Source organism: Bradyrhizobium sp. Pha-3 (genome assembly GCF_042258615.1).
Classification (GTDB): Bacteria; Pseudomonadota; Alphaproteobacteria; order Rhizobiales; family Xanthobacteraceae; genus Bradyrhizobium.
Genome location: NZ_CP170152.1, coordinates 4,481,848 through 4,536,784 on the forward strand (window position 1 = coordinate 4,481,848; position 54,937 = coordinate 4,536,784).

Genomic DNA, 54,937 nt, shown 5'->3' on the forward strand with positions numbered 1-54,937 from the left:
AATGGCTGATCGGGCCCGACGGCGAGACCATCGCCAAGCGGCGCAAGCTGCGGCCGACCCATGCCGAGCGCACCGTCTACGGCGAGGGCGACGGCAGCGACCTTGCGGTGCACGACCGCCCCGGCATCGGCCGCCTCGGCGCGCTGTGCTGCTGGGAGCATCTGCAGCCGCTGTCGAAATACGCGATGTACGCCCAGAACGAGCAGGTGCATGTCGCGGCCTGGCCGAGCTTCTCGCTGTACGATCCGTTCGCGCCGGCGCTCGGCTGGGAGGTCAACAACGCGGCCTCGCGGGTCTATGCGGTGGAAGGCTCGTGCTTCGTGCTGGCGCCGTGCGCCACGGTCTCGCAGGCGATGATCGATGAGATGTGCGACCGCGACGACAAGCACGCGCTGCTGCATGTCGGCGGCGGACACGCTGCGATCTATGGGCCGGATGGCAGCTCGATCGCCGAGAAGCTGCCACCCGACCAGGAAGGCCTGCTGCTCGCCGATATCGATCTCGGCGCGATCGGGATCGCCAAGAACGCCGCCGACCCGGCCGGGCATTACTCGCGGCCCGACGTCACGCGGCTGCTGCTGAACAAGAAGCCGTCGAAGCGCGTCGAGCATTTTGCGCTGCCGCTCGACAGTCTTGAGGAGGTCGACGCGGCTGCGAGCTAACGCATCAGGGCAACACCCAACCGGAGGCGACTGCCATGGAATCCGCAATTCCCTCTCATCTGCAGACTGAGCGCTCGCGTCATCGTCGCGTGCCCGACGACTACGCGCCGCCTTATCCCTCGTTCGTCGCGCGCCACAAGCCTGCGGTCGCACGCGTGATCATGGCCTATTTCGGCGTGCAATATCGCGGCGAGCCGACCGCCGCAGTGGCCGAGGCGCTTGCATCGATCGCAAAGCGCTTTGCCGGCGAGAACGGCCCGACACATTGGGACCGCGCGCAATATGTCGACCAGGCCGGCTTCACCAACGTCGTCTCGGTCGCCTATTGGGACGATGCCGGGCGTTTCGATGCCTGGTTCGAGGCCGCGCGCGAGGCCTGGACCGGCCGCGGCGCCAGCGATGGCGTCGGTCGCTTCATCGAGGTGCTGCGGCCGCATGTTGCGCGCTACGAGACGCTGTTCTCGTCGCTCGGCCGCCCCGAGGGCGTCGCGGTGCTTGCCGACGGCATGAGCGGCGAGGTGCAGGAGCACGCCTATTGGGGCGGCATGCGCGACCGCATCCCGCTGTCGCAGACCGACGCGATGACGCCCGGCGGCGAGCCGCGCGTGATCCGCGACGGCGCGCGCATCCGCGTGGTCGCGCATGACAATCTCTGCCTGATCCGCTCCGGCCAGGACTGGAGCGACACCGAGGCGTCCGAGCGCAAGATGTATCTCGACGATGTCGAGCCGGTGCTGCGCGAGGGCATGGACTTCCTGCGCGACGACGGCGTGCCGATCGGCTGCTACGCCAACCGCTACATGCGCGTCGTCGATGCGGATGGAGGACTGACGGAAAAGTCCTACGGCCAGAGCTGGTGGAAGAGCCTCGCGGCGCTGGAGCGCTGGGCGGAGTCGCATCCGACCCATGTCAGGATCTTCGGCGCGGCGATGAAGTACCTGTCGACGTTGGGACCAGCCGCAAAGCTCAGGCTGTATCACGAGGTCACGGTTGCCGCCGCCGACGAGCAGTTCTTCGAGTATCTCGGCTGCCACGAACAGACCGGCATGCTGAGCGCGGTGCAACTCGCGGCGGCGCCAGCCGGCTGATGTAAGCTGCATTCAAAATATCGAAAACAACCCCATGCAAAGTAGCCGGCGGCTGTCGGCGGAGACGGCATCGGCGGAGACGGCAACTTGACTCGTCGGGCAACTCAGCGGTATACTTCTATTATTCAGAAGTGCAGGCGCGCCTCCGCTTGCTCAGTGTCATCACCCGCGCATGCGGGTGATCCAGTATTCCAGAGACCGCAGTGCTTGAGCCGAGAGGCTGCGGCGTACTGGATCGCCCGGTCGAGCCGGGCGATGACAGTGGTGGACGAGGACATAGCATCACATCCTCTCGGGATAACGGGTGATTGCCCAGCTTGCTCAGTGTCATCACCCGCGCATGCGGGTGATCCAGTATTCCAGAGACCGTAGTGCTTGAGCCGAGAGGCTGCGGCGTACAGGATCGCCCGGTCAAGCCGGGCGATGACAGCGGTGGACGAGGATATGGCCTCACATCCTCTCGGGATGACGGGTGATTGCCCAGCTTGCTCAGTGTCATCACCCGCGCATGCGGGTGATCCAGTATTCCAGAGACCGCAGTGCTTGAGCCGAGAGGCCGCGGCGTACTGGATCGCCCGGTCAAGCCGGGCGATGACGGCGGTGGACGAGGAGATGGCCGCGCATCCTCTCGCGATGACCTCTTGTTGCGCGGCTCGATCGATGCGATCTGGCCTCAGAGCAAGCTTCGCTCGTCTCGACCCCGAAAGCGGGAGGGGCGCAGCGAGCGCAGCGTAAGACCATTCTCGCCAAACCTTCTAAGGCCGCAGCCGGCCGCCGCGTTCCGTGATCGCCTGCGCCAGTTCTGTGGCCGGGCCGCGTCTGGTGCGGCGCGCGGTGCGGACCACGAATTCGACGTCGCCGAGCGGCGGCAGGCCTGACGCCGGCATCGCTTCGAGTCCGTCCGGGATCAGGCCCTGAGCCTGCGGGGTGATGCCGAGACCGGCCAGCGCTGCGGCGCGCAGGCCGCTGAGGCTGCCGCTGGAGCAGACGATGCGCCAGGGCCGCCCGAACCGCTCCATCGCCTCCAGCACCACGCTGCGGCTGACGCTCGGCGGCGCGTAGAGGATCAGGGGCAGGGGCTGTTCGGGATCGAGCCGCATGCCGGGCGCACCGGTCCACACCAGGCGGTCCTGCCACACCAGCTGTCCCAGCGCGTCGCCGGGCCGGCGCTTGCCGAGCACGAGATCGAGTTCGCCGGCGTCGAGTTGCTGGTACAGTACGGCGCTGAGGCCGATCGTCAGCTCGAGATCGACTTGCGGATGGCGGCGGACGAAGTCGCGCAGCAGATCGGGCAGGCGCGAGCTGGCAAAATCCTCCGCGGCGCCGAACCGGACTTTGCCGCGCACCTGCGACCCCGCGAAGTAATCGCGGGCGCGGGCGTTGGCCTCGAGGATCGGGCGCGCAAAACCCGTCATCGCCTCGCCGTCGGCGGTCAGCACCACCGAATGCGTGTCGCGCACGAACAGGCGGCGCCCGGCGGCGGCCTCGAGCTTGCGGATGTGCTGGCTGACCGTCGACTGCTTCAGGCCGAGGCGGCGGCCCGCTTCGGTGAAATTCTGCGTCTGCGCGACGGTCAGGAAGGTTTCGAGCTGGGCCGGGTCGAGCATGGCGGCGATCCATCATTACATAACGTAATGGCAATAACATCGGTAAGCGCGGTTCACAATCGGCATGGGGATGCGCACCTTTCGCCTGAGGAAAGGAAGCCACCATGACCATCAGCCGCCTGCGCTCATTCGTGCCCGTCGACCCCTACATCGCCGCCATCGTCGGCATGGTCGGCCTCGCCACCTTGCTGCCGCTGCACGGGCAGGGCACCGTGATCGGCGGCTATGCCACCGACGCTGCGATTGCCCTGCTGTTCTTTCTCCACGGCGCCCGGCTGTCGACGACGGAGGCGTTGGTCGGCGCCCGGCACTGGCGGCTGCACCTCGTGATCTTCCTGTCGACCTTCGCCCTGTTCCCGATGCTCGGGCTCGCTGCCCATGCGCTGGCGCCGCATCTGCTGACGCCGGCGCTGTGGGCGGGCGTGATCCTGATCTGCATCCTGCCGTCGACCGTGCAGTCCTCGGTCGCCTTCACCTCGATCGCGCACGGCAATGTGTCGGCCGCGCTGTGCTCGGCGACCGCCTCCAATCTGCTCGGCATCGTCGCGACGCCTCTCTTGGCAGGCGTGCTGCTCTCCAGCCATGGCGGGTTCTCCGGCAATGCCGCGCTCGACATCGTGGTGCAGCTGTTGCTGCCGTTCGTGGCAGGGCAATTGTCGCGGCCGCTGATCGGCCGCTGGGTCGAGCGGCACCATGCGATGCTCGGCCTGGTCGACCGCGGCTCGATCCTGTTGATCGTCTACACCGCGTTCAGCGACGGCGTCAGCCATGGGATCTGGCACCAGGTCAACGCGACCCAGATGGCGATCGTGCTCGGCCTCGATGCGCTGCTGCTGGCGATCGTGCTGCTGATCACCAATTTCGGCAGTCAGCTGCTCGGCTTTTCTCGCGCCGACCGCATCGCGATCATGTTCTGCGGCTCGAAGAAGAGTCTTGCGAGCGGATTGCCGATGGCGAGCGTGCTGCTCGCCGGGCAATCGGTCGGCCTGATCGTGCTGCCGCTGATGCTGTTTCACCAGATCCAGCTGATGACCTGCGCTGCGCTGGCGCGGCGTTATGCGGGTAGCGAGGAAGCGACGTCACATGATGCCGTCCCGGCGCACGTGTAGGCGTTTCGCCTCCGCTGTCGTCCCCCGGCTTGACCGGGGGACCCAGTACGCCGGGGCCCCTCAGTGACTGACTGCTGTCTCTGGGATACTGGATCGCCCGGTCGAGCCGGGCGATGACAGCGTAAATTGGGTAAGCCCTACGCCACGCGCAGGCCCTTCGCGATTTCCTTCTGCGCGTCGAACTTCGGCCCAGGTCGCTTCGCTCGAAACCGCCCTCTAGAAGCGATATTGCAGCCCGGCATACACCGTGCGGCCCGCGGCCGGGAAGCCGACGGCATATTCGTAGTCGCGATTGAAGAGATTGGTAGCACGCAAATAAGCGTCGAGGCCTTTGCCCAGGGATTTGCGGATCCGCGCATTGACCACGGCGTAATCGGGAAGCGCTTGCCGCACGGCGGCGTTCGATCTGGATCCGACCGACTGGTCCATGAACCAGGATACGTCGCTCGAGATCTGCCAGCCGGGAGCCGGCTCGTACGCGACCAGAAAATCGACGACGTGGCGCGGCCGGTAGTCCACTGGCAATCCGGACGACGGATAGCGCATGTCGAGATAGGTATAGCCAGGCCGGAACGTCAGCGTCGGCAGCGGCGAATAGCCGCCCGAAACCTGGAAGCCGGAGATGGTCACGTCACGGTTGACGTAGACCTGGTTGAGTTGGTCGTTGAGGATGAAGTTGCTCACGTCATTACGGAACACGCTGGCGCGCAGCTGTGCTTTCGGCGCGAACGTCCAGGCGAGCCCTGATTCGTAATTGTCCGATTGCTCGGGGCGAAGCGCAGCATTGCCCTGCTGCGGATTGAATAGCTGATCGATGGTCGGAAAGCGCACTTTGTGAGCATACGTGCCGAAGGCGAGCAGGTCCGATGTCAAATCATAACCGACACTCGTCATCCACTGGGCACCTGTGTCCGTCGTATCCGCGCGCTGAAACCAATGCTCGCTGAGGCCTATCGTCAGGTGCAGGCGCGGCATCGGATCGACGCGATATTCGGTGGCGGCCGATGTGGTCGTCAGCGCATGAGATTCATCGAGGGTGCGCCAGCCGAAGGTGCCGCTGCCAGTGCCGGTGCCGCCCCCGCCGCCTGCGCCACTGCCGCCGCCGGCTCGAGTGCCGCCGGTTCCTCCACCTCCGCCAGCTCGGAGGACAACGTCGCGGATCATCCCTGACAGATCATCAGCTTCATTGCGGACCGCGACGTTCGACGTGATGCTGCCAAAGGTGCCGAGATCGTAGCGAAGCTCGGCCTGCCCACCGCTGACGGTGGTGCGGATCGTCTCGTCGAACGTCTTGACGGTCGGATTGATCATGGTCGTGTAGGTGGCGTCGTCGAAGCGCTTGTCGCGCATATCGAGCTGGTTCAGATAGCCCGTGAAGCGCAGCGCGAGCGGGCCGTCCGGCTCGTAGGCGGCATCGAATTGGGCCGACTGACCCTTGATCGGATCGAGCCGCTCGAAGTTTTGTCCCGGGGTGAACGGATTTCCTGATCCCGGGGCAATCGCGTTCGGTGCCAGGCCTTGCCGGCCTTGCAGGTAGCTGAAGGTCGCGCCAAGTCGCCAATCGCCGACGCTCGTGCCGAGATTGGCGAACAGGTTCGACTGTTCGTTGTCGCTGTTGGCCCGATAGGCGCCGTCTGGAAGAAGGAATGCATTGCGGTCCGTATGGCTGCCGCTGACGAAGAAATCGTAATTCTCGAAGCCGCCGGAGAGGGTGCCGTAAGCGCGCCGCGCGCCACCGCCTCCGACCTCGGCGCCAATATCGCCATGAACGCCGCTCGTCCCCTTCTTGGTGATGATGTCGATGACGCCGGCGATCGTCCCGGGACCGTAGAGCACCGAGCTTGGACCCTGCACGATCTTGATCTGATCGATGCTCTCGGTCGAAATCAGGGAGGGATCGAACTGGCCATCGACAGCGGAATTCAACGGAACGCCGTTGAGGAAAATCTGCGTTTGTCGTGGCGGCAGGCCTCGGACCATCAGGCGAGGAATGCTCTGGCCGCCGCTGGTGACAACAACACCTGGAACGGCACGGACCGCTTCGTCGAGGCTGCGTGCGCCCTTCTGCGCAATTTGCTCGTCGGTGACGACCGTTGTGTTCTCCGCAGTCGCCCGACCGGCCGCAATCGAGGTGGTCCCCCCTGTCGCCTCGCTTGGCGCGCGGTCGGTCCCGGTCGATGCCGGGTTGCCCGCGGTTTGGTTGGCTCTCTGGCCGGTCGCGGCCGCGGCTGGTTTGGCCGCGGCGCGCCTGGGCACCCGATCGGTCACGACGACTTCGCCGAGCGTATAGGGCTCGGTGTGTTTCTCCCTTTCGTCATCGGCTTCGGCCGGAGCGGCGACGGCGGACAGTCCCAGGACGGCAGTAACGACGTATCGTGCCTTCACGTGGAGTCACTTTCCGCGCCAGCGCATCAGCAGCACCGCGGCGATAACGCCGCCGGCTACGCCGAACAGGAAATGGCTGGATAGGGGCATGAGAAGTCCGACGCCGCGAAAACCGGCGCCGAAGGCCAGAATGCCGATGAACTTCGCCGCGTTCGCGACGCCAGCGGAGAGGCCGATGCGCAACAACGAGCTGCGCCACGCCGGACCGATCAGGCCCAACGCATCAATAATCAATCCCGGCAGTACATAAATCAGAATACCATGGGGGCCGATGTTGCCGGCGGCAAAGCCGACAACAGCCGCGCTGCAGACAGCGGCGCTGGCCGCCCACGGCAGCCCCGTGACACCGCGTGCCGTCACCAAGATCGCCATCACGATCAGGCCGCGCCAACCGGGCAGATGCAACGGCAGCCGCAGCCACGCATCGACAGCCCAGACCAACCCGCCGGCGACCAGACAGACGCCAAAGCCGGTAAGCGCGCCGACCGCTGCCTCAGAACTGCCGGAGAATGTCTTTTGGCGCGAGTTGCCAGTCAAAGTGGTCATCGGGGCTTCCTGCTGGTTCGACGAGAAGAACGGCCTGACCGTCGATCATGACGCCGCGCGGCCAAGGGTTGACACTGATGCGGTCGGACGCAGCCACCGGTTCACCGCTATGGGCATGGCGGATGGCATCGATCCCGGAATGCGTCAGAAGGTACGTGCCCGTAACGATGCCGCGGGTTTCGCGCAGCCCCGGTCGCCAGGCGATGCGGCCATCGCGGCCGCTCTTGCGCAGACCCACCGCAGCGAGCGCGCCAATCACGCCGCCTTGGTCGCCGGTCAATCCCTCAAGATACAGTGCCTCGCGTCTCGCCAGGTCGCGCGCGTCGTCCTGGGTCAGGATGTCCTGCTTTGCCTTGAAGCCGAAATCTTCGACGATGGATGGAACGGCGGACCAGGCTGCGATGCACAAGCCTGCGTCGGCGCCGTCGGCGCTGTGCTTCAACAGATAGGTCCGACACATGTCCGCCAGAGCGGATGTGTCATCCGACGGGACTTCGACCCGCAGGCACAGCGAACTGTTGTGCGACGTGTAGGGAATGCGGCGGTCGAACAGCAACTGATGGCGCGTGATCTCGTGCACCAGCGCGATCCCGGAAGCAGCGATCAGCGAACCCAGTTGCCGCGACAGATAGCCCGTCCCATGGCTTTCCAGATTATCGGTGTCATCGATGCCGACGAGAATCATGTCTTCAGCCACGTCACGGCTAGCGCGGTCAGGCGCGGCCCCAAAGGAATATCATCCGGAAAACGAACTCGATAATCGCCTATATCTCGTCGTATACAACGAGTCCAGATAGCAGGGACAAGCCTGATTCAGGTGTGGACGGCGGCGAGTTGACCGAAATCCGTGACGCTCTCAGCGAAAAGCGTACCGGCGCGAGACCGTGCCGCGAACTCCTGAATTCTCCAGAAGAAGCGCCGGATGCGACGACGCAGCGCGTGGACGGGCTCGGCGATCGGATGTGGAATTTAGTCGAGAAGACGCCGCGCGACTGTCCAAGGGACCATCTTTGAATTCTCTCTTGCTTCCTGCGGCATGATGACGCGCTCGGATGCAGGGTCGGCTGTGGACGGCAGTCCTACGCAACACGTTCGCGGAGGCCCTTCGCAACCTCCTTCTGTGCGTCGAACTCGCGGCGCAGGCGGGCCAGCTCCTCGGCGCTCAGCGCATCGGCATTGCTGTAGTCGCGCTTCCAGGACGCGTCCTCGCTCCAGCGCAGCGGTGACTGCACGGTGGTCTGCGGACCGGGCGCAGTTTCCAGCACGCGCAGCGCCAGCTCCAGCGTGAACGCCTGCGAAGCCTCGTCATGCGGCTTGCCGGCGGAGTTGCCGAGCGGGAAGTCAGAGAACAGGAAGCGCGGCACCGCGGCGTGCTCGACGATATCCTTGGCGCAGCCCATCACGACGGTCGGGATGCCGTTGGCCTCGAGATGCCGCGCCACCAGGCTGACGGTCTGATGGCAGACCGGGCAGTTCGGCACCAGCACCGCGGCGTCGACCTCGTCGTCGCGGCAGCGCTTGAGGATTTCGGGCGCATCGGTTTCGATGGTGACGCGGTGGCTGCGGTTGGTCGGCGCGCCGAAGAAGCGCGGGGCGACTTCGCCGATCCTGCCAGCCGCAGCGAGGCGCTTGAGTTGCGCCAGTGGGAACCAGGTGCCGCTGTCGGTCGCCGTGGTGTGGGTGCGGTCGTAAGCGATGTGCGAAATCCGCAAATCGTGCGGCTGCGACGTGTCGCCGTCATAGACCGCATAGAATTTTGCCCCGCCATTGTATTTCGCGCCGGGGCCCTGGTCGCCTTTGGCTGGATCGAACGGTGCCGCGGTCGTGATGATGGCGACGCGGGACTGGTTCAGCGGCTTCGTTAGCGGCTGGAACGGGGCGGAGGTGTAATGCACCCAGCGGTAGGGGGTGGTGTAGCCGATCGCGGCGTAATAATCGCGGGTCCGCTTCATGTAGCCGATCGGGGCGTCGTCGTCGGGGGCAAAGCCGGTTTGATCGTCTGAGGCTGCGGCCATTTTGCGCTCCCTTTTGCGCGCCATCATTATCAGTCATAGCTAGACCACGAGCCTGCGGTGTCAAGCCGCGCCGCGCGGGAACAGATTTGCGATGCGAACAGGTCTTTGCGCCGCATGGGTCATGCTTGTGTTGCTGGTGTCGCCGGGTGGCGCCGGCGCGGAGGACGCGCCTGCCGCAGCTCCGCCGACGCCGCCAAGCCCCGAGCAGCCCGCAACGCCGCCTGCGGACAAGCCCGCCGAGAAACCCGTGGCCGCTCCGGCGGAGCAGCCTGCGCCGCCGCCGGGAGGGCAGGCTGCGCCATCGGCCGGGACACCCCAGCCGGACACGCCCGCGCCACCTGCCGAGAAGCCCGCGGCGGCAACCGACAAGCCCGCGGATGACGCGCGCGAGAGCGACACCCGCGAGGCGATGTGCCTGATGATCGAGTCGGCGGCGCGGGCGAACGACCTGCCGCTCGAATTCTTTGCGCGCGTGATCTGGCAGGAGAGCCGTTTCCAGGCCGACGCGATTGGTCCGATGACCCGGAATGGCCAGCGCGCGCAGGGCATCGCGCAGTTCATGCCGGGTACGGCCAGCGAGCGCGGGCTGCTCGATCCGCTCGATCCGGTGCAGGCGCTGCCGAAGTCGGCTGAATTCCTCAGCGAGTTGCGCAACCAGTTCGGCAATCTCGGCCTCGCGGCCGCCGCCTACAATGCCGGCCCGCGCCGGATCCAGGACTGGCTTGCCGGCTCCGGGTACATGCCGCAGGAGACGCGCAACTATGTCTCGGCGATCACCGGCTCCAGCGTCGACGACTGGGCCGCCGCCGGCCGCAACGGCAAGATGCCACAGCGTGCGCCGACCACGAGCTGCCGCGAGCTGATGGCGCTGTTGAAGCGCGCGCCCAATCCGTTCGTGGCCGGGCTCGAGCAGCACATCACGCTGTCGGCGGCCAAGGTCTGGGGCGTGCAGCTCGCCGCCGGCTTCAGCCGCGACAAGGCGCTTGCGATGTATGCCCGCGCCATCAAGCGGCTATCGAGTGTGATCGGCGATCAGGATCCGAGCCTGCTTTCTTCGCGGCTGCGCACCCGCGGCAGCGCGACGTTCTACCAGGTGCGCATCGGCGCCGACACGCGCCCCGAAGCCGACGGCCTGTGCAACCGCATCCGCAAGGCGGGCGGGGCATGCTTTGTCCTCAAGAACAGGGCGTGATTGCGTAGCTGCGCAGCCCGGATGAAGCGCAGCGAAATCCGGGGCCGCTCTTGCAATAGGTGAGAGCTGTCCTGGATTGCGCTGAGCCTGTCATCGGGCGCGCGTTCGCGCGACCCGTTGGCTCCATCCGGGCTACCGCATACCAGCGCTGTGCGGCCGCTTGCTTGACCCGTTGAGCACCGCGCCCTAAGCCGCCGACATTGCAAAACCATCCGGCTTCCCGTGGCGCTTCCTCCGCTCGATTCTCCGCAATGGCAGACCTCGTTCCGCGCCTTCCTGTGGGGCGCGCGGTCGATCGGCGCGACCGTGCTGACCTTGGTGCTGTTTGCGACCTATCTCGGCATCGGCGCGCTGGCGCATGATTCCGGCTTCTCTCTGGGCTGGACCTTGGCGAGCACGGCGTTCGTCTGGGCGGGTCCCGCGCAGATCATCGTGATCACGACGCTTGGCTCCGGCGCCACCGTGCTGCAATCGGCCATCGCGGTCACCGTCAGCGCGATCAGGCTGTTTCCGATGGTGGTGTCGGTGTTGCCGATGATGCGCACGGAAGACACCAAGCGACGGCATCTGATCCTGGTGGCGCATCTCACCGCGGTGACGCTGTGGGTCGAATGCTTCCGCTTCCTGCCGCAGGTGCCGCGCAACCGCCGGATCGCCTTCATCCACGGGCTCGGCTGCGGGCTGGTCTCGGTCTGTCTGATCGCGAACACGATCGGCTACACGCTCGCGGCCAACCTCACGCCGCTGCTCGCCGCCGGCATGCTGATGCTGACGCCGCTCGCCTTCCTGTTCTCCACCGCGCGCAACTGCCGCGAGCTCGCCGACGTCATTGCGCTGGTGCTTGGGCTCTTGCTGTTCCCGCTGGCGGCGATGCTGAACAGCGGCGTCGATATCCTGGTCAGCGGCGTCGTCGCGGGAACCATTGCCTATGGCGTGCATCGGGCGCGGGCGGGCATCGTGAAGGCGGGCGCATGACGGGCTTCATCGGCGACTGGCACGCGCTCGCCATCCTGTTCGTGGCGGGCGTGATCCCCAACCAGATCTGGCGCATGCTCGGCCTGTGGTTCGGCGGCGGCATCGACGAGAATTCCGAGCTGCTGGTCTGGGTGAGGGCGGTCGCCACCGCGATCCTCGCCGGGATCATCGCGCAGATCGTGGTGCAGCCGCCGGGCGCGCTCGCCGGCGTGCCGGACTGGCTGCGTTACGGCGCCGTCGCCGCGGGCTTCGTCGCGTTCATGCTGGCGAGGAAATCGATCTTCGCTGGGGTCATCGTGGGTGAGATCGTCTTGATCGCAGGCAAATACTGGCTCGGCTGATTGCGGCAACCGCATTATCCGGTACTCTGGTTTCCCAAGAAAACAACAACGGGGGAACGCCATGCCGCGGCGCGCATCATCGGCCTTCATCGTGGCTCTGACTGCCTTGCTGACAGCAGCGCTGCCGGCGCGAGCCGCGGATTATCCGACGCGCCCGATCAAGCTTGTGGTGCCCTACGCCGCGGGCGGGCCGACCGACGTGCTCGGCCGTCTCGTCGGCGAATATCTCGGACGCGATCTCAAGCAGGTGGTCGTGGTCGAGAACAAGGCCGGCGCGCAGGGCGCGATCGGTGCCGAGGCGGTAGCGCGCTCCGATCCCGACGGCTACACGCTGTTCGTGACGGCGGCCTCGATCTTCGTGCTCAATCCTCTGCTCTACAAGAAGCTGCCCTACGATCCGGCCAGGGATTTCCGCCTGCTGTCGGTGATCACGGATGCGCCGCTGATCATGGAGGTGCATCCGTCCGTCCCGGCCAAAACGATCGCGGAGTTCGTTGCCTACGCCAAGAAGAATCCCGGCAAGCTCAATTTCGGATCGGCCGGCACCGGCGGCACGGTTCACCTCGCCGGCGAGATGTTCAAGCAGATGGCCGGCGTCGAGATGACCCACGTGCCCTACAAGGGCGCCGGACCCGCGCTGCAGGATTTGCTGTCAGGCAACATCCAGCTGATGTTCGACACGCTCGGCACCGCGCTGCCGCCGGTCAAGTCAGGCATGCTGCGCGCACTCGGCGTCAGCTCGGCCGAGCGCATCCCCGATCTGCCCGATCTGCCGACGATTGCCGAGAGCGGCTATCCCGATTATGCGGTCAGCGTCTGGTATGGTATTGCAGCGCCGTCGAAAGTGCCTGACGAGATCGCGGGCAAGATCAAGGCGAGTCTCGACCGGGCCTTGAACGACGAGGCGTTTCGCGCTTCGCTGGTCAGGATCGGCTTTCCGCCGCTGCGGGTAAAGAGCCAGGCCGAGATCGACAAATTCGTGGACACCGATCGCGCGCGGTGGGCGGGCGTGGTCAAGGCGCTGAACATATCGTTGGACTGAGACATGGTACGTGAAATGGAATTGCGCCAGGGCGAGGTTGCCGTCGACATGCCGACGGCACGCGACGCCGGGCTCGTCTTCATCGGCCGCATCCGCACGCCCTGGACATCGCGGCTGGCGACGCCGCGGCAGGGGCGGCATGACGGCCCGGTGTGCCGGCTCGAGATCTTCGAGCCGTGGGTCGCCGCGATCAAGGGCGTCGATTTCTACTCGAACCTCGAAGTGCTGTACTGGCTGCACCAGTCGCGGCGCGACATCGTGCTGCAAAGCCCGAAGAACAACGGCAACATCCGCGGCACCTTCTCGCTGCGCTCGCCGGTGCGCCCGAATCCAATCGGCACCTCGATCGTCAAGCTGGTCGGCGTCGAGGGCAACGTCATCCTGGTGCGCGGCCTCGACTGCCTCGACGAGACGCCGCTGATCGACGTCAAGCCCGACCGCTGCGAATTCACCCCGCTCGCCCCGCCACAGGCCGGGGATTTCGAGACGGAGTAGAATTCGTAACCCGGATGAAGCGAAGCGAAATCCGCGACGGTCTTGCAACGCGGCAAGGACTCCCGGATTGCGCTGCGCTCCATCCGGGCTACGCAGCATCGCGCGTGTCGCGCGGCCTATTTCAACGCCGCGATCAGTTTCGCCGCGTGCGCCTCCAGCACCTTGCCGTCTTCCTTGTGGCTGGCGGGCGGCAGCAGCGCGACGCCGTCCTTGCGCGGCATCACGTGCATGTGCAGGTGGAACACGACCTGGCCGCCGGCGGGCTCGTTGAATTGCTGCACGGTGATGCCGTCGGCCTCGAACGCCTTCATTCCGGCGGAGGCGATCTTGTGGGCGGCGCGCGCGACGTGGGCGTAGTCGTCCGGGGTGATGTCGAGGATGTTGCGGGCAGGGGCCTTCGGAATGACAAGCGTATGTCCGGGCGAGCGCGGCATGATGTCGAGGAAGGCGAGCACGTGCTCGTTCTCGTAGACCTTGTAGGACGGAAACTCGCCGCGCAGGATTTTTGCGAAGGGGTTGTTGTTGTCATAGGCGGCGGGCATGGCGGCGGCTCCCTGGATTTTGTGGGTCTAATGTCTCGGTCGCGGCTGAAACGTCAAGCGTCGTCGTCGACGGTCTTGCGGAACGGGCCGGCCTCGGAGAGCTCGCGGCCGACCTCGGCGACATAGTCGCGCTCGCGCTTGAGATAATCGGCGATCGCCCGGCGCAGGCCGGGATCGGCGATGAAGTGCGCCGAATAGGTGGTCTGCGGCAGGTAGCCGCGCGCCAGCTTGTGCTCGCCCTGCGCGCCGGCCTCGACCACCTTGAGCCCGCGCTGAACCGCGAAATCGATCGCCTGATAGTAGCAGACCTCGAAATGCAGGAACGGGTGGTGCTCGATCGCGCCCCAGTTGCGGCCGAACAGCGTGTCCGAGCCGATGAAGTTGATCGCGCCGGCGATCCAGCGGCCGTTGCGCTTGGCCATGACAAGCAGTACGTCCCGGCTCATGCTCTCGCCGATCAGCGAGAAGAATTCTCGGGTGAGATACGGCCGGCCCCATTTGCGCGAGCCGGTCTCCATGTAGAACTCGAAGAACGCGTCCCAGGCTTCCTCGGTGATATCCGAGCCGGTCAGCCAGTGGATGGTGATCCCGGCGGTAACCGCCTCGCGGCGTTCGCGCTTGATGCCCTTGCGGTGACGCGAGTTCAGCGATCCCAGGAAATCGTCGAAGGTCTTGTAGCCTTGATTGTGCCAGTGGAACTGCTGGTCGGTCCGTTGCAGGAAACCGTGTGCGCCCAAGAACTTTGCCTCATCCTCGCGGGCAAAGGTGACGTGAACGGAGGAGGCCTCGGTGGCGTTGCAGAGCGCGCGCAGGCCGCGCGCCAACGCCGAGCCGATCGCCTCGCGGTCGACGCCGTCGCGGATCAACAGCCGCGGGCCGGTGGCGGGCGTGAACGGGACGGAGACCTGCAGCTTCGGGTAATAACTGCCGCCGGCACGGTGATAGGCCTCGGCCCAGCCGCGGTCGAACACGTACTCGCCCTGCGAGTGCGATTTCAGATAGCAGGGCACGACGCCGACGATCCGGCCGTCGAGTTTTGCCACCAGATGCCGAGGGCCCCAGCCGGTCCGCGGGCAGGCCGAGTTCGAGGCCTCGGCGGCGGCGAAAAAGGCGTGTGAAACGAAAGGGTTATAGCTCGAACCTGCGGTCGTTTGGCAATCGCCTGCGACAGCAGGCGAGGCCAGCGTGTCGAGGTTATGGATGCTGTCCGCGTCCGCCTTCGGATTGGCGCAGGCGTCCCATTCGGCGGCCGGGATGCCGCCGATGTCAGCTACAGCCTCTAGGGTGATTTCAGACGACGCCATCGAGAGTGAAGACCGGTGCCTCTTTTGAGCATGATCTTTCCGGAACAGCTGGCTCCACTTCCGGATCATGCTCCGCATTCCGCCATCGCCGATGACGACCAACTCCCGACAAGATCGTGCGTCGCAGCGATGAGTTCAAGAGTCTCTGCGACATGTCAGGTTCCCGGCACAAACCCCTCGAAAATCATCTGGTCGGCGTAGCGCGCCGCGCGTTCGCGCTGCTCCACTGTCCGCACGGTCCACGCCAGCAGCGGACAGCCGAACACGTTGCGGGCAATCCAGGGCGCCGGCGCCGGCAGCTGGTTGACCCAGAAGGCAACGAAATGCGGCTCGGTCTTGAAGCCGTGGCGCAGGTACAGCATGCCGTCGCGCTGGGCCGGCGTCAGCTTGGTCCAGGAACTGTCGTCATAGGTGCGCTGGGCGGTGATGCCGCGCGGCAGGTTCGGCATGATCTCGCGCAGCGCCAGCACCTGGTCGGGATCGAACGACATGCCGACGACAGGGCCGGAATAGGACGACAGCACCTCGGCCATCCGCCGAACCAGCTTGCGGTCGCCATCGAAATGGCTCTTCACCTCGACCACCAGCGGGACGCGGCCGGCGACCAGTGTGCAGAGATCGCCGAGCGTCATCATCTGCTCGGAGGTGTTCTTGAATTTCACCGCCTTCAGCTCGGCTGCGGTCTTGGTCGACAGCAGGCCCGAGCCCTCGGTGAGGCGGCCGAGCGCATCGTCGTGATGCACCATCGCCTCGCCGTCGGCGGTGAGCTGGATATCGCACTCGATGGCGAAATGGCCGGCGACCGCGGCGTTGGCCGCGGCCGGCATGTTCTCGATGATGCCGCGTGCGGCGTCGTGCAGGCCGCGATGGGCGACCGGCCGCTTCGTCAGCCAATCAGGGGCGCGCATCGATCAGGCGACTTCGAACACGCCCTCGACCTCGACCGCGGCGTCCGCGGGCAGCGAGGCGACGCCGACGGTGGTGCGCGCGTGGCGGCCCTTGTCTCCGAAGGCTGCGACCATCAGGTCGGAGGCGCCGTTCAGCACCTTCGGTCCGTCAAAGAAGTCCGGCGCCGAGTTGATGAAGCCGCCGAGGCGCACCACGCGCACGACCTTGTCGAGATCGCCGAGGGCGGCCTTGACCTGGGCCAAGAGGTTGATCGCGCAGCCCTGCGCCGCGGCGACGCCTTGCTCGAGCGTGACGCCGGCCCCTAGCTTGCCCTTGGCGATCAGCTTGCCTTCGGCGTTGAAACAGACCTGGCCCGAGATGAACAACAGGTTTCCGCTGCGGACGAAGGGGACATAGTTCGCGACCGGGGAGGTCGGCTGGGGAAGTGTGATGCCCTGTGACGCCAGTTTCTGTTCGACGGTACCCGACATTTTGTCCCTCAATTGGATTTGCACGAAGCCTGAAACGCGGTCAGGGCCAAGTTTGTTTCGATTGTTTCGCGCATCGTGCCGCCGGTTGCAAGCGACGGTAAGGTGAGGGCGGCGCGGCCGTGGCGTGCGGAATCGCACGGAAAACCGCCAAGAATGACGGCAATTTCGCCGCATAAGTTGCGATTTTGTCAGAGTTGCCCCAGTTGCGGCGCAATACCACCGTCACTATTGTGGCGAATCCCTGCCTCCTCGAGGAAAAACCATGATCCTGCCGTTTCGGAATCCGTCGCGTGCCCTGGTGCTCACGATCGCCGTTGCCGCAGGAGCCGGCCTGGTTCATGGCGCCGCCGCTGCAGCCGGCGGGCCGTTTCTGGCGCATCAGGCGCTGTACGATCTCAGCCTCGTGAAATCGCGCGGCTCCAATTCGGTCAGCGATGCGCGCGGGCGCATCCTGTACAATTTCTCCGGCAGCTCCTGCGAAGGCTACACCTCCGAATTCCGCCAGGTGTCCGAACTCGACAGCGGCGAGGGCAAGGTGACGCTGTCCGATCTGCGCTCCTCGTCCTGGGAGGACGCGTCGGGCAAGAGCTACCGCTTCAAGATCGACACGCGGATGAACGACAGTGACTCGTCGCCGGTCGACGGTATCGCCGAGCGGGTGGGCGATCATATCACCGTGAAGCTGACCCAGCCGGTGAAGAAGACGTTCAACCTCGACGGCAAGATCGTGTTCCCGACCGAGCAGATCCAGCACATCATCGCCGCCGCCCGCGACGGCAAAGCGGTGCTCGAGCAGACCGTCTATGACGGCTCAGACAATGGCGAGAAGGTCTACAACACGCTGACCGTGATCGGCCGGCCGATCGCCGGCGACCGCGCGCCGTCATCGCCCGATCCGTCGACCGCGAGCGATGCGATGAAAACCATGACGCGCTGGCCGGTGACGGTGAGCTATTACGACAGCGACGCGCGGGCCAAGGATGGCGAGCAGACGCCGGTCTACGCGATGTCGTTCGAGCTCTACGAGAACGGCGTCTCCCGCGCGCTGGTCCTGGATTACAACGATTTCGTGATCTCGGGCGCGCTGGACAAGTTCGACGTCAGGGATTCCAAACCCTGCAAGTGAGGGTTGGCTATCACCACCCACTCGGTGTCGTCCCGGGCAAGCGAAGCGCGACCCGGGATCCACAACCACCGTCGTTTTTAGTTGGGCCTCGCTGGGGCCACAGCGTTGTATCACAACGCAACCCTGTGGTTGATGGTGTGGACGGCCCCCTACGGCATCAGTGTGCCAGAATGAGGTTGTTGCAAATCTCAGACAAAGGAGCCGTCCGTGGGAGAGATTATCCGCATTGGAATGGATACGTCGAAGCATATTTTTGTGCTGCATGGGGTTGATGCGGCGGAGCAGGTGGTGCTGCGCAAGAAGCTGTCGCGCAAGCAAGTGCTGGAGTTCTTCGCCAAATTGCCGCCGACCGTGATCGGGATGGAGGCCTGCGGAGCTTCGCAGTATTGGGCGCGGGAGCTTGGCAAGCTCGGTCACGCGGTGAGGCTGATGGCCCCGCAATTGGTGAAGCCTTACGTGATGCGGAACAAGAATGACGGGCGCGATGCAGAAGGGCTGTGTGAAGCGATGGACCGGCCGAACATGCGCTTTGTGCCGGTCAAGACGGCCGAGCAACAGGCCGCGCTGATGCTGGCGGGGCTGCGCGATGGATTGATCGCCCGGCGCACCCAGCTGAGCAACGCGATCCGCGGCTATGCGGCGGAGCTCGGCCTGATCGCGCCCAAGGGGCTCGACAAGATCGAGCCGCTGCTGGCGCGGATCGCGCAGGACGAGAGCTTGCCCAGCATGGCGCGCGAGGTGTTTGCGGTGCAGGGACGCCAATACGCTGCTCTGCAAGCCGAACTCAAGCAACTCGAGGTTAGGCTGATGGCCTGGCACCGCGCCGATGCGCTGAGCCGGCGTCTGGCGCAGATCCCATCCGTCGGCCCGATCACCGCAACACGGCTGGTGATGAAGACGCCCGATCCGCATGCGTTCCGCTCCGGCCGGCATTTTGCGGCCTGGCTCGGCCTCACACCGAAGGATCATTCCACCGGCGGCAAGACCAGGCTCGGCAAGATCACGCGGGCCGGTGACGAAGACCTGCGCCGCTTGTTCGTGGTTGGGGCGACGGCGGTCATCCAGCAGGTTCGGCGGGGCCGAGGCCATCCGTCGCGCTGGCTGCTGGCGCTGCTCAAGCGCAAGCCGCCGAAGCTGGCCGCCGTGGCGCTCGCCAACAAGGTTGCCCGCATCGCCTGGAAGCTGATGGCGACGGGCGAGAGTTACGATGCCGCGCGGCTCAATGCCATGGCGGCCGCCGCCTAACAGATTGGCCGGCCGGCGGGTTCGCCCACCAGCCGACCCGGAAGCTGCAAGAGCAGATGGAGCAATCGGTCGATCAACGATGCGAGACAGTCCGTGGGACCCATTGGCCGCCAACAGGTCGCGGGGTTGTTTGGAGCTCGCGTCGCGCAACCCATCTTGGCCAGCGACCTTTGCGCGTCGCATCAACAGGCCGGACATATGGATGCAGCGATCCGATCTACTCAGAAAGCTCTTGTGCCACGGGGGCCGTCCACATATGGGTCCCTGCTTTCGCAGGGACGACAGCAGAGCAAGACCACAGTCCTCCTGAGACCGCACTGGCCGGAACCATCAGACACGAGTACGCTTCCCAAAACACGCGTGTCAGGGAGGCATATCATGAGCAAGCTCGACCATCTGCGCCCCAGCGGCCTGCATCACAATCCGGCTTACTCGCATGTCGTGGTCGCCTCGGGTGCGCGCACGATCTACATTTCCGGACAGGTTTCCACCGACGAGGAGGGCCGGGTGGTCGGTGCCGGCGATCTCGCCGCGCAGACGACGCAGGTGATGCAGAACCTCGGCATGGCGTTGAAAGCCGCCGGGGCGAGCTATGCCAACATCGTCAAGATCACGACCTTCGTCGTCGGCTACAGGCCGGAGCTTCGCCCGATCATCGGCAAGGCGCGCTCGGCGTTCTTCGAGGGCATGGAGCCGCCGGCCTCGACGCTCGTCGGCGTCACCGCGCTCGCGGCGCCGGAATGGCTGATCGAGATCGAGGCGGTTGCGGTCGCGGATTGACGCATCTCGTCATGCGCGGGCCTGACCCGCGCATCCATCGCTCTTCGAAGAATCTTTCTGGATGGATGGCCGGGCATAGGCGAGCGGAAGCGACGCCGTCCTTCGGACGGCTATGCCCGGCCATGACGATCGATTACTCGTCCGCGCTCTTCCCCGGCCCCTCATAAGCAATGCCCCGGATCACCGCGGCGTTGCCGAACTTTTTGCGCAAATTGTCGATCGCGCGTTCGGCGTGGGCCGAGCGGCGGTCGAGCATGTCGGAATCGTTGGCCTGCGAGCCGGGCCGCAGCGCGCTGACGCCGGCGCCCATCAGGCGGAAGGCGGTGCCGTCGATCTCCTTGACCAGCATCTCGCGCGTCACCGCAAAGATCTTGGCGGCGAGCTGGGTCGGGGTCTGGATCGATTGCGAGCGGGTGCGCTGGCGGAAGTCCGCGGTCTTCAGCTTCAGCGTGATGGTGCAGCCTGAGAGGTCGCTGCTCTTCAGCCGCGCCGAGGTCTTCTCCGACAGCTTCCAGAGCAGTTTTTCCAGGATTGCAAAATCGCGGATGTCGGTCTCGAAAGTGGTCTCGCTCGAGATCGTCTTGGCGCCGCGATCGGGCACCACATTGCGGTCGTCGATGCCGCGCGCCAGCCGCCACAGCCGGCGGCCTTCGCTCGCGAACTGCTTCATCAGCTCGTTCTCGTCGGCGCGCTGCAGGTCCGCGATGACGCGGAAGCCGCGCTGCACGAGTTTCTCCTGCGTCGCAGGGCCAACGCCGTAGATGAAGCCGACCGGCTTGCTCGCCAGCATCTCGCGCGCCTCGTCCTGGTCGAGCGTGGCAAAGCCCCTCGGCTTGTCGAGGTCGGACGCGATCTTGGCGAGGAACTTGTTGCAGGACAGCCCGACCGACACCGTGATGCCGATGTCGCGCTCGACGTCGCGGGCGAATTTGGCGAGCACCTTGGCCGGGATCATGCCGTGGACGCGCTGCGTGCCGGCGAGATCAAGGAAGGCCTCGTCGATCGACAGCGGCTCGACCAGCGGCGTCAGCGCCTGCATCGCCTGGCGCACCTCGCGCCCGACCCGGACATATTTCGCCATGTCCGGCGGAATCACGGTGGCGTCGGGGCAGAGTTCCAGCGCCTTGAACATCGGCATCGCCGAGCGGACGCCGTAGGTGCGGGCGATGTAACAGGCAGCCGACACCACGCCGCGCTTGCCGCCGCCGATGATGACGGGGCGGTCGGCGATCTCAGGATTGTCGCGCTTCTCGACGGTGGCATAGAACGCGTCGCAGTCGATATGCGCCAGCGCCAGCGCGGGCAGGGTGCGATGGCGCACCAGCCGCGGCGAGCCGCAATGGCTGCATCGCTTCACCTTGATATCGAGATCGCCGAGGCAGTCTCGGCAGAAACTGAGGGGGCCGTCGGAAGCTGGCGCTGCCGTCGTCACGGCACGTCGCGCTCCCATTTCGGGTCGCCCAGCACCTGGTGGGCGGCAGCGATGTTGGTCGGGTGCAGTTCGGAGGCCGCGGCGAACGCCTTCACGGTGGCATCGTCGCGCATCACGAAATCGAGCACGCTCGCAAGAAATTGAGGATTGGAGGCAGCGTTCCGCAGCGTCTCCGGACCGATTCCGGTTTCGGCCAGGAACAAGCCCAGCCGCTCGGGATCGCCGGCAATGAAGCCGAGCGCCTGAATCGCAACGATTTCAGCGACTTCCCGGGGGTTGTGAACAGGCTTTTTCAACGCGCCGGTTTGCCTTTCCGTTAACTTATGGTCTCTATTGAGGGGCTCATCATGCCCGAGTCTTCCGCATGTGTTCAAGCAACGGAAACCACGGTACGGAAGTTGGACTACGGGTTAACGGGTTAGAGCGATTCTGGCGCTAGTTTGAATTCACATTTTCGACGCGCTCCGCGCGCGGTGCGTGAGGTGCCGCAGCCGGGCCTGTTTCCTAAGTCTGGGAGGGACGGGATGGCCAAAACCGTCCTGATCGTGGAGGACAACGAGCTCAATATGAAGCTCTTTCGCGATCTGTTGGAAGCGCATGGCTATCAGACTTCGGGCACCAGCAATGGCTTCGAAGCGCTCGATCTCGTTCGCAAGCTGCGCCCCGATCTCATCCTGATGGATATTCAACTGCCCCAGGTTTCCGGCCTGGAGGTCACGCGCTGGATCAAGGACGATCCCGATCTGCGCACGATTCCGGTGGTCGCTGTCACCGCCTTCGCCATGAAGGGCGACGAAGAACGCATCCGCGAGGGCGGCTGCGAAGCCTATTTGTCCAAGCCGATCTCGGTCGGCAAATTTATTGAGACTGTCCGACGCTTTATCGGATAGGGGAGTTGTGGTGCCATGTCCGCGCGTATCCTCGTCGTCGATGACGTTCCGGCGAACGTCAAGCTGTTGGAAGCCCGGCTGTCAGCCGAATATTTCGATGTGCTGACCGCTTCCAACGGGACCGAGGCGCTGGAGATCTGCGCGCGCGCCGAATGCGACATCATCCTGCTCGACGTCATGATGCCGGATATGGACGGCTTCGAGGTCTGCCGACGCTTGAAGTCGAATCCGGCAACCCATTTCATTCCCGTCGTCATCGTTACCGCGCTCGACAGTCCCGCCGATCGCGTGCGCGGCCTTGAAGCTGGCGCCGATGATTTCCTGACCAAGCCGGTGTCCGACGTCGTGCTGATCGCACGCGTGCGCTCGCTGACGCGGCTGAAGATGATGACCGATGAGCTGCGCATGCGCGCCATCACCTCGCTCGAGATCGGCATGCAGGCGCCCGAGCGCAGCGCGATCGCAGACAAGGGCACCGGCGGCCGCATCCTGCTGGTCGACGACCGGCCGTCGTCCTACGAGAAGCTGGCGCCGATCCTTTCCGCCGAGCACACCGTCGACGTCGAGACCAATCCGGCGGAAGCCTTGTTCCACGCCGCCGAGGGCAATTACGACCTCCTGATCGTGTCGCTCAGCCTCGACAATTTCGACGGCCTGCGGCTGTGCAGCCAGGCCCGCTCGCTGGAGCGTACGCGGCAGGTGCCGATCCTCGCCGTCTCGGATGCCGACAACAACACGCGGCTGATGCGCGGGCTCGAGATCGGCGTCAACGACTATCTGCTGCGGCCGGTCGACAAGAACGAGCTGCTGGCCCGCGCGCGCACCCAGATCCGCCGTCGCCGCTACACCGATCATCTGCGCGACAACGTGCAGAACTCGATCGAGATGGCGATCACGGATGCGCTGACCGGCCTCAATAACCGGCGCTACATGGAGAGCCACCTCGCGACCTTGGCGGAGCAGGCCTCGACCCGCGGCAAGCCGCTGGCGCTGATGATTCTCGACATCGACTACTTCAAGGCGATCAACGACACCTACGGCCACGACGCCGGCGACGACGTGCTGCGCGAATTCGCCGTCCGCATCCGCAAGTCGATCCGCGGTATCGATCTCGCCTGCCGCTATGGCGGCGAGGAGTTCGTGATCGTGATGCCGGAGACGGATCTGCATGTCGCCGGCATGGTCGCCGAGCGGCTGCGCCGCTCGATCGCGGGCGAGTCGTTTGCCGTCGAGAAGGGCAGCAAGCGGATCACGGTCACGATCTCGATCGGGCTGACCACGCTTGAGCGCAAGGGCGAGCAGGTCGCCGACGTGCTCAAGCGCGCCGACACCGCGCTCTATCGCGCCAAGCACGACGGCCGCAACCGCGTGGTTTCAGCGGCGGCATAGCGCGCGTCACGCTCTCCGTATCCTCCGTCGTCATACCCCGCGTAAGCGGGGTATCCAGTACGCCGCAGCTTCTCGTTTCAGCTCCCGTAGCCCGGATGAAGCGAAGCGCAATCCGGGGTTCTCGCCAGTTGCACAATTGTCCCGGATTTCGCTGCGCTCCATGCGGGCTACGAAGCGCTACTATCTCCCGCGCTTCACCGCGTCATAGGCCAGCCGCTTGAACTCGAACGAGAACGGATGGACGAACGCCATCTGGCGCTGCGCCATCATGACGCCGGCCATCCCGGTCTTCGGCGAAATCCACCACTGCGTACCCGCGACGCCGCCCCAGTAGAACTCGCCGGCCGCGTCGGGATGATCGATCGGCGAGGGGGTGAGGATCAGGCCACCGGCAAGCCCGTGCGCCTTGCCGGGTTGTTCGCCCATCATCGCGAAGCGGATCCACTGTGCTTCGGGCAGCTGGTTGGACATCATCATTGCGATCGTGTCCGGCTTCAGCAGCGTCGGTCCGCCCGGCAGCAGGCTGCGGATCAGCGCGACCATGTCGGGCAGCGTCGATACCAGGCCACCGCCACCACTGAGCCTTGCGATCGGGCGCAGATAGGCACCGGGGAAGGGCGCATCGTCGGTGCGGGTGAGGCCTGGCTTCATCGGCTCCATGAGATCCGCGCCTGCGTAATACGCGACGAGGCGCCCCTGGTCCTGTTGCGGAACGACGAAGCCGGTATCGACCATGCCGAGCGGATCGAGGATGCGCGCCTTGATGAACTTGTCGAAGCTCTGGCCGCTGACGACTTCCACCAGGCGTGAGGTCACATCGGTCGCGAGCGAGTATTCCCACGAGGTGCCCGGCTGATAGATCAGCGGCAGATCGGCGAGCACATCCACCATCTCGGCCAAAGTCGTATTGGGATTGTGCACGCCGCGCTCGTTCAGCGCCTTGAAGATGACGGTGCCGGGATCAAAGAAGCCGTAGCTCAAGCCGGCGGTGTGGCTGAGCAACTGGCGGATGGTGATCGAGCTCTGCGCCGGCTCGGTGTCATCGATCGACGTCGCGCCGGGCCGCAGCACCTTGCGGTTGCCGAGCTGCGGGATGAAGGTCTCGATCGGATCGTCGAGCCGGAAACGGCCGTCCTCGAGCAACAGCAGCGCCGCGCAGGAGGTGATCAGCTTGGTGTTGGAGAACACCCGGAAGATGTGGTCGGTGCGCAGCGGGATCTGCGCTTCCTTGTCGGCCCATCCGACGCAGCCCGTGTCAGCGATGTCGCGGCCGACCAGAACCGTCCAGGAGATGCCGGACAAAAGATCGTCGTCGATATAGCGCTGCATGGCGGCGCGCGCCGGCGCGAAATCGTAGCCGGTGGCCGTCACCTTCAGATCTTCCATGGTCGTTCCCCAGTTGTGCCGCAGGTTGTCGCGCGGTCAATCTCGCCGGACGGAATATCCAATCTGGAATCCGTCGCATGCCGTCGACGCTAACAACCAAACCGGACTTGTGTACGCAACCGGATTTATCCAGTGCGCTTGTTGTCCGCAGGCGCGGAGCTGCCGACCTTGACGCCCGCATTCGCCAGCAGCACGCGGGCGGCTTCCTTCGCTGCGCGCGCCATGGCCGGATCGTCGCGCACCAGGTCCTGCGCGATCGAGCCGTCGACCAGGAGCGTCAGCTGGGTCGCAAGTGCCTCGGCATCCGTGACGCCAAGCTGCCGCAGCAGATCGCGAAACCAGACCCGGCGGCTTTCCTTGAAGGCGACGGCGATATTGCGGACGGTGCGGTCCTCGTCGTCCGGACCGAGCTCGGCGACCGCGTTCACGAACGGACAGCCGCGAAAATCCTTCGCCGAGAATCGTCGCTCCAGCGAATCGAAGGTTGCCAGAATCTGCTCGGCCGGCGGCTTGTCGGAGGGGCGGGGCTGCACGAAGCGGCGCTGCAGATAGGCCTCGATCAGCGCGTCCTTCGACGGGAAGTGATTGTAGAGCGTGCGCTTGCTGATGCCGACCTCGGCCGCAATGGTGTCGACGCCGATGGCGCGAATGCCCTGCAGGTAGAACAGTTTGTCGGCGGTCTCGAGGATCCGCTCTTTCATGGTCTGTTTGGGAGGCGGGGAAGCCATGCGCCGGCCGTGATCCTCTTCGCTTGACAGGTGGCCCCCTGTATAGCCTAAGTACACAGGTCTGTGTAACCAAAACATGCGTGAATCGCAGGCTGTGGCTACCGTGCTGCGCCGTCATGGGAGAATAAGAACAATGCCCCTGTTGCAGGTCCTGCGTCCCACGCTTCCCATTCTGATCGGTGCCTCCATCATGCTCACGCTGAGCATGGGGCTGCGGCAGAGCCTTGGCATCTTCATGCAGCCGCTGACGCACGACATCGGCATCTCGGTGTCGCATTTCACGCTGGCGCTGGCGGTGCAGAATCTCGCCTGGGGCTTTCTGCAGCCGTTCGCGGGCGCGATGACGGTGCGTTACGGCTTCCGCCCGATCATGGTGGTCGGTGCGCTGGCCTACATCGCGGGTCTCGTGCTGATGACGACGGCGCACGACCTCGTCGCCATCATGATCGGCGCCGGTGTGCTGATCGGCCTTTCGCTCGCCTGCACCGCGAATGCGATCGCCATGTCGGTCGCGGCGCGTGCGGTGTCGGAGACCGTGCGCTCGACCGTGCTCGGCATGGTCTCCGCCGCGGGCTCGCTCGGCGCGCTGCTGTCGGCGCCGATCGGCCAGATGCTCAATGAAGGGTTCGGTTGGCGCGTCGGACTTGCCGGATTCGTCATCCTGTCGATCGGGATGATTCCAGCCGCGTTGTACGCCGGCCGCGTCGACAAGATTCCGCTGCCGAAGCCCGCAGCCGATGACATAGGCAATGCCACGGCGGCGACCGCCGCCAAGACCGCGTTCGGCAACGCGTCCTTCGTGGTGATGACCTGCGCCTACATGGTCTGCGGCATGCAACTCGTCTTCCTCACCACGCATCTGCCGTCGTATCTTGCGATCTGCGGGCTCGATCCGATGCTGAGCGCGCAGACGCTCGGCATGATCGGCGGCTTCAACGTGCTGGGCTCGCTGTTCTTCGGCTGGGCCGGCCAGCGCTGGAACAAGCTGGCGCTGCTCGGCGGCATCTACATCCTGCGCTCGCTGGCGCTCGCCTGGTACTTCATGCTGCCGGCGACGCCGGGCTCGACATTGCTGTTCGGCGCCATCATGGGCTTCCTCTGGATGGGCGTCGGTCCGCTGGTCGCGGGCGCGGTGGCCGAGATGTTCGGGCTGCGCTGGCAGGCGATGATCCAGGGCCTTGCCTTCATGAGCCATCAAGTCGGCAGCTTCCTCGGCGCCTATGGAGGAGGGGTGATCTACGACTCGCTCGGCTCCTACACCATGGCCTGGCGGATCGGCGTCGCGCTCGGTCTTGCCGGCGGCATCATCCAGCTCGCCTTCGCGCTGATCCGCCCGGCGCAACCGCCGCTGCTCAAGGCCGCTTAGCTCCCGTTCCCGGCAAGACGACGACTGCCCCATGCGAGGGCAGTCGCCGGGTGCTGCCTATTTTTCCATCGATCGTTTGCTACGAGAACGTGCAATGGATCGCGAGGCCGTTCCGGCCGCAGATCGAAGTAGCAGTGCTTTCAAAGCGTTACGCGGCAAGCTGTCGTGGCACGAATCTTGTTTCAATTTGGCTAGAAATCGTGCCGGAACCCGTCGCTGAGGTTCCGGCCTGGGGACCCATGGGAAGGGCTGGCCGCGATGAGGCTAGTCGCCGTCATTCTCCACCCATCCGCGCACCACGGCCGTCGCCGCGCCGCCGAGCAGGAGGCGCTTGTGCCTCGCGTCCGGCGCGATGCCGCCGCGACTTCGCTGTACCCCGCCGTCAGCAACGCCGACGCCCGCAGCGTGCCGCGCTCATTCCGAACACCAGCATTTCTTGTGATGGGAGGACGATGATGGAGTCTGCGACATACACGCGCCCGAAGCTCGTGAGAATCCTGGTTGCTCTGCTGGGAGTGGCGGTTCTTTGCCTGTTGTTCAGCGACCTTGCGCTGGCTGAGGATGCGGCGGCGGCGCCGCCCGCCTGCGGCGGCAAGATTCTCGAGAAGTGCACGCCGAATTCCGGCGACACCGCCTGGATGCTCACGTCAGTCGCGCTCGTCCTGATGATGACGATCCCGGGGCTCGGCCTGTTCTATGGCGGCATGGTGCGCAAGAAGAATGTCGGCGACACCGTGATGACCAGCTTCGCCGTGACCTGCCTGGTCACGATCCTGTTTGCCGTCCTGACCTACAGCCTGGCGTTTCGTGCCGGCACGCCGTTCATCGGCGGTCTGGATCGCATGTTCCTCAAGGACATCCTGAGCGACATCGGCAAGGGGGGCATCGGCAATCCCAATCCGCTCGCGGCGACCATCCCTGAGTCCGTCTACATCTGCTTCCAGATGACGTTCGCCATCATCACGCCGGCGCTGATTGCCGGCGCGTTTGCCGAGCGGATGAAATTCTCCGCCATGCTCTGGTTCATCGGGCTGTGGGCGATCTTCGTCTATGCGCCGATCGCGCACTGGGTCTGGGGGCCCGACGGCATATTCTCGTCGGGCAACGACGCTGCGTATGTCAAGGTTCTCGATTTCGCCGGCGGCACCGTGGTGCACATCAATGCCGGCGTCGCGGGCCTGATGTGCGCCATCATGCTCGGCAAGCGCGTCGAGACGGGGCCGGCGCACAACATGGTGCTGACCTTCATCGGCGCGTCGCTGCTGTGGGTCGGCTGGTTCGGCTTCAACGCCGGCTCCGCCGTCACGGCCGGAATGCAGGCGGGCATGGCCATGCTGGTGACCCAGATCGCGACGGCCGTGGCGGGCTTCACCTGGATGCTGGTGGAATGGGCGTTGAAGGGCAAGCCGACCGTCGTCGGAATCTGCTCGGGGGCGGTTGCGGGCCTCGTCGCGATCACGCCGGCCTCCGGTTTCGTCGGGCCGGTCGGCGCGTTCGCCATCGGCATCGCCGCCGGCGTCTGCTGCTATTGGGGATGCACCGGCTTGAAGCGCATGTTCAGCTACGATGACGCGCTGGACTGCTTCGGCGTCCATGCCCTCGGCGGCATCGTCGGGGCGCTGCTGACCGGGGTGTTCGCGGTCGAGCAGTATGGCGGTACGGCCGGCGTTCTGGAGGGAAATCCCGGGCAGTTCCTCAATCAATGCATCGGCGTCGCGACGGTTTTCGTGTATGATGCCGTCGTGAGCCTGATCATCCTGTTCGTGATCAATCTCTTCGTCGGGCTTCGCGTGACGCGCGACATCGAGCGCGAAGGGTTGGATCTGGCGCTGCACGGCGAGGTCGTGCAGTAGACTTGGCGGCATTCCGCGCAGCCGGCGATCTTCGCCGGCTGACGCGGATCAAAGCTGTTCGAGGTGATCCGATGAACTGGTTCTATTGGAACACAGCGTGGTCGCTGTTCTTCAGCCTCATTTGGTTCATGACCATCACACACAATGCGGATGCAGACATCGCGGATGCGCATCTGCGCGATGAGGCGTTCGGCGGCCGCTAACTCCGGTAGTAGCGCCACATCCTGAGGAACGTCCGGTGGATCTCATCGGGCGCCCGGTCGAACGGCTCGAGATCGACGCGGACCACGCCACGATGGTCCATGCGCCACGGCAAGCGCATCAAGAGCCGATAGGCCGGCCGCTTGCGCCAATCGGCCACCAGCGCGCTGCCGAGCGGGCCGTTGAGCGCGATCTGCAATTCGTGAACGGTCATCGCGCGCTCGGCGATCTCGACGAGGTCGATGCGCGTGATCGCGCGCCAGCGGATCAGCCCGAAGGCCTGGATGAAGATGCCGTACTGGTTGGCGCCGATGGTCGGACGACCGGCCTCCAGCAGGGGGATGTTGTAATAGGTGAAGCCGCCCGCCGCCGCCGCTGGCGCCAGCCAATAGATCTCGCCCGTGATCCAGCTCGCGGTCAGGAAGATCGCGGCCAAAGCGGCCGTGACATAGACCGGAAAGTAGATGTCCTCGCGGCCGTAGGCGACCGAGTAGCCGCCGACGTTTCCCTCATCCAAGCTTGCGATCATCTGAGCCCTGCGCCCGGACTTGTCCGGGAATCATGCGGGATGACGCAGACTAGAAAGCAAAAACGGGGCCGCGAGGGCCCCGTTTGAAACGTCGGAAGCAGGCGATTTTACTTGATCTTGGCTTCCTTGAACTCGACGTGCTTGCGCGCGACCGGGTCGTACTTCTTCTTGACCAGCTTGTCGGTCATGGTGCGCGAATTCTTCTTGGCGACGTAATAGAAGCCGGTATCGGCCGTCGACACGAGCTTGACCTTGATGGTGACCGCTTTGGCCATGTGCAAAACCTCGAAAATGCAGGGATATCGGGAGCCGGCCAAATCGGCCCGCGTTTGGCCGGGAAACTAGCCAGAAACCACCCAAAGTCAAGGATTTCCGAGCCAAAACCACCCCGATTCCAGGCCGATTACCCCTCGAAGAACTGATTTTTGGGCCGCGGCAGGCCCAAATTCTCGCGCAGGGTCCGCCCTTCGTACTCGGTGCGGAAAATCCCGCGCTTCTGCAGTTCCGGGACCACCTTGTCGACGAACTCGAACAGGCCCTGCGGCAGATAGGGGAACATGATGTTGAAGCCGTCGCTGCCGCGGCCGGTCAGCCATTCCTCCATCTGGTCGGCGATGGTCTGCGGCGTGCCGACGAAAGCGAGCCCGCCGTAGCCGCCGACGCGCTGGGCGAGCTGGCGCACGGTGAGCTTGTCACGCGCCGCGACATCGACGAGGCGCTGCCGGCCGCTCTTGCTGGCATTGGTTTCCGGGATCGGCGGCAATTGCCCGTCGGGATCGAAGCCGGACGCATCGGTGCCGAGGATCACCGAGAGCGAGGCGATCGCGCTGTCGTAATGCACGCGGCTGTCGAGCAGCGCGCGCTTCTCCCTGGCTTCCTCGACGCTGTCGCCGACCACGACGAAGGCGCCGGGCAGGATCTTCAGATGCTCGGGATCGCGGCCGATCTCTTCCATGCGGCCCTTGATGTCGGCATAGAGCTTCTGTCCGTCGGCAAGGCTGCCGCCGCCGGTGAACACGGCTTCTGCGGTCTCGGCCGCAAGCTGCCTGCCGTCGTCGGACGCACCGGCCTGCACGATGACAGGCCAGCCCTGCACGGGGCGGGCGATGTTCAGCGGGCCGCGCACCGAGAGATATTTGCCCTTGTGGTCGAGCACATGCATCTTGTCGGGATCGACGAACAGGCCTGACTCGACATCGCGCACGAACGCGTCATCGGCGAATGAGTCCCACAGGCCGGTGACGACATCGTAGAACTCGCGGGCGCGCCTGTAGCGCTCGGCGTGCTCCATGTGATCGTCGAGGCCGAAATTCAGCGCGGCGTCCGGATTGGACGTGGTGACGATATTCCAGCCGGCGCGGCCGCCGGAGATGTGGTCGAGCGAAGCGAAACGCCGCGCGACGTGATAGGGCTCGTCGAAGGTGGTCGAGCCGGTCGCGATCAGGCCGATATTCTCGGTGACGGCCGCGAGTGCCGAGAGCAGGGTGAACGGCTCGAACGAGGTCACGGTGTGGCTGCGCTTCAGCGCGTTGATCGGCATGTTCAGCACGGCCAGATGGTCGGCCATGAAGAAGGCGTCGAACTTGCCGGCCTCGAGCTTGCGGATCAGCGTCTTGATGTGGTCGAAGTTGAAATTGGCGTCGGGCCAGGCCCCGGGATAGCGCCAGGCGCCGGTGTGAATGCTGATCGGCCGCATGAATGCGCCGAGCTTGAGTTGACGCTTCGCCATTGCCCCGTTCCGTTCTTGATGTCGTTAGCGGAACAGATAGGGAGGCGTTTTGGGGCGCGCCATCGGGAAGATTATTTTGTTTTTGGGCGATCTCTCGACATCGTCATTCCGGGGCGATGCGCAGCATCGAACCTCAGGTGCGCAATTGCGCACCGGGGAATCTCGAGATTCCGGGTTCGTCGCTTCGCGCCGCCCCGGAATGACGAGAATCATACTACACCCCCAGCACGTCCTTGTGCATCTTGCCGCCGTAGAAATGGAAGAACGGCACCGGCGCGTCGTGACGGAGCGGGCCGGTGGCGAGACGGCGATCGAGCTCGGCGAGCACGTTCTTGGTCATGGCGTGCGCGTCCGCGAGCGGCTCGGAGCCGATCTCGACCCACACGAGCTCGACCAGCTCGGCATCGGCATGCACCACGCCTTCGACACGATGCGCGATCTTTGAGGCGTCCGCAGTGAAGAAGCGGGTGTCGAAGCGGCGGACGCGGCCGGGCGGCGTGATCGCACGCGCGATCAGGAACAGGCCGGACGGATCGGGCAACAGACCAGCGTCGGCGAACGGCGCCCAGGGGCCGTCGAGCTTCTGCGACTTCTCGACCTTGCGGCCGAGGCAGAGCCCGGTCTCTTCGCAGGCTTCGCGGATCGCGGCATTCGCGAGCGCCCGTGCGCGGCCGGGCGTGATCTTCGGGCTGCCTTTCAGGAGATTGGCTTCGAGCTCCGGCGTGATCGGGGCTGCGACTGGCACGCGGTTGTCGGCCTTGTCGACGCGGCCGCCCGGGAAGACGAACTTGCCCGGCATGAACACGACCTTGTCGTGGCGCTTGCCGACCAGGACCTTCGGCTTGGCGCCGTAGCGATCGATCAGGATCAGCGTCGCCGCATCCTTCGGCCGGAAATACGCATGATGATCGGCTTCTTTCTCGCCCTGGTGGACGACGGCGGCAGGGGCGGCAGCTTCAGTCATTTCATCCCTTTCATTTCTTCTTAGCGCCCGGTTTAGCTAGACCGGCGGGATGTCGCTAGGGGGATTCTCGTCAAAGCCATGCATGCGCAGGGCCCATTGCAATCCGATCACGGCTCCCTTCACCGGCTGCAACAGCGCCAGCGATGCGAACAGCGTGAGCGGCAGATAGATCGCAAGTTGCAGCCACACCGGCGGCGAATAGTTGGTCTCGATCCACAGCGCGGTCGGTACCACGATATGGCCCACAATGACGATGACGAGATAGGCGGGTAGATCGTCGGCGCGATGCGGCGTGAAATCGAGGTCGCAGACCGGGCAATGGCCGTCGCATTTGAGAAATTTGCGGAACAGTTTGCCTCTTCCGCAGCGTGGGCAGCGGCTAAGGAACCCGCGCTTCATCGCGGTCCATACGTCGCGCTTCTCGGGCTCAGCTGCGTCGCGGGTCCAGACCACCGTCGGTGGTGTCACTTCCATGACTTGCCTCGCTTCGATTTGCCGGACTTCTGCTTCGCCGGCTTGCGGACCTTTTTGTTGCGTGCCTTCCGTTCCTTGTGCGCCTTCTTGCCGGATCCCTTATTCGGCCCCTTGTTTTGCCCCTTGCCAAATCCCGCGCTGCGGCGCTCGGTTCCGACGCCGTCGCGTTTTCTGCCGCGCGGAATTGCCTGACCTTCGGACAATAGCTCAAAACGCAGCGCGCCCGCCACCGGCGCGGCCTCGACCAGCCGCACGTCGACGACATCGCCGAGCCGATACATCGCGCCGCTGCGCGTGCCGATCAGCGCGTGGCGGGTTTCGTCGTAGTTGAAATACTCGCTGCCGATGGTGCGGATCGGGATCAGGCCGTCGGCGCCGGTGTCGTCGAGCTTCACGAACAGGCCGGCGCGCGTCACGCCGGAGATGCGGCCCTGGAACGAAGCGCCGATGCGATCGGCGAGGAAATGCGCGATCAGCCGGTCGGTGGTCTCGCGCTCCGCCTTCATCGCGCGGCGCTCGGTGACGGAAATCTGCGCGGCGATCTCGGCCAGCGTCTCCACGCTCTCGTCGGTCGGCAAGGCGCCTTCGCCAAGGCCGAGCGCGCGGATCAGCGCGCGATGCACGATCAGATCGGCGTAGCGGCGGATCGGCGAGGTGAAGTGCGCGTAGCGGCGCAGGTTCAAGCCGAAATGGCCGTAGTTCTCGGCGGAGTATTCGGCCTGCGCCTGCGAGCGCAGCACGACCTCGTTGACCAGCGGTTCGTAATCTTCGCCTGCAACTTGCGCCAGCACGCGGTTGAATTGCGTGGGACGCAGCGCGCCCTGCTTGGTGAAGGGCAGGTCGAGCGTCTTCAGGAATTCCTGGAGGTTGTGCACCTTCTCCTGGCTCGGCTCGTCATGCACGCGATAGATCAGCGGCAGCGCCTTCTTCTCCAGCATCTCGGCCGCGGCGACGTTGGCGAGGATCATGAACTCCTCGATCAGCCGGTGCGCATCGAGCCGCTGCGGCACGATCACCCGATCGACGGTGCCGTCCGGTTTCAGGAGGATCTTGCGCTCGGGCAGGTCGAGATCGAGCGGGTCGCGCTCGTTGCGTGCGAGCTTGACCAGCTCATAGGCCGACCACAGCGGCTTGAGGATCGGATCGAGCAGGGGACCGGTCGTGTCGTCGGGCCTGCCGTCGATCGCCGCCTGCGCCTGCGCGTAAGCGAGCTTCGCGGCAGAGCGCATCAGCACGCGGTGAAACGTGTGAGAGCGCTTGCGACCGTCGGCGCCGATCACCATGCGGACAGCGAGCGCGCCACGCGGCTCGCCCGGCACCAGCGAGCAGAGATTGTTGGAGATCCGCTCGGGCAGCATCGGCACCACGCGATCGGGGAAATACACCGAGTTGCCGCGCTGGAGCGCGTCGCGGTCGAGCGCCGAGCCGGGCCGCACGTAGTAGGCGACGTCGGCGATCGCGACGTGGACGATGAAGCCGCCCTTGTTGTTCGGATCGAGGTCGACCTCGGCATGCACGGCGTCGTCGTGGTCCTTGGCGTCCGGCGGATCGATGGTGACGAGCGGCACGTCGCGCCAGTCCTCGCGGCCCTGCAAGGTCGCGGGTTTTGCTTCTTCGGATTCGCGCACAGCGGCGGAGGAGAACACCTGCGGGATGTCGTGGGTGTTGATTGCGATCAGGCTGATCGCCTTCTCGCTCGCGATCGAGCCGAGCCGCTCCTTGACGCGAGCGGAGGCGAGCCCATAGCCGCGGGTGCGGATCAGGTCGACACTGATGAGGTCGCCGTCCTCGGCGTCGCCGCTGTCGGCCTTGGCGATGTTGAGCTCGCGGCCGGCCTGCTTCTTGTCGACCGGAATCAGGCGGCCGCCACCATCGGGGTTCTTGCGGAAGATGCCGAGGATGCGGCTGCGCCCGTGATCGATCACCTTGATGACGCGGCCGCGATAGGGCGTGCCGTCGTTTTCGTTGGTGACTTCGACCCGCAGTAGCGCGCGGTCGCCGACGCCGGCCGTGGTGCCGGGCTTCGGCCGCCGCGGCATCTCGATGCGGATTTTCGGGGCGGTGCCGTCTTCCGAGTCCCACTCGGCCGGGGTGGCGATCAGCTCGCCGTCGCTGTCGCGGCCGGTGATGTCGGCGAGCACGGTCGGCGGCAGCGCCGCCGGCTCGTGGATCTTGCGGCCGCGCTTGGCGACCGTGCCGTCGTCGGCGAGTTCGCGCAGGATCCGCTTCAACTCGATGCGGTCGGCGTTCTTCAGGCCGAACTCGCGCGCAATCTCGCGGGTGCCGACCTTGCCTGGATTGGCGCGGATGAAGGCGACGATGGCGTCCCGGCCCGGAAAGCCATGGTCGGGTTTTCGTTTCACTTATCCTCTTGCCTTGCCGGCGCTCTTCTTCGCGGGCGCTTTCGCTGGTGCCGATGACTTTGCAGGCGAGGTCTTGGCACCGGAGGCGACCGGCGCGCGCGCCTTGCTGGTCGCATCCGTTTTCGGCTTCGCCGCGGCCTTCTTCGAAGCAGCCTTCTTGGCGGGCTTGGCCTCGGCGTCGCCGTCGGTCTCCTCAGACGTTGCCTTTTCAGACATTGCCTTTTCAGATTTGGCCTTCTTGGCCTTGGCGGGCTTTTCCGCCTTCGCCTTCTTGACCTTCTTGCCGCCGCCCTTGGCCGCGCGCTCGTCGATCAGCGCGATCGCTTCCGCGAGCGTGATCTCGTCCGGGGTGCGGTCGCTCGGGATCGTCGCGTTGACGCCGCCAGCCGCGACATAGGCGCCGTAGCGGCCGTTCTTCAGCGCGACGGCGCCGAGCGTCGGGTGGTCGCCGAGCGGCTTGCCCGGGTCGGCGCCGAAGCGGCGGCCGCTCGGGCCTTTCGCGATCTTCTCCGCGATCAGCGTGACGGCGCGGTTCAAGCCGATGTCGAAAACCTCGTCGCCGGCCTCGAGGCTGGCATAGGTCTTCTCGTGCTTCACGAACGGCCCGAACCGGCCGAGGCCGGCGGTGATCGGCTGCCCGCTCTCCGGGTGCTTGCCGATCTCGCGCGGCAGCGACAGCAGCTTCAGCGCCAGTTGGAGATCGACATCGGCAGGCGAGGTGCCCTTCGGAATGCCGGCGCGCTTCGGCTTCTCGCCTTCGGCGTAATCCTTCTGCTCGCCGAGCTGGATGTAGGGGCCGAACCGGCCGGCCTTCACCGTGACATCGAACCCGGTGTCGGGATCGGTGCCGAGCACGCGATCGGCGCTCTCGGCGCTGTCGGCCGCGAGCGGGCGGGTGTAACGGCATTCCGGATAGTTCGAGCAGCCGACGAAGGCGCCGAACTTGCCGGCCTTCAGATTGAGCCGGCCGGTGCCGCAGGTCGGGCATTGCCTGACGTCGCCGCCATCCGCGCGCGGCGGATAGATATGCGGGCCGAGCATCTCGTCGAGCGCATCGAGCACCTCGGCGACGCGGAGGTCCTTGATGTCGTTGACCGCGCCGATGAAGCCGCGCCAGAAGTCCTGCAGCACCTGCTGCCAGCCGATCTCGTTGTTGGAGACGCGATCGAGCTGCTCCTCGAGGTCGGCCGTGAAGTCGTACTCGACGTAGCGCGAGAAGAAGTTCTCGAGGAACGCGACCACGACGCGGCCCTTGTCCTCGCCGTGCAACCGCTTCTTCTCGAGCTTGACGTAGCCGCGGTCCTTCAGCACCTGCAGGATCGAGGCGTAGGTCGAGGGACGGCCGATGCCGAGCTCTTCCATCCGCTTCACCAATGATGCTTCCGAGAAGCGCGGCGGCGGCTCGGTGAAGTGCTGGGTGACGGCAAGGCTCTGGCGCTTCACCGCCTCGCCTTGGCTCATCGCGGGCAGGCGGCGTGAATCCTCGTCCTCTTCGTCGTCGCGGCTTTCCTGGTAGAGCGCGAGGAAGCCGTCGAACTTGATGACTTGGCCGGAAGCGCGCAGCTCCAGCACGCGGGCACCGGCCTTGGCCTCGATGTCGACGGTGGTGCGCTCGAGCTCGGCCGATTCCATCTGGCTCGCAATGGTGCGCTTCCAGATCAGCTCATAGAGCCGCGCCTGATCGGTATCGAGCCTGCGGCCGATGGTGGCCGGACGGCGCGACAGATCGGTCGGGCGGATCGCTTCGTGCGCTTCCTGCGCGTTCTTGGCCTTGGCCTGGTATTGGCGCGGGGCGTCCGGCACATAGGCGTTGCCGTAATCCTCGCCGATCACCTTGCGGGCCTGGGTGATCGCGGACGGATCGATCTGCACGCCGTCGGTTCGCATATAGGTGATGAGACCGGTGGTCTCGCCGCCGATGTCGATGCCTTCATACAGCCGCTGCGCGATGCGCATGGTGTGCGCCGGTGCGAAGCCGAGCTTGCGGCTTGCTTCCTGCTGCAGGGTCGAGGTGGTGAAGGGCGCCTGCGGATTGCGCCGCGCCGGCTTGGCCTCGACGGTCGCGACCTTGAACAGCGCGGCCTCGATCGCCTTCTTGAAGTCCTCGGCTTCCGCGCCGGAACCGATGTCGAGCCGCGCGATCTTCTTGCCGTCGGCGCCGACCAGCCGGGCCTCGAAGGCTTCGCCGCGCGGCGTCAGCAACGTCGCGACCAGCGACCAGTACTCGCGGGGCACGAACTTCTCGATCTCGAGCTCGCGGTCGCAGACCAGCCGAAGCGCGACCGACTGCACGCGGCCGGCCGAGCGGGCGCCGGGCAGCTTGCGCCACAGCACCGGCGAGAGGGTGAAGCCGACAAGGTAGTCCAGCGCACGGCGCGCCATATAGGCATCGACCAGCGCGCCGTCGATCTGGCGCGGCGCCTTCATGGCGTCGGTGACCGCCTGCTTGGTGATGGCATTGAACACCACGCGCTCGACCTTCTGGTCCTTCAGCGCGCGTTTCTCCTTCATCACCTCCAGCACGTGCCAGGAGATCGCCTCGCCCTCGCGATCAGGGTCGGTCGCCAGAATCAGGCGGTCGGCCCCCTTGAGCGCCTTGGCGATGTCGTTCAGCCGGCCGGCGGCCTTGGCATCGACCTCCCAAATCATCTGGAAATTGGCGTCCGGATCGACCGAACCGTTCTTGGCCGGGAGGTCGCGAACATGGCCAAACGACGCCAGGACCTCATAGGAGGACCCCAGATATTTGTTGATCGTCTTGGCCTTGGCAGGCGACTCCACAATGACGATATTCATGTCATTCCAATAGCTTACGGGAAAACTTGAAAGCGGGTTCCGCTAGACTCGCGGCCTGCCGTGTCGGGGCGAACATGGGTGCTGGGGCGGTCGGTGTCAAATCGCCAGATATTGAAGGGAGGGCTCAAGCTGTGGAGTTTCTATCCCAAGGGTTGAAAAATGCGTCCTAGAGTTGCGGCCGGAAAGGGCGTATCTCTTTATATATGGGATGGGAATCGGATTAGGCCTTTTGAGCAGCACAGGGGGCGGGCGCAAGCCCAAGCCGTCCGGCCGACGGCGAGCGGAGGGCGACGAGCCAAATGGGGAGCCAGGTGGGGAGCGCGGCCCGGATGACGCCCTGGTCCTGATCGCAGCGGCCGCGACCGAGCTCGCCAAACTCGCCCAGCGCCACAAGTTCGAAGTCCTCGACCATCTGCTCGCGATGACCCGCCTGGAGGCCGACGAGCAATTGCGCGCGCGCAGCCGAAGGAAGCTGTCGTGAGGGGCTTTCCACACTGTCGTCCCTGCGAAAGCAGGGACCCATACTCCGCGGCTTGGGTTGTGAACGGGACTCGTCGTTCCAGCGACGCGCAACAATTGGCATTTGTGGCTATGGGTCCCTGCTTTCGCAGGGACGACGATGGGGATGGTTCTCGGGCGATGCAACGCGCCGCCATTGGCGAACCCCATCTTCGGTGTCATCGCCCGGCTTGACCGGGCGATCCAGTATTCCAGAGACGTCGCTGCTTGAGCCGACGGGCCGCGGCGTACTGGATCGCCCGGTCAAGCCGGGCGATGACAGTTGTGGTTGGGATGCAGCTTCGCATTCTCGCGACACGATTTGTCAGGGACCGTAGGGCGGATTAGCCGAAGGCGTAATCCGCCAATCCGCGATACGTGCTGTCGAGGCGGATTACGCTTCGCTAATCCGCCCTACGCGGTCGCGACACGCCGCGCGCGCTTCGCCGCAGGCCGTGGCTTCAGCGTCGTATCGGCCGCATCCAGCACGCGACCGTCCTGCGAAAGCAGCGCGAGCTTCTTCACTGGCTTGCCCTTGTCGCGGTCGACCATCATGGTCGCGATCTCGTCGGGATGCTCGTCGAACTCCTCGGTCCATTGCCGGAGCGCGACCAGGATCGGAAAGATGCCGTGGCCCTTCGGCGTCAGGACATATTCCTGATAGGCGCTGCCGTCGGAGGCGGGGACCGTCTTCAGGATGCCGCGCTCGACCAGCGTGCGCAGCCGGGTGGCGAGGATGTTCTTCGCAAGCCCGAGGCTGGCCTGGAATTCGCCGAAGCGGCGCCGGCCGAGGCTGGCGTCGCGGATGATCAGGAGCGACCACCAGTCGCCGAACACGTCGAGCGCGCGTGCCACCGGACAGCTGTCGCCTGCAAGGCTGGTTCGTTTCACGACGCACGCTCCACAAGTTGGGCCATCACGGCCTTGTGTAGTTGCAATATTAAACCGCATGCCCTAGGTAGGCAACGAAGTTTAATAATGCAACCAACTGGAGGCGGACATGAGACTGGCGAACAAGACGGCGTTGATCACCGGCGGCAACAGCGGCATCGGGCTTGCGACAGCAAAGCTGTTCGTCGCCGAGGGCGCCAAGGTCGTCATCACCGGGCGCAACAAGCAGACGCTCGCCGCGGCGGCGCGGGAGCTCGGACCGAACGGGCTCGCTGTCGTGGCCGATGCCACCGATGTCGCGGCGCTGGAAGCCGCGGTGAAGCAGGGCGCGGAGAAGTTCGGCAAGTACGACGTGCTGTTCGCCAACGCGGGCATTCCCGGCCAGACGCCGGTCGGCGGCACCACGCTCGCCGCATTCGAAAATGTGATCCGCACCAATCTCACCGGCGTGTTCTTCACCGTGCAGGCGGTCGCGCCGTATCTGAACGACGGCGCTTCGATCATCCTCAACGGCTCGGTGATTTCGGTGCTCGGCAATCCCGGTTATTCGGCCTATGCCGCGAGCAAGGCCGGCGTGCGCGCGATGGCGCGGGTGATGGCGTCAGAACTGTCGCCGCGCAACATCCGCGTCAACGTGGTGGCGCCTGGCGCCGTGCGTACGCCGATCTGGGGCGCGGCGGTCGCAACGCCCGAGGCCGAGAGGGTGTTCGAACAGCGGATCGGCAAGACCACGCCGCTCGGACGGATCGGTGAACCCGATCACATCTCGAAGACCGTGTTGTTCCTGGCGTCCGACGACGCCGCGCATGTGCAGGGGCAGGAACTGTTCATCGATGGCGGTGCAACGGCATCTCCCGCCGGCGCGCCGATCTATCGCGGCTAGAGTTTGTTTCTCATTGTAATGATCGGCCGGTGTGAAGCGGTTCACACCGGCCGATTTCGTGCGCGACTAATATCGCGCGTATTGAACCTTTGACGTACTGCCCGGACTCCTGAATGGGCGGGAGTTTTTTCACCACGGAATCATTTTGGAGTTCCCTTCATGCCGAAAGCAGCCCGCATTTCGACGCCGATCCCGGTTTCGTCCACCTCCGAAAATGAAAATTCGGACTCAGCACAGTTTGTGACGGTCGCGCTGTTTTCCGGCATCGGTTTGTTGATCTCACTCGTCGCCGTCATCTTCGGCGTTCAGGGCGTCTGGTCCTGAGGTGTCGCGCGGGCTAAGCCTGCCTGGCGCAAACCTTGCCGCGTCCACAACTGTCATACCCCGCGTATGCGGGGCATCCAGTACGCCGCGGCCCATCGGTTCAATAGCGACCTCTCTGGAATGCCGCGTCACCCGCTTTCGCTTTCGCGGGTGACGACAGCGGTTCCGGAACTAGGCGGCGTTCAGGCTGGCGGCGGCCTGCAGCGCGCCCGCGACCGCCTTCTCGCGATGCTCAGGACCGACCTGGATGCCGTCGGCGCGGATGAGTTCGAGATTCTTGACGCCGATGAAGCCGAACACCCCGCGCAAATAGGTCTCGAGGTGCTCGAGCGCGGCCATCGGCGTGTCGGCGCCGTAATAGCCGCCGCGCGAGATCGCGATGATGACACGCTTGTTGCCGGCCAGTCCCTCGACGCCGGCAGCGCCATATTTGAAGGTCTTGCCTGCGACCACGATGCGGTCGATCCAGGCCTTCAGCTGGGAGGGAAGGGTGAAATTGTACATCGGTGCGCCGATCACGACGATGTCGGCGGCGAGGAACTCCTCCAGCACCGCCTGGCCGGTCGCGATGTCGTCGCGCACCGACGGGTCCGGCGCCGCGCCCTGGCCGGCGGCGAGGTGCAGGCCGGAGAGGTGGGCGAGCGGGGTTTGGGTGAGATCGCGGTAGCTCACGACGAGGCCCGGATTGGCCTGGCGCAGCCGCTCGACGGCGGCGGCCGAGACCTGGCGGCTGACGGAGTGGGGGCCGAGGACCGAGGAGTCGATGTGCAGAAGTTTCATGGCAGGGGTCACCTTTGGTATAGGTTTGTAACTGGCGCTATATGAGTGACCGCCCTAAATGTGCGCAAGAACGCACATTTTTGAAACCCGAGCACAGCAATGAGACCTGAGAACATTCGTGTGCCTGCCCTTCCGCCCCTGCCTGACCAGGATCACAGCGATTGCCGCGCGGTCGCCTCCGTGCTGGCGCGGGTCGGCGACAAATGGACCGTGTTCGTGATCATGATGCTGATGGAGGGGCCGAAGCGCTTCAACGAGCTGAAGCGGATGATCAACGGCATCTCGCAACGGATGCTGACGCTCACGCTGCGCGGGCTCGAGCGCGATGGTCTCGTCACGCGCACCGTGTTTCCGACCATTCCGCCGCGGGTCGATTACGAGCTCACCGATCTTGGCCGCGGCCTGGCGAAACCGGTGAAGGCGCTCGGCGAATGGGCCTTCGCGAATCTGTCGGAGATCGAAGGCGCGCGAACGAAATTTGACGGGCGGAATGGCGATTGATGAACTTGTTATTCGTCACCCTGAGGAGGCCGCAACGCGGCCGTCTCGAAGGGTCGACGGCCACCAGCCGGGCCGTGCATCCTTCGAGACGCGCTGCGCGCTCCTCAGGATGACGGTGAGAGTGCGCGAGCGAGCCCCCAGCTTGCAGCTCGTCAAACCATCGACACCAGCCCGCCGCCGTGACGCTCGAGTCTGCCGGCGAGTTCGAGTTCGAGCAGCACCGCGCGGACGACCGCGGGCGAGACATCGGCCATCCGGATCAGATCGTCGAGGCTGATCGGGCTCGGTCCGAGCAGATTGATGATGCGGGCGCGATCGGACGTATCGGTAGCAAAATCCAGCGGCTCGTCGTCTTCGCGCGCGGACAGCATGATGGGCCGCTCCATGATCGGCGTGACCGCGCTGATGACGTCGGCGGCCTCGGTGACCAGCGTGGCGCCTTGCTTGATCAAATCGTTGGCGCCGGCGGCGCGCGGATCGATCGGCGAGCCCGGCACCGCGAACACCTCGCGGCCCTGTTCGGCGGCCATCCGCGCCGTGATCAGCGAGCCCGAGCGGTGCGCGGCCTCCACCACCACGACGCCGAGCGATGCGCCTGATATGAGCCGGTTGCGGCGGGGGAAGTCGCGCGCCCGCGGCACATGGCCGAGCGGCATCTCCGAGATCGCCGCGCCGCGTGCGAGCAGGGCGGCCAGCAAATCCTCATGCTCTGGCGGATAGATGCGGTCATGGCCGCCGGCCAGCACGGCGACCGTGCCGCTTGCAACGGTTGAGCGATGCGCCGCCTGGTCGATGCCGCGGGCGAGGCCGGAGATCACGACAAAGCCGGCGTCGCCGAGATCGCGCGCCAGCTGGCCTGCAAATTTCAGCCCGGCGCCGGACGCATTGCGGGAGCCGACGATCGCGATCATCGGGCGCGTCAGCGTGTCGCGCGCGCCGCGCACGGCAAGCAGCGGCGGCGCGTCGTCGATGGTGGCAAGCCGCGCCGGATAGTGGGCTTCCTCCGGCGCGACGAGGTCGATGCCGAACTTGGCGCAGGCCGCGAGCTCCGCAGCGGCATCGGCCTCGCTCGTGATGCGCCCGGGGCCCGATGCGCCGCCGCGGCGCGCGAGATCGGGCAGGCGCTCCAGCGCATGCGCCGCATCGCCAAAATGGCGGAGTAGCGATGCAAAGGTGCGCGGGCCGACATTGTCGGAGCGGATCAACCGCAGCCGGTTGAGCCGTTCGGTGTCGGTGAGTTCAGTGGTGCTGGGTGACCGGTCATGCATGCGGGGTCCAGCTTCGCCCAACCTGGGATTGTGATCAACCGCGACATTGGCGCTGCGGCGCGCGACGCGCTACAAGCGGTCGCCAATTCGGGGAAGCCGCCCATGATCTCACTTGCCGACCTCCAAGCGCGTATCGAACAGGGCGCGCTGTCGCCCGAGGCCGCCATCGGCCAATCGCTGCAGGCGATCGATGCGCAGGAGAAGACGATCGGCGCCTTTGTCCGCCACGACGCGAAGGCGCGTGCGCAGGATGCCGGGCCGTTGCGCGGCATTGCGGTCGGCATCAAGGACATCATCGATACCGCCGGCTTCCCGACCGAGATGGGGGCTGCGATCTACCGCGGCCATCAGCCGCGCGCCGATGCGCCGGTCGTGATGGCGTTGAAGCAGGCCGGCGCCACTATCATCGGCAAGACCACAACGACCGCGTTCGCGGCGAATGATCCGACCGCAACCCTCAATCCGCACAATCACGCGCACACGCCGGGCGGATCGTCGTCGGGCTCGGCCGCCGCGGTCGCCGCCGGGATGATCCCGCTGGCGCTGGGCACGCAGACCGGCGGATCGGTGATCCGGCCGGCCTCGTTCTGCGGCGTCGCCGCGATCAAGCCGAGCTACCGGCTGCTGCCGACCGTCGGCGTGAAGTGTTTTTCGTGGACGCTCGATACGGTGGGGCTGTTCGGCGCCGGCGTGCGTGATGTCGCGCTGGGGCTGGCGGCGATGACCAGGCGGCCTGAGCTCGTCGTGCCGTCCGAGGTCGCGGCGCCGCGCATCGGCGTGGTGACGCAGGCCTTCGCCGGCGCGCCCGATCCATCCGGCGCGGAGGCGTTGCAGAAGGCCGCGCGGGCGGCGCAGCGAGCGGGGGCAACCGTGCACGAGCTCACGATGCCGGAGATCATCGCTGAAGCCTGGCGGATTCATCCGGTGGTGCAGGAGTTCGAGGCGCATCAATCGTTCGCCTGGGAGTACGGCCAGAACTACGATGCGATGCCGCCGCTGCTGCGCGGCCGGCTCGACGAGAGCAAGGGCGGCACACCCGCCGAGTACGACGCGGCGATGGACGTCACGCTGCGCGCGCGGCAGGCGCTGGCGGCGATTTTTGGCGAGGTCGATGTGCTGCTGACGCTGTCGGCGCCGGGTGCCGCGCCGAACGGCTTGGCCTCGACCGGCGATCCCCGTTACAACCGGCTCTGGACCTTGATGGGCGTGCCTTGCGTCAATGTGCCGACGCTGATTGCCGAGGGCGGACTGCCGGTCGGCGTAACCGTGATCGCGGGCTTTGGCGGCGATGCGAAGGCGTTGGCGGCGGCGAGCTTTGTCGAGGATGCGCTGAGGAATTAGCCGCCGTCATTCCCCGGTGCGCAATTGCGCACCAGGGAATGACGGCGTGAGTTATTTCTTCTCGCCAATCTTGCCTTCGGTGCCGGCCTGCAGCCGCTTGATGTTCTCGCGGTGCATGTAGAACAACAGCAGCGTCAGCACGGCGAACAGCGAGGCGAGCGCGTTGTGGCCGAACCACCACAGGAACAGCGGCGTTACGAACGCGGCGACGAGCGCCGACAGCGACGAATAGCGCGTGGTGGTGGCGGTGCCGATCCAGATCGCGGCGAAGATCAGTGCGGCCGGCCAGAACAGGCCGAGCAGCACGCCGATATAGGTCGCGACGCCCTTGCCGCCGCGAAATTTGAGCCAGACCGGGAAGAGGTGGCCGAGGAATGCGCCGAGCGCCGCCAGCATCGCCGCGTTCGGGCCGTCGATCGAGCCCGCGATGATGACGGCGAGCGTGCCCTTGAGCATGTCGCCGATCAGCGTCGCCGCGGCGAGGCCCTTGTGGCCGGTGCGCAGCACGTTGGTGGCGCCGATATTGCCCGAGCCGATGGTGCGCAGATCCTGCGTGCCGGCGAGCCTGGTGAGGATCATGCCGAACGGGATCGAGCCCAGGAGATAGCCGATCAGGAAGGCGGCCAGCAGCAACGCGTCAGCAGACATCGCGGTGGCTCCCTGGACGGTCGGTTCGGTCCATTTTGGACAATCCCATCAATGAAATATTAACCATCGATCCGCACCATGGCCTTGGAAGTGAGGGACCTTATCATGGCTTCTGTTCGCAGGCGGCTGGAGCAGGTTTTCTTTGTCGTTTACGTCGCGGCCATCGTCGTCGGAACGACGATGGAAGCAATGTCGCAACTCGCGGCGCGCTGAGTTCCACCCCAGTTTAGACGTGTTCGTACACCGTCCGTCCGCCGACGATCGTCCGGGTCACGCGGCCCGAGAAGCGGGCGTCGTCGAACGGCGTATTCTTGCAAAGCGATTTGAGGTCGTCGCGGTCGAGCACCCAGGGGGTGTCGGCGTCGATCACGATCACGTCGGCCGGGGCGCCTGCGCGCAGCGTGCCGCCGGGCAGGCCGAGCAGTTCCGCCGGCCGCGTCGACATCGCCCGGATCAGCGTCCTGAACTCCATCTCGCCATTGTGGATCAGCCGTAGCGCCGCCGGCAGCATGGTCTGCAGGCCGACCGCGCCGCTCGCCGCCTCCGCGAACGGTAGCCGCTTGACCTCGACGTCCTGCGGATTGTGATCGCTCATCACGACGTCGATCAGCCCGGAGGCGAGAGCCGCGACCAGCGCCTTGCGGTCCTCCTCGGTGCGCAGCGGCGGCGCCAGCTTGAGGAAGGTGCGGTAGGGGCCGATGTCGTTCTCGTTCAGCGTCACGTGGTTGATCGAGACCGAGGCCGAGACATTGTAGCCGCTCTCGCGGGCGCGCTTGAGGATTTCCAGCGACTCGGTCGAGGTCAGCGAGGCCGCGTGATAGCGCCCGCCGGTCAGCCCCGCGAGCCGCATGTCGCGCTCGAGCATGATCGACTCGGCGGCGGTCGGAATTCCGGCGAGCCCGAGCCGCGTGGCGAATTCGCCCTCGTTCATCACGCCTTCACCCACCAGATGCGGGTCCTCGGTGTGATGCACGATCAGCGCATCGAAATCGCGGGCGTAGGTCAGCGCGCGCCGCATCACCTGGGCGTTGGTGACGCTGCGGTCGCCATCGGTGAAGGCGACGGCGCCGGCGGCCTTCAACAGGCCGATCTCGGTCATCTCCTGGCCCTGCATGCCCTTGGTCAGTGCCGCCATCGGGTGGATGTTGACGATCGCGGTGTCGCGGGCGCGGCGCAGCACGAAGTCGACGGTCGCCGAATTGTCGATCACGGGCGAGGTGTCGGGCTGGCAGATGATGGTCGTGATGCCGCCGGCGGCGGCGGCCTGGCTGGCGGAGGCAAAGGTCTCGCGGTGGCTGGCACCGGGTTCACCGACGAAGGCGCGCATGTCGATCAGGCCGGGGGCCACGATCTTGCCGGCGCAATTGACGATGTCGGTGCCTTCGGGGACGCCGGCAGCGCCGATGCCGCGCTTGGCGTCACGGATCACGCCGTCGGCGATCAGGACGTCGCCCGGACCGTCGAAGTCGCGGGACGGATCGATGACGCGGGCGTTGGCGAGCAGGATGGGGCGGCGGTCAGTCAGCATGGCGTCACGCGTTCGGCAGGTTGCGGGCGAGCGCTTCGAGCACTGCCATGCGCACCGCCACACCCATTTCGACTTGTTCTCGGATCAGCGATTGCGCGCCGTCGGCGACGAAGGTGTCGATCTCGACACCGCGGTTCATGGGGCCCGGATGCATCACCAGCGCATCGGGCTTGGCGTAGCCGAGCTTCTTCTGGTCGAGGCCGAAATAGTGGAAGTACTCCTGGCTCGACGGCACGAAGGAACCGTTCATGCGCTCGCGCTGCAGCCGCAGCATCATCACGATATCGGCGCCGTTCAGCCCCTCGCGCATGTCGCGCGCGACCTCGACGCCCATCCGCTCGATGCCGCGCGGCAGCAGCGTGGAGGGACCCACCACGCGGACGCGGGCGCCCATGGTGTTGAGCAGGAAGATGTTGGAGCGCGCCACGCGCGAATGCAGCACGTCGCCGCAGATCGCGATCGTCAGCCCCTCGATCCGGCCCTTGTTGCGGCGGATCGTCAGCGCATCGAGCAGCGCCTGGGTCGGGTGCTCGTGGGCGCCGTCGCCGGCATTGATCACGGAACCGTCGACCTTGCGCGCCAGCAGCTCGACCGCGCCGGAGGCGTGGTGGCGCACCACCAGGATATCGGGATGCATCGCGTTCAGCGTCACCGCGGTGTCCATCAAGGTCTCGCCCTTGCGGGTCGACATCGATGACACCGACATGTTCATGACGTCGGCGCCCAGGCGTTTTCCGGCGATCTCGAACGAGGACTGGGTCCGGGTCGAGGCCTCGAAGAACAGATTGATCTGGGTGCGGCCGCGCAGACTGGCGCGTTTCTTGTCGACCTGGCGGTTGAGCTCGACATACTCCTCGGAGAGGTCGAGCAGGCCCGTGATGTCGTCAGCGGAAAGGCCCTCGATGCCCAGCAGATGCCGGTGACCGAGGACAAAAGTCGATTTTAATGATGGGGTCATTAAAGCGAGAGCTATAGGCGCGGATGGCCGGTGGGGCAAGCGCGAAGAGGGCCCGGGGGAGTTTTCCCCGAGTAAGATGGGGCTGGGTTTCTCCGTGGACATGCCCGGGCTCGTGGCGGGCCATCCACGCCTTGCCTTTGCGGGGTTTTCCGGAACAAGACGTGGACGACCGGATTCAGGCGGAGCATAGGCGCGGTGGTGCCTTGGACGGCCATGCAGGCAGGACAGCGGAGCAAGGACTCGTGAAAATCGCCGTGATCGCATTGCTGACCTTCGGGGCGATCCCGTCTGCCTTCGCCCAGAAGCTGCCCGGCGACTTCGCGTTCCTGCGCGACATCGATCCGACCATCATCCAGGACATCCGCTACGCGACCTCCAACAATTTCATGGGGCGGCCGATCGCGGGCTATGGCGCGCCGGAATGCGTGGTGAAGCGGGACGTGGGGCTGCGGCTCAAGGCCGTGCAGCAGGAACTGGCGCGGCAAAGCCTGTCGCTGAAAATGTTCGATTGCTACCGGCCGGCCCGCGCGGTCGCCGACATGGTGGCGTGGTCGAGGAACGGCAAGGAGACTGCCGCCGAGCGCCGCTACAACCCGGCATTCTCGAAGGCGGATCTGTTCCGCCTCGGCTATATCGCCACCCACTCCGGTCATTCGACCGGCGCTGCGGTCGATCTCACGCTGGTCGATCTTGGCGCCGACAATTCGCGCAAGTTCGACCCGGCCAGGGACTATGCCGACTGCACGGCGCCGGTGACCGAGCGCGCCCCGGAGGGCAGCGTCGACATGGGTACCGGCTATGACTGCTCGGATGCGAAGGGCCACACCGCTGCCGGCGCGATCACGCCGGCGCAGCGACGCTGGCGCAACCTTCTGGTCGCGGCGATGGCCCGCCAGGGATTTGCCAACTATTCAAAGGAATGGTGGCACTTCTCGCTGCCGGGGGTCGGCGGGCCGGCCTATGATTTCCCGATCGCGCGGCCGCGCTGACGCGACGGAATTTCCTCAAATCCGAGGCGTTTTTGCAAGAGCGTGGTTGCCGTCGCGCAAGCGGCGGAGCGCGCGTTCAAGACTCCTTAATTGCCCCGCCTATCATGGGCGGGCAGAGCAGGAGCACGGAACATGCGTCTGGCGGGCCTTGCGATCATTTTGGCCGCTGCGGTTGGCGTCGTGGCCTACGACCAGTACGACAAGACCACGAACTACAAGCGGGTCGATGCGCGCATCAGCGGCGTCAACGACCAATGCTATCTGGAAAAGGTCGAGCGCGGGATCCTCACCAAGACGAAGTGGACCTCCGACATGGTCCGTTGCGAAGTTGCCGAAGTGCTGCGGAAAGAGAATCCGAAGTGGCAGGGCTACAACGTGAGGCACAAGATCGAGGTGCGCGTCGTCTATGTCTCGCCGGTCGACGGGGGCACGCACCAGTCGGTGCTGCGGATGTCGTCCTTCCCCTGCGGCCAGCCGCTGCACGCCGGCGATCTGCTTCCGGTACTGGCTTCCAGGACCAGGGTGGACAGGACGCGTTTGACCTGACCGTCTCGCTGACGTGTACTTTTTGCTGCCCCGCGCCGGATCCCAGGCTTATGATCCCCCGATTCCATTGCGCCGCTGCCGGCGCATGATCCTGGCCTGTGCAGGTCGGCGTTCCCGGCATTGTGCGCGACGAGACTGTTCCCCGAGGAGGCCATGACGCAGGCTCCGTTTGCCACCCACGATGTCTTCAATCAGTCGCCGCCCTTTTGGGATGTCGACCTCTTCACGGCGGACGCGCCGCTCGCTGCCGCCGTCGCCGCCAATGGCGGGGCGGCGGCCAGCGCAGAGCTGTCGGATTTCGGCAAGCATTGGGGTTCGGCCGTCATGGCGGAGCGCGGCCGGCTCGCCAACGAGAACACGCCGAAACTGCGAACCTTCGACGCCAGGGGCAATCGCCGCGACGAGGTCGAGTTTCATCCGGCCTATCACGAGCTGATGGCGCATTCGGCCCATGCCGGCGTGCACAACTCGACCTGGACCGCCGACGGCAAGCCGGCCGGCGGGGCGGCCGAGGTGGTGCGCGCGGCACGGTTCTATATCGCGTCCCAGGTCGAGACCGGTCATCTCTGCCCGATCACGATGACGCGTGCCTCGGTCGCGGCGCTGGCCTCGCAGCCGGACATTCTGGCGAAGACGATGCCGGTCATCGCCACGCGCGCCTACGACCCAGGCTTTGCGCCGTGGTGGACCAAGCGCGGCATGACGCTCGGCATGGGCATGACGGAAAAACAGGGCGGCACCGATGTGCGCGCCAACATGACGCGCGCCGAGCGCGATGGCGGCTTCTATCGCATCACCGGGCACAAATGGTTCATGTCGGCGCCGATGTGCGACGCGTTCCTGGTGCTCGCACAGGCCGAGCAGGGGCTAAGCTGCTTCTTCATGCCGCGCTTTGCGCCCGACGGCACCGTCAATGCGATCCACTTCCAGCGGCTGAAGGACAAGCTCGGCAACCGCTCCAATGCCTCTTCGGAGGTCGAATTCCACGGCGCCCATGCCGAATTGATCGGTGAAGAGGGCAAGGGCATCCGCACCATCATCCAGATGGTGCAGCTGACGCGGCAGGATTGCGCGATCGCGTCCGCGGGCCTGATGCGCTCCGGGCTGGCGCACGCGCTCAATCACGCGCGGCATCGCAGCGTGTTCCAGAAGCATCTCGCCGACCAGCCACTGATGCAGGCGGTGCTGTCGGACATGGCGCTGCATGTCGAGGCGTCGATCGCGCTGGTGATGCGGCTCTGCCGCGCCTTCGATCGCGCGCCCACTGACGCGGGCGAGGCCGCCTATATGCGGCTGCTGACGCCGGCGATCAAATACTGGACCTGCAAGAGCGCACCCGGCTTCCTCTATGAGGCGATGGAGTGCCTCGGCGGCAATGGCTATGTCGAGGAGGGCATTCTGGCGCGGCATTACCGGGAGTCGCCGGTCAATGCGATCTGGGAAGGCTCCGGCAACGTGATGTGCCTCGACGTGCTCCGCGCGCTCGGCCGCGAGGCCGATGCCGCGCTCGCCGTGCTGCGTGCGCTCGCCGACGAGACCAAGGGTTTGCCCGGCGCCGCCGAGGCTATTGCGTCGATCGGACAATCGTTCCGCCGGCCGGACAGCGAGCGCATTGCACGGCTGGCGGTCGAGAAGCTTGCGCTCTTGGCCGCAACCGCGGCGCTCAACCAGGTCTCGCCCAAAAATGCCGAGCTGTTCGCGGCGACACGGCTTGCCGAACGTCACGCCGGCATGTACGGCGCGGTGGACCTCTCCGATGCCGATCAGCGCGCGCTGCTGGCGCGGGCGCTGCCATGATCACATTCACCACCGTCATGCCCGGCCTTGTGCCGGGCATCCACGTCTTTGCTTCGGCGGAGCAAGAAAAGACGTGGATGGCCGGGACAAGCCCGGCCATGACGAATTGATAGAGCCGAGGTTCGCTGATGGATTCTCTCACGCCGCAAGACGCGACTGCAGCTATCGTTGCTCCGCCACGTCCCCCTCGGGTGTGGAAGTTCTGGGGCACCGCGCTGTGGGGGCTTTTGATCTTCGTCGCGATGTTCGTCGGCCAGGTTGCCGTCGTCATCTACCGCATCATCGCGCAGGGCGGAGAACTGTCGGCGGCCGGCATCACCCATGTGGTCGCCGACGGTCTGACGATCTCGCTCTCGGTCCTCGCCGGCCTGCCGATGGTGCTGCTGGCGCTGTGGTTCGCGATCCGCCGGACGGGGATCCCGTTCGCCGATTACCTCGGGCTGCGCGGGACGTCGTGGAAGAACGTGATCATCGGCGTCGTCGCGCTCGTCGTGCTGGTCGGCGCCTGGGACATGGTGTCCCGCGCCGCCGGCCGCGAGGTGACGCCGGGCTTCATGGGCGACGTGCTGAAATCGGCACAGGATCACAGCGCGCTGTGGCTTCTGGTGATAGCCTTTGCCGTGGCCGCGCCGCTCTGGGAGGAGCTGTTCGCGCGCGGCTGGCTCTATCGCGGCTGGTCGGAATCCAGGCTCGGCCCCTATGGCGCCATCCTGCTGTCGTCGATCGTCTGGACCATCATGCACCTGCAGTATGACTGGTTCTTCCTCTGTGAGGTGCTGTCGATCGGGTTCTTGTTCGGCTATTTGCGCTTCCGCACCGGTTCGACCTGGCTGACCATTCTGCTGCACGGGCTGAACAATTTTGCGGCGACGATCCAGACCTGGTGGCTGGCGGGCTGAGGCGGCCTCCAGGCCGCTGAATCACGTGAGATCGGCTTTGACAAGCCTGGCTCAAGGCTCGACATGTGTCTAACGGTTCAGGCGCGAACGAGCCGGAAGCCGAGATTGAGTGGAGGCTTGCCGACAACGCAGCCGCCGGTCCGCGGGTCACGTATGAAGTCGGTCATGTACGTCCGGTGCCGCCCCTCCACGACGCGGACGCCGCAATTGGCAATCGCAGTCTCCGCGCCAGTCGCACGAGATGCGTGGTGAACGTAACAGGTGTCGGTCCACTCCCAAACATTTCCGGCGAAATCGAATATGCCATTCTCGTTGGCCCCGAAGCTGCCAATCGCCCGCGGTGCAGCGTCAAATGGGGCGCCACGATCGATCTCGAACTCGTATAGTTGCAGCATGCGCCGGCCGGGATCGACCGCACCATCGGGATATTCGTCGACGCTAAATCGGCTGCCGGCGGCGAAGGCCCACTCCTCGTCGGTGGGTAGACGATAGGTCGTACCGAGTTGTCGCGATAGCCAGGCCGCATAGGCGGTGGCGTCCTGCCAATTGACCTTGACGATCGGCTGGTCGAACGAGTCGTGCGCAATGCGCGGGCAACCGCGATCACGCACGCAATGTTCGTAGTCGGCCACCGTCACTTGATGGATCATGATCGTGAGTGTTCGGTCCAACTGGACGATGCGCAAGGGCCCGCTCAGCGGCCTGCCGTCGCGCGTGAATTCGCCGGCAAGTCGGTAAGAGAATGGACGGGGTTGCAACGCTACCACGTTCGGCGCTTCGATCACGGCGCCCAGCTGGCTGGCGAGTGGCGGCGCAAACGCGGAGACCAACACGATTGCAACCGCCGCGAAGTACCGTGGCTTGAAATTCAGCCGTGCGACACAGCGGGTGTCGAAGGCATCGCCGGGCACTTGCCGGCGGCACACCGCTTCGTCAGTGGTCATATTGCGCCGTCGTCCTCGGCACGGCGCGCACCTGCGTGCCGATCGCTTCCGGCGGTTCCACCTGCGTCATTAGATCATCGTTCCATTGACCCTCGACTTTGAATTGGGCGGTGGCGCCGAGTTCGACGGCCTCGATCAGATTATGGGTAAGGTAGGCGTAAATCCCGGGCTGTCGGAAGGTATAGAGCGCCGCACCGGCCGATCCGCCCCGGATAAACCAGGTCTCCAGGTCGGTTTCCGGAGGATTGGAGAATTTGCCGGTTTCCCAAACATAGTCGCCATGACCGCCGATCATGTGTGGACGGGAATCCCGGTTGGCCTCGGAATGCACGATCAGCACCGTCTCGCCAACCTTGGCCGTCAGCGCGTTCTTGCCGGTGAGTGCTCCGACCCTGCCGTTGAACACGACGTGGGTAGGAACAAGTTTACGCATCACCTCCATGGTGTCCGCGTATCCTTCGGCGGCCGACGCGTACGACTTGAACTTGCCCTTTTCGTCACGAGGGACGTAGAAGTCGTTCTCGCCAACATAGTAGACGCGGTCGTAGTGCAGCGGATTGCCGTTGCGATCGGTAAGGCCCTTGCGCGGCAGTACCATGACCACGCCGCTCATGCCTGACACGACGTGCCACGGGATCATGTCGCCGCCGGGCGCGCAGTGGTAGATGAAAACGCCGGTGCGCGTGGCCTTGAAGCGCAGCACCGCCTGCTCGCCCGGATTGACGAGTGTCAGCGCGCCGCCGCCGAGCGCGCCGGTTGCCGCGTGGAAGTCGACGTTGTGCGCGAAGGAGTTCGTGCCGGGATTGATCAGCGTGACTTCGGCATAGTCACCTTCGTGAACGACCATCATTGGTCCCGGGACGGAGCCGTTGAAAGTCATTGCATGTATCGTAGTCCCCTGGTCATCGAGAGCCAGCGGCTTCTCCTCGACCGTGAGTGAGAACTCCACGATTTTCGGGCCCTGACTGGTCGCCTGTTCGTGGGGATGCACGAAGGGTGGGGCCACCGGCGCGATCCGCTCGCGAGGCAGATTGAGTTCTTCAGCCATGGCGGCTGCACTAAAGCAAAGCGCTGGAAACAGGGTGCCGAGAAGCACGACTGATCGTCGGCTCATGGATGCGTTTTCAGTGAGTGCCGATTTTTCGGTGATCATTTCATCTGTCCTCGACTCTTCTGCAGCGGCTGCGAAGCCAAGAAGGCTGTGTGAATCGCGCCTGCATGGGATAAGCCGAAGAGAGGTATGTTCAAGAACATACGGGATATGTTGAGCAACATCGCGTGATAGTTTGAGGAGCTCTGTTTCGTCTCGAAGCCTGCTTGCTGATCGAGAAGATATCGGGTTGGATTCACTGCAATCGCGCTAAATCAGCTTTGCCCACCCGATCTCTCGCGCGCGGATCAATCTCATAGCGCTTTGACGGCCGGTGTAGAACCGGTCAGGCATTGCCTCGGACCTCAGCCGACGTGAACCGCGGCCATTGCCCCAAGGAGAGTGCGATGCCGGTCGCTGCGTCGCGTAGTTCATTCGCGAGCGCGCGGTCCTCGATCGAGCGCGCCAACACCATTCCGCCGACGCACAGCGTGGCGATAGCGTGAGCCCGATATCGGGCCATCTGGCCATCGCGCCCCAGTGCTTGTTCGAAAACGTCGATCATCACCTTGAGCACCGTTTCGAACGCTTGTCGGACGCGTTCTTCCTTGCGCAGGAAATCGGTCGGAAACGCAATGAGGGGGCAGGCCCCCTCAATGTCCTCAAAATGCTCGAGCGAAAGATAGTCACGGATAAACTGCGCGGCGTTATCGACAGCACGCGGATTGACGCTGACTCCATCGCTGCCCAGCAGTTGCTTTTCGTTCAGGATATCGATGACCGCTTCCGCGTACAGATCGCCCTTGCTCTTGAAATAGCTATAAAAGCTTCCGCGCGTGAGCCCGGCACCACCCATCACGTCGTCAATCGACACCGCGTCGAAGCCGCGACTATTGAAAAGCCTTCGAGCGCTCCGCACGATCTTCTCTTTGGTCAGATGACGATGATCAGCGGGATATGACATGAAAGCGTCCTTATGCTGATTGCGTGCTGCACCTCAATCATATCCGAGCAACCTGTCAGGAAAACTGACATTTCTGACAGAAACTAAATCGGGAGCTCGGAATCCTTGCGTGAATGACGCCCTTGTTATTTTTGTCGAAGCGCCAGCGGTCTTTG

The 54,937-nt window shown here is 65.2% G+C and carries 55 protein-coding genes (1 of these 55 cut by a window edge); 26 read left to right on the forward strand and 29 right to left on the reverse strand.

The features are described from left to right. Positions 1-662 carry the 3' portion of a carbon-nitrogen hydrolase family protein gene (locus ACE10Z_RS21240; protein WP_298368885.1) on the forward strand. Its footprint begins 349 nt before the window's first position, so 662 of the gene's 1,011 nt are visible here — the last part of the coding sequence; its start codon lies off the left edge, out of view; its stop codon occupies positions 660-662. Between the two features lie 35 nt (positions 663-697). Further along, a complete protein-coding gene (locus ACE10Z_RS21245; protein WP_375789622.1) occupies positions 698-1,750 on the forward strand; it encodes a phenylacetaldoxime dehydratase family protein in 1,053 nt (350 codons plus the stop codon). A gap of 755 nt (positions 1,751-2,505) precedes the next feature. Here ACE10Z_RS21245 and ACE10Z_RS21250 read toward each other — a convergent pair. After that, on the reverse strand, positions 2,506-3,357 hold the full coding sequence (locus tag ACE10Z_RS21250) for a LysR family transcriptional regulator (RefSeq protein ID WP_375789623.1): 852 nt from the start codon (positions 3,355-3,357) through the stop codon (positions 2,506-2,508). 104 nt (positions 3,358-3,461) lie between these two features. Between ACE10Z_RS21250 and ACE10Z_RS21255 the strand changes: the two genes are divergently transcribed. Next, entirely contained in the window at positions 3,462-4,466 is a 1,005-nt protein-coding gene (locus ACE10Z_RS21255) for a bile acid:sodium symporter family protein (RefSeq protein ID WP_375789624.1), read from the forward strand. A gap of 216 nt (positions 4,467-4,682) precedes the next feature. Here ACE10Z_RS21255 and ACE10Z_RS21260 read toward each other — a convergent pair whose 3' ends face one another. The 4 genes from ACE10Z_RS21260 to ACE10Z_RS21275 all read right to left on the reverse strand — a co-directional run bounded on the left by ACE10Z_RS21260 (position 4,683) and on the right by ACE10Z_RS21275 (position 9,412). Beyond that, a complete protein-coding gene (locus tag ACE10Z_RS21260; protein WP_375789625.1) occupies positions 4,683-6,851 on the reverse strand; it encodes a TonB-dependent receptor in 2,169 nt (722 codons plus the stop codon). A gap of 6 nt (positions 6,852-6,857) precedes the next feature. After that, on the reverse strand, positions 6,858-7,397 hold the full coding sequence (locus ACE10Z_RS21265; protein ID WP_375789626.1) for a hypothetical protein: 540 nt from the start codon (positions 7,395-7,397) through the stop codon (positions 6,858-6,860). Beyond that, the gene (locus tag ACE10Z_RS21270) at positions 7,345-8,082 is read right to left on the reverse strand and encodes a hypothetical protein (protein ID WP_375789627.1); all 738 of its coding nucleotides are present in this window, start codon (positions 8,080-8,082) and stop codon (positions 7,345-7,347) included. The genes ACE10Z_RS21265 and ACE10Z_RS21270 overlap by 53 nt, the downstream gene beginning before the upstream one ends. A gap of 394 nt (positions 8,083-8,476) precedes the next feature. After that, a complete protein-coding gene (locus ACE10Z_RS21275) occupies positions 8,477-9,412 on the reverse strand; it encodes a glycine/sarcosine/betaine reductase selenoprotein B family protein (protein WP_375789628.1) in 936 nt (311 codons plus the stop codon). 121 nt (positions 9,413-9,533) lie between these two features. On the opposite strand from ACE10Z_RS21275, the gene ACE10Z_RS21280 reads away from it, so the two are divergent. The 5 genes from ACE10Z_RS21280 to tsaA all read left to right on the forward strand — a co-directional run bounded on the left by ACE10Z_RS21280 (position 9,534) and on the right by tsaA (position 13,457). Next, a complete protein-coding gene (locus ACE10Z_RS21280; RefSeq protein WP_375789629.1) occupies positions 9,534-10,604 on the forward strand; it encodes a transglycosylase SLT domain-containing protein in 1,071 nt (356 codons plus the stop codon). A gap of 222 nt (positions 10,605-10,826) precedes the next feature. After that, complete coding sequence (locus ACE10Z_RS21285; RefSeq protein ID WP_375789630.1) at positions 10,827-11,579, forward strand: AzlC family ABC transporter permease; 753 nt, start codon at positions 10,827-10,829, stop codon at positions 11,577-11,579. After that, positions 11,576-11,920, forward strand: a complete 345-nt coding sequence (locus ACE10Z_RS21290) for an AzlD domain-containing protein (RefSeq protein ID WP_375789631.1) — start codon at positions 11,576-11,578, stop codon at positions 11,918-11,920. The genes ACE10Z_RS21285 and ACE10Z_RS21290 overlap by 4 nt, the downstream gene beginning before the upstream one ends. A 61-nt stretch (positions 11,921-11,981) precedes the next feature. Continuing rightward, positions 11,982-12,962, forward strand: coding sequence for a Bug family tripartite tricarboxylate transporter substrate binding protein (locus ACE10Z_RS21295; RefSeq protein WP_375789632.1), 981 nt, complete (start codon positions 11,982-11,984; stop codon positions 12,960-12,962). A gap of 3 nt (positions 12,963-12,965) precedes the next feature. After that, on the forward strand, positions 12,966-13,457 hold the full coding sequence (gene tsaA / locus ACE10Z_RS21300) for a tRNA (N6-threonylcarbamoyladenosine(37)-N6)-methyltransferase TrmO (protein WP_375789633.1): 492 nt from the start codon (positions 12,966-12,968) through the stop codon (positions 13,455-13,457). Positions 13,458-13,573: 116 nt separating this feature from the next. Here tsaA and ACE10Z_RS21305 read toward each other — a convergent pair whose 3' ends face one another. The 4 genes from ACE10Z_RS21305 to ACE10Z_RS21320 form a co-directional block, all read right to left on the reverse strand. Then, complete coding sequence (locus tag ACE10Z_RS21305) at positions 13,574-13,999, reverse strand: HIT family protein (protein ID WP_375789634.1); 426 nt, start codon at positions 13,997-13,999, stop codon at positions 13,574-13,576. A 53-nt stretch (positions 14,000-14,052) separates the two neighbouring features. Further along, positions 14,053-15,303 (reverse strand): GNAT family N-acetyltransferase, encoded by a 1,251-nt coding sequence (locus tag ACE10Z_RS21310; protein ID WP_375789635.1) that lies wholly within the window; start codon positions 15,301-15,303, stop codon positions 14,053-14,055. A gap of 155 nt (positions 15,304-15,458) precedes the next feature. Then, on the reverse strand, positions 15,459-16,211 hold the full coding sequence (locus ACE10Z_RS21315) for a glycerophosphodiester phosphodiesterase (RefSeq protein WP_375789636.1): 753 nt from the start codon (positions 16,209-16,211) through the stop codon (positions 15,459-15,461). A gap of 3 nt (positions 16,212-16,214) precedes the next feature. Beyond that, positions 16,215-16,682 (reverse strand): RidA family protein, encoded by a 468-nt coding sequence (locus ACE10Z_RS21320; RefSeq protein ID WP_375789637.1) that lies wholly within the window; start codon positions 16,680-16,682, stop codon positions 16,215-16,217. Positions 16,683-16,944: 262 nt separating this feature from the next. On the opposite strand from ACE10Z_RS21320, the gene ACE10Z_RS21325 reads away from it, so the two are divergent. The 3 genes from ACE10Z_RS21325 (at position 16,945) to ACE10Z_RS21335 (ending at position 19,833) form a co-directional block, all read left to right on the forward strand. Beyond that, positions 16,945-17,808 carry a cell envelope integrity EipB family protein gene (locus tag ACE10Z_RS21325; RefSeq protein WP_375789638.1) on the forward strand — a complete coding sequence of 288 codons (864 nt, stop codon included), beginning with the start codon at positions 16,945-16,947 and terminating at the stop codon, positions 17,806-17,808. A gap of 207 nt (positions 17,809-18,015) precedes the next feature. Further along, complete coding sequence (locus tag ACE10Z_RS21330) at positions 18,016-19,053, forward strand: IS110 family transposase (protein WP_375784163.1); 1,038 nt, start codon at positions 18,016-18,018, stop codon at positions 19,051-19,053. A gap of 378 nt (positions 19,054-19,431) precedes the next feature. After that, on the forward strand, positions 19,432-19,833 hold the full coding sequence (locus ACE10Z_RS21335) for a RidA family protein (protein WP_375789639.1): 402 nt from the start codon (positions 19,432-19,434) through the stop codon (positions 19,831-19,833). A gap of 133 nt (positions 19,834-19,966) precedes the next feature. Here the strand turns inward: ACE10Z_RS21335 and ACE10Z_RS21340 are convergent, their stop codons facing one another. Then, positions 19,967-21,283, reverse strand: a complete 1,317-nt coding sequence (locus ACE10Z_RS21340) for a DNA polymerase IV (protein ID WP_375789640.1) — start codon at positions 21,281-21,283, stop codon at positions 19,967-19,969. Beyond that, a complete protein-coding gene (locus ACE10Z_RS21345; protein ID WP_050425563.1) occupies positions 21,262-21,561 on the reverse strand; it encodes a DUF3572 domain-containing protein in 300 nt (99 codons plus the stop codon). The genes ACE10Z_RS21340 and ACE10Z_RS21345 overlap by 22 nt, the downstream gene beginning before the upstream one ends. Positions 21,562-21,789: 228 nt before the next feature. Between ACE10Z_RS21345 and ACE10Z_RS21350 the strand changes: the two genes are divergently transcribed. Together ACE10Z_RS21350 and ACE10Z_RS21355 are read left to right on the forward strand one after the other, a co-directional pair. After that, positions 21,790-22,155 (forward strand): response regulator, encoded by a 366-nt coding sequence (locus ACE10Z_RS21350; RefSeq protein WP_016845968.1) that lies wholly within the window; start codon positions 21,790-21,792, stop codon positions 22,153-22,155. Positions 22,156-22,170: 15 nt separating this feature from the next. Then, positions 22,171-23,544: a PleD family two-component system response regulator gene (locus tag ACE10Z_RS21355; RefSeq protein ID WP_375789641.1), complete on the forward strand. Its 1,374-nt coding sequence runs from the start codon at positions 22,171-22,173 to the stop codon at positions 23,542-23,544. Positions 23,545-23,724: 180 nt separating this feature from the next. Here ACE10Z_RS21355 and ACE10Z_RS21360 read toward each other — a convergent pair whose 3' ends face one another. Next, positions 23,725-24,930, reverse strand: a complete 1,206-nt coding sequence (locus ACE10Z_RS21360) for a serine hydrolase domain-containing protein (RefSeq protein WP_375789642.1) — start codon at positions 24,928-24,930, stop codon at positions 23,725-23,727. Between the two features lie 125 nt (positions 24,931-25,055). Then, positions 25,056-25,658 (reverse strand): TetR/AcrR family transcriptional regulator, encoded by a 603-nt coding sequence (locus tag ACE10Z_RS21365; protein WP_375789643.1) that lies wholly within the window; start codon positions 25,656-25,658, stop codon positions 25,056-25,058. Positions 25,659-25,791: 133 nt separating this feature from the next. Here ACE10Z_RS21365 and ACE10Z_RS21370 point away from each other — a divergent pair, with 133 nt between their 5' ends. From ACE10Z_RS21370 to ACE10Z_RS21380, 3 genes are all read left to right on the forward strand, one after another. Further along, on the forward strand, positions 25,792-27,024 hold the full coding sequence (locus ACE10Z_RS21370) for an MFS transporter (protein ID WP_375789644.1): 1,233 nt from the start codon (positions 25,792-25,794) through the stop codon (positions 27,022-27,024). 452 nt (positions 27,025-27,476) lie between these two features. After that, entirely contained in the window at positions 27,477-28,877 is a 1,401-nt protein-coding gene (locus ACE10Z_RS21375) for an ammonium transporter (protein WP_375789645.1), read from the forward strand. 71 nt (positions 28,878-28,948) lie between these two features. Continuing rightward, the gene (locus tag ACE10Z_RS21380; protein ID WP_375789646.1) at positions 28,949-29,080 is read left to right on the forward strand and encodes a hypothetical protein; all 132 of its coding nucleotides are present in this window, start codon (positions 28,949-28,951) and stop codon (positions 29,078-29,080) included. On the opposite strand, the gene ACE10Z_RS21385 is transcribed toward ACE10Z_RS21380, so the two are convergent. The 7 genes from ACE10Z_RS21385 to topA form a co-directional block, all read right to left on the reverse strand. Then, complete coding sequence (locus tag ACE10Z_RS21385; protein ID WP_375789647.1) at positions 29,077-29,607, reverse strand: hypothetical protein; 531 nt, start codon at positions 29,605-29,607, stop codon at positions 29,077-29,079. The genes ACE10Z_RS21380 and ACE10Z_RS21385 overlap by 4 nt on opposite strands. 107 nt (positions 29,608-29,714) lie before the next feature. Beyond that, the gene (rpmG, locus tag ACE10Z_RS21390; protein ID WP_018271988.1) at positions 29,715-29,882 is read right to left on the reverse strand and encodes a 50S ribosomal protein L33; all 168 of its coding nucleotides are present in this window, start codon (positions 29,880-29,882) and stop codon (positions 29,715-29,717) included. Positions 29,883-30,010: 128 nt separating this feature from the next. Next, positions 30,011-31,336, reverse strand: coding sequence for an LLM class flavin-dependent oxidoreductase (locus tag ACE10Z_RS21395; protein WP_375789648.1), 1,326 nt, complete (start codon positions 31,334-31,336; stop codon positions 30,011-30,013). 214 nt (positions 31,337-31,550) lie between these two features. Beyond that, complete coding sequence (locus ACE10Z_RS21400; protein WP_375789649.1) at positions 31,551-32,300, reverse strand: NUDIX hydrolase; 750 nt, start codon at positions 32,298-32,300, stop codon at positions 31,551-31,553. A gap of 36 nt (positions 32,301-32,336) precedes the next feature. Next, positions 32,337-32,774, reverse strand: coding sequence for a DUF983 domain-containing protein (locus ACE10Z_RS21405; protein ID WP_375789650.1), 438 nt, complete (start codon positions 32,772-32,774; stop codon positions 32,337-32,339). Continuing rightward, a complete protein-coding gene (rnr, locus tag ACE10Z_RS21410; protein ID WP_375789651.1) occupies positions 32,765-35,137 on the reverse strand; it encodes a ribonuclease R in 2,373 nt (790 codons plus the stop codon). The genes ACE10Z_RS21405 and rnr overlap by 10 nt, the downstream gene beginning before the upstream one ends. Continuing rightward, complete coding sequence (topA, locus tag ACE10Z_RS21415; protein WP_375789652.1) at positions 35,138-37,933, reverse strand: type I DNA topoisomerase; 2,796 nt, start codon at positions 37,931-37,933, stop codon at positions 35,138-35,140. A gap of 229 nt (positions 37,934-38,162) precedes the next feature. On the opposite strand from topA, the gene ACE10Z_RS21420 reads away from it, so the two are divergent. Further along, positions 38,163-38,414 carry a hypothetical protein gene (locus ACE10Z_RS21420; RefSeq protein ID WP_375789653.1) on the forward strand — a complete coding sequence of 84 codons (252 nt, stop codon included), beginning with the start codon at positions 38,163-38,165 and terminating at the stop codon, positions 38,412-38,414. A 431-nt stretch (positions 38,415-38,845) separates the two neighbouring features. On the opposite strand, the gene ACE10Z_RS21425 is transcribed toward ACE10Z_RS21420, so the two are convergent. Next, on the reverse strand, positions 38,846-39,382 hold the full coding sequence (locus ACE10Z_RS21425; RefSeq protein WP_375789654.1) for a winged helix-turn-helix transcriptional regulator: 537 nt from the start codon (positions 39,380-39,382) through the stop codon (positions 38,846-38,848). A gap of 49 nt (positions 39,383-39,431) precedes the next feature. Between ACE10Z_RS21425 and ACE10Z_RS21430 the strand changes: the two genes are divergently transcribed. Both ACE10Z_RS21430 and ACE10Z_RS21435 read left to right on the forward strand, forming a co-directional pair. Beyond that, complete coding sequence (locus ACE10Z_RS21430; RefSeq protein WP_375789655.1) at positions 39,432-40,205, forward strand: SDR family NAD(P)-dependent oxidoreductase; 774 nt, start codon at positions 39,432-39,434, stop codon at positions 40,203-40,205. 159 nt (positions 40,206-40,364) lie between these two features. Beyond that, a complete protein-coding gene (locus tag ACE10Z_RS21435; protein WP_375789656.1) occupies positions 40,365-40,529 on the forward strand; it encodes a hypothetical protein in 165 nt (54 codons plus the stop codon). Positions 40,530-40,700: 171 nt separating this feature from the next. On the opposite strand, the gene ACE10Z_RS21440 is transcribed toward ACE10Z_RS21435, so the two are convergent. Further along, the gene (locus tag ACE10Z_RS21440) at positions 40,701-41,309 is read right to left on the reverse strand and encodes an FMN-dependent NADH-azoreductase (protein WP_375789657.1); all 609 of its coding nucleotides are present in this window, start codon (positions 41,307-41,309) and stop codon (positions 40,701-40,703) included. Positions 41,310-41,408: 99 nt separating this feature from the next. Between ACE10Z_RS21440 and ACE10Z_RS21445 the strand changes: the two genes are divergently transcribed. After that, positions 41,409-41,810, forward strand: a complete 402-nt coding sequence (locus tag ACE10Z_RS21445) for a winged helix-turn-helix transcriptional regulator (RefSeq protein WP_375789658.1) — start codon at positions 41,409-41,411, stop codon at positions 41,808-41,810. 152 nt (positions 41,811-41,962) lie between these two features. Here ACE10Z_RS21445 and dprA read toward each other — a convergent pair whose 3' ends face one another. Next, complete coding sequence (gene dprA, locus ACE10Z_RS21450) at positions 41,963-43,078, reverse strand: DNA-processing protein DprA (RefSeq protein ID WP_375789659.1); 1,116 nt, start codon at positions 43,076-43,078, stop codon at positions 41,963-41,965. A 102-nt stretch (positions 43,079-43,180) separates the two neighbouring features. Here dprA and ACE10Z_RS21455 point away from each other — a divergent pair, with 102 nt between their 5' ends. Further along, a complete protein-coding gene (locus ACE10Z_RS21455) occupies positions 43,181-44,419 on the forward strand; it encodes an amidase (RefSeq protein ID WP_375789660.1) in 1,239 nt (412 codons plus the stop codon). A gap of 51 nt (positions 44,420-44,470) precedes the next feature. Here ACE10Z_RS21455 and plsY read toward each other — a convergent pair whose 3' ends face one another. Continuing rightward, a complete protein-coding gene (gene plsY, locus ACE10Z_RS21460) occupies positions 44,471-45,067 on the reverse strand; it encodes a glycerol-3-phosphate 1-O-acyltransferase PlsY (RefSeq protein WP_375789661.1) in 597 nt (198 codons plus the stop codon). A gap of 78 nt (positions 45,068-45,145) precedes the next feature. Here plsY and ACE10Z_RS21465 point away from each other — a divergent pair, with 78 nt between their 5' ends. Next, complete coding sequence (locus tag ACE10Z_RS21465) at positions 45,146-45,280, forward strand: hypothetical protein (RefSeq protein ID WP_375789662.1); 135 nt, start codon at positions 45,146-45,148, stop codon at positions 45,278-45,280. Between the two features lie 13 nt (positions 45,281-45,293). Here the strand turns inward: ACE10Z_RS21465 and ACE10Z_RS21470 are convergent, their stop codons facing one another. Beyond that, positions 45,294-46,595, reverse strand: coding sequence for a dihydroorotase (locus tag ACE10Z_RS21470; RefSeq protein WP_375789663.1), 1,302 nt, complete (start codon positions 46,593-46,595; stop codon positions 45,294-45,296). A 4-nt stretch (positions 46,596-46,599) separates the two neighbouring features. After that, positions 46,600-47,553 (reverse strand): aspartate carbamoyltransferase catalytic subunit, encoded by a 954-nt coding sequence (locus ACE10Z_RS21475; protein WP_375789664.1) that lies wholly within the window; start codon positions 47,551-47,553, stop codon positions 46,600-46,602. Between the two features lie 242 nt (positions 47,554-47,795). Here ACE10Z_RS21475 and ACE10Z_RS21480 point away from each other — a divergent pair, with 242 nt between their 5' ends. From ACE10Z_RS21480 to ACE10Z_RS21495, 4 genes are all read left to right on the forward strand, one after another. Further along, complete coding sequence (locus tag ACE10Z_RS21480; RefSeq protein WP_375789665.1) at positions 47,796-48,542, forward strand: M15 family metallopeptidase; 747 nt, start codon at positions 47,796-47,798, stop codon at positions 48,540-48,542. A 132-nt stretch (positions 48,543-48,674) separates the two neighbouring features. Beyond that, a complete protein-coding gene (locus ACE10Z_RS21485) occupies positions 48,675-49,088 on the forward strand; it encodes a hypothetical protein (protein ID WP_375789666.1) in 414 nt (137 codons plus the stop codon). A gap of 153 nt (positions 49,089-49,241) precedes the next feature. After that, the gene (locus ACE10Z_RS21490; RefSeq protein WP_375789667.1) at positions 49,242-50,885 is read left to right on the forward strand and encodes an isovaleryl-CoA dehydrogenase; all 1,644 of its coding nucleotides are present in this window, start codon (positions 49,242-49,244) and stop codon (positions 50,883-50,885) included. Between the two features lie 128 nt (positions 50,886-51,013). Beyond that, positions 51,014-51,784, forward strand: a complete 771-nt coding sequence (locus ACE10Z_RS21495; RefSeq protein WP_375789668.1) for a lysostaphin resistance A-like protein — start codon at positions 51,014-51,016, stop codon at positions 51,782-51,784. 77 nt (positions 51,785-51,861) lie between these two features. On the opposite strand, the gene ACE10Z_RS21500 is transcribed toward ACE10Z_RS21495, so the two are convergent. The 3 genes from ACE10Z_RS21500 to ACE10Z_RS21510 all read right to left on the reverse strand — a co-directional run bounded on the left by ACE10Z_RS21500 (position 51,862) and on the right by ACE10Z_RS21510 (position 54,782). Further along, entirely contained in the window at positions 51,862-52,695 is an 834-nt protein-coding gene (locus tag ACE10Z_RS21500; protein ID WP_375789669.1) for an SUMF1/EgtB/PvdO family nonheme iron enzyme, read from the reverse strand. A gap of 22 nt (positions 52,696-52,717) precedes the next feature. After that, entirely contained in the window at positions 52,718-53,842 is a 1,125-nt protein-coding gene (gene nirK / locus ACE10Z_RS21505; protein WP_375789888.1) for a copper-containing nitrite reductase, read from the reverse strand. Positions 53,843-54,164: 322 nt separating this feature from the next. After that, positions 54,165-54,782: a TetR/AcrR family transcriptional regulator gene (locus ACE10Z_RS21510; RefSeq protein WP_375789670.1), complete on the reverse strand. Its 618-nt coding sequence runs from the start codon at positions 54,780-54,782 to the stop codon at positions 54,165-54,167. Between the last annotated feature and the right edge of the window lie 155 nt (positions 54,783-54,937).

What these genes read in the sequence shown, in the direction of transcription:
- rpmG (WP_018271988.1), bottom strand. Translation starts at nt 29,882, where the DNA reads ATGGCCAAAGCGGTCACCATCAAGGTCAAGCTCGTGTCGACGGCCGAT.
- topA (WP_375789652.1), bottom strand. Translation starts at nt 37,933, where the DNA reads ATGAATATCGTCATTGTGGAGTCGCCTGCCAAGGCCAAGACGATCAAC.
- plsY (WP_375789661.1), bottom strand. Translation starts at nt 45,067, where the DNA reads ATGTCTGCTGACGCGTTGCTGCTGGCCGCCTTCCTGATCGGCTATCTC.
- ACE10Z_RS21355 (WP_375789641.1), top strand. Translation starts at nt 22,171, where the DNA reads ATGTCCGCGCGTATCCTCGTCGTCGATGACGTTCCGGCGAACGTCAAG.
- ACE10Z_RS21405 (WP_375789650.1), bottom strand. Translation starts at nt 32,774, where the DNA reads ATGGAAGTGACACCACCGACGGTGGTCTGGACCCGCGACGCAGCTGAG.
- ACE10Z_RS21360 (WP_375789642.1), bottom strand. Translation starts at nt 24,930, where the DNA reads ATGGAAGATCTGAAGGTGACGGCCACCGGCTACGATTTCGCGCCGGCG.
- ACE10Z_RS21250 (WP_375789623.1), bottom strand. Translation starts at nt 3,357, where the DNA reads ATGCTCGACCCGGCCCAGCTCGAAACCTTCCTGACCGTCGCGCAGACG.
- ACE10Z_RS21310 (WP_375789635.1), bottom strand. Translation starts at nt 15,303, where the DNA reads ATGGCGTCGTCTGAAATCACCCTAGAGGCTGTAGCTGACATCGGCGGC.
- ACE10Z_RS21265 (WP_375789626.1), bottom strand. Translation starts at nt 7,397, where the DNA reads ATGACCACTTTGACTGGCAACTCGCGCCAAAAGACATTCTCCGGCAGT.
- ACE10Z_RS21290 (WP_375789631.1), top strand. Translation starts at nt 11,576, where the DNA reads ATGACGGGCTTCATCGGCGACTGGCACGCGCTCGCCATCCTGTTCGTG.
- ACE10Z_RS21245 (WP_375789622.1), top strand. Translation starts at nt 698, where the DNA reads ATGGAATCCGCAATTCCCTCTCATCTGCAGACTGAGCGCTCGCGTCAT.
- ACE10Z_RS21280 (WP_375789629.1), top strand. Translation starts at nt 9,534, where the DNA reads ATGCTTGTGTTGCTGGTGTCGCCGGGTGGCGCCGGCGCGGAGGACGCG.
- ACE10Z_RS21305 (WP_375789634.1), bottom strand. Translation starts at nt 13,999, where the DNA reads ATGCCCGCCGCCTATGACAACAACAACCCCTTCGCAAAAATCCTGCGC.
- ACE10Z_RS21350 (WP_016845968.1), top strand. Translation starts at nt 21,790, where the DNA reads ATGGCCAAAACCGTCCTGATCGTGGAGGACAACGAGCTCAATATGAAG.
- ACE10Z_RS21295 (WP_375789632.1), top strand. Translation starts at nt 11,982, where the DNA reads ATGCCGCGGCGCGCATCATCGGCCTTCATCGTGGCTCTGACTGCCTTG.
- dprA (WP_375789659.1), bottom strand. Translation starts at nt 43,078, where the DNA reads ATGCATGACCGGTCACCCAGCACCACTGAACTCACCGACACCGAACGG.
- ACE10Z_RS21325 (WP_375789638.1), top strand. Translation starts at nt 16,945, where the DNA reads ATGATCCTGCCGTTTCGGAATCCGTCGCGTGCCCTGGTGCTCACGATC.
- ACE10Z_RS21275 (WP_375789628.1), bottom strand. Translation starts at nt 9,412, where the DNA reads ATGGCCGCAGCCTCAGACGATCAAACCGGCTTTGCCCCCGACGACGAC.
- ACE10Z_RS21495 (WP_375789668.1), top strand. Translation starts at nt 51,014, where the DNA reads ATGGATTCTCTCACGCCGCAAGACGCGACTGCAGCTATCGTTGCTCCG.
- ACE10Z_RS21455 (WP_375789660.1), top strand. Translation starts at nt 43,181, where the DNA reads ATGATCTCACTTGCCGACCTCCAAGCGCGTATCGAACAGGGCGCGCTG.
- ACE10Z_RS21320 (WP_375789637.1), bottom strand. Translation starts at nt 16,682, where the DNA reads ATGTCGGGTACCGTCGAACAGAAACTGGCGTCACAGGGCATCACACTT.
- ACE10Z_RS21465 (WP_375789662.1), top strand. Translation starts at nt 45,146, where the DNA reads ATGGCCTTGGAAGTGAGGGACCTTATCATGGCTTCTGTTCGCAGGCGG.
- nirK (WP_375789888.1), bottom strand. Translation starts at nt 53,842, where the DNA reads ATGAGCCGACGATCAGTCGTGCTTCTCGGCACCCTGTTTCCAGCGCTT.
- ACE10Z_RS21510 (WP_375789670.1), bottom strand. Translation starts at nt 54,782, where the DNA reads ATGTCATATCCCGCTGATCATCGTCATCTGACCAAAGAGAAGATCGTG.
- ACE10Z_RS21485 (WP_375789666.1), top strand. Translation starts at nt 48,675, where the DNA reads ATGCGTCTGGCGGGCCTTGCGATCATTTTGGCCGCTGCGGTTGGCGTC.
- ACE10Z_RS21380 (WP_375789646.1), top strand. Translation starts at nt 28,949, where the DNA reads ATGAACTGGTTCTATTGGAACACAGCGTGGTCGCTGTTCTTCAGCCTC.
- ACE10Z_RS21425 (WP_375789654.1), bottom strand. Translation starts at nt 39,382, where the DNA reads ATGCGGTTTAATATTGCAACTACACAAGGCCGTGATGGCCCAACTTGT.
- ACE10Z_RS21375 (WP_375789645.1), top strand. Translation starts at nt 27,477, where the DNA reads ATGATGGAGTCTGCGACATACACGCGCCCGAAGCTCGTGAGAATCCTG.
- ACE10Z_RS21385 (WP_375789647.1), bottom strand. Translation starts at nt 29,607, where the DNA reads ATGATCGCAAGCTTGGATGAGGGAAACGTCGGCGGCTACTCGGTCGCC.
- ACE10Z_RS21395 (WP_375789648.1), bottom strand. Translation starts at nt 31,336, where the DNA reads ATGGCGAAGCGTCAACTCAAGCTCGGCGCATTCATGCGGCCGATCAGC.
- ACE10Z_RS21430 (WP_375789655.1), top strand. Translation starts at nt 39,432, where the DNA reads ATGAGACTGGCGAACAAGACGGCGTTGATCACCGGCGGCAACAGCGGC.
- ACE10Z_RS21315 (WP_375789636.1), bottom strand. Translation starts at nt 16,211, where the DNA reads ATGCGCGCCCCTGATTGGCTGACGAAGCGGCCGGTCGCCCATCGCGGC.
- ACE10Z_RS21445 (WP_375789658.1), top strand. Translation starts at nt 41,409, where the DNA reads ATGAGACCTGAGAACATTCGTGTGCCTGCCCTTCCGCCCCTGCCTGAC.
- ACE10Z_RS21475 (WP_375789664.1), bottom strand. Translation starts at nt 47,553, where the DNA reads ATGACCCCATCATTAAAATCGACTTTTGTCCTCGGTCACCGGCATCTG.
- tsaA (WP_375789633.1), top strand. Translation starts at nt 12,966, where the DNA reads ATGGTACGTGAAATGGAATTGCGCCAGGGCGAGGTTGCCGTCGACATG.
- ACE10Z_RS21335 (WP_375789639.1), top strand. Translation starts at nt 19,432, where the DNA reads ATGAGCAAGCTCGACCATCTGCGCCCCAGCGGCCTGCATCACAATCCG.
- ACE10Z_RS21440 (WP_375789657.1), bottom strand. Translation starts at nt 41,309, where the DNA reads ATGAAACTTCTGCACATCGACTCCTCGGTCCTCGGCCCCCACTCCGTC.
- ACE10Z_RS21270 (WP_375789627.1), bottom strand. Translation starts at nt 8,082, where the DNA reads ATGATTCTCGTCGGCATCGATGACACCGATAATCTGGAAAGCCATGGG.
- ACE10Z_RS21340 (WP_375789640.1), bottom strand. Translation starts at nt 21,283, where the DNA reads ATGGGAGCGCGACGTGCCGTGACGACGGCAGCGCCAGCTTCCGACGGC.
- ACE10Z_RS21365 (WP_375789643.1), bottom strand. Translation starts at nt 25,658, where the DNA reads ATGGCTTCCCCGCCTCCCAAACAGACCATGAAAGAGCGGATCCTCGAG.
- ACE10Z_RS21400 (WP_375789649.1), bottom strand. Translation starts at nt 32,300, where the DNA reads ATGACTGAAGCTGCCGCCCCTGCCGCCGTCGTCCACCAGGGCGAGAAA.
- ACE10Z_RS21255 (WP_375789624.1), top strand. Translation starts at nt 3,462, where the DNA reads ATGACCATCAGCCGCCTGCGCTCATTCGTGCCCGTCGACCCCTACATC.
- ACE10Z_RS21435 (WP_375789656.1), top strand. Translation starts at nt 40,365, where the DNA reads ATGCCGAAAGCAGCCCGCATTTCGACGCCGATCCCGGTTTCGTCCACC.
- ACE10Z_RS21470 (WP_375789663.1), bottom strand. Translation starts at nt 46,595, where the DNA reads ATGCTGACTGACCGCCGCCCCATCCTGCTCGCCAACGCCCGCGTCATC.
- ACE10Z_RS21370 (WP_375789644.1), top strand. Translation starts at nt 25,792, where the DNA reads ATGCCCCTGTTGCAGGTCCTGCGTCCCACGCTTCCCATTCTGATCGGT.
- ACE10Z_RS21490 (WP_375789667.1), top strand. Translation starts at nt 49,242, where the DNA reads ATGACGCAGGCTCCGTTTGCCACCCACGATGTCTTCAATCAGTCGCCG.